Source organism: Pseudomonas sp. (assembly GCF_035554175.1).
Lineage (GTDB): Bacteria > Pseudomonadota > Gammaproteobacteria > Pseudomonadales > Pseudomonadaceae > Aquipseudomonas.
Genome location: NZ_DATMIV010000048.1, coordinates 57,283 through 113,832, shown reverse-complemented (window position 1 = coordinate 113,832; position 56,550 = coordinate 57,283). Strand labels below are relative to the sequence as shown.

Below are 56,550 nucleotides of genomic sequence, written 5' to 3'. Positions count from 1 at the left end.
GACCTTTGCGCCGGCTTATTCAGCCAGTTTGAAAGTGATGAAGCTGGCACGCCCCTGACGCAGCACGCGCATCGACACCGAACGGTTCTTCGGCAACGCCTTGGCGATGTCGGTGAACTCCTTGGCCGAGCCGATGGCCTGGTTGTTCAGGTGCGTGATCACATCGCCCGGCTGCAGACCGATCAGGGCCGCAGGACCGTCCTGCACTTCCTTGATCACCACACCACCTTTGAGGTCGTAGGCTTTCTTCTGCTCGGCGGTCAATTCGCCGACCGCAACGCCGAGGCGGTTGCTGCTGCTTTCAGCGCCGGATTTCGGCAGCGCGTTCAGTTCCTTGTCTTCGTCCGGGATCGCCCCGACGGTCAGTTCGACATTCTTGCGCTTGCCTTCACGAATCACTTCCAGATTGGCTTTGGCGCCAGCCTTCAGCGCGCCAACCAGATGCGGCAGGTCAGCGGACATGACGATCGGTTGACCGTTCATGCTCAGGATCACGTCGCCGACTTGCAGGCCACCCTTTGCAGCAGGGCCGTCATCCTGAATCTGCGCCACCAGCGCGCCGGCCGGCTTGTCCAGACCAAACGACTCGGCGAGGTCCTTGCTCACCTCCTGAATGACCACACCCAGCCATCCACGGCTGACTTTGCCACCGCTCTTGAGCTGGTTGGAAACGTCCATCGCTACGTCGATCGGAATGGCGAACGACACGCCCATGAAACCGCCGGAGCGAGTGTAGATCTGCGAGTTGATGCCGACCACCTCACCATTGAGGTTGAACAGAGGGCCACCGGAGTTGCCCGGGTTGATCGGCACGTCGGTCTGGATGAACGGCACATAGTTTTCGTTCGGCAGGCTGCGGCCCACGGCACTGACGATGCCTTGAGTCACGGTATGGTCAAAGCCAAACGGAGAACCGATTGCCACAACCCACTGGCCGGCCTTCAGATCCTGGGATTTGCCGAGCTTGAGCACCGGCAGATCCTTGCCTTCGATCTTCAGCAACGCCACATCGGAACGCGGGTCGGTGCCGATCAGCTTGGCTTTCATCTCACTGCGATCGGCCAGACGGACGAGGATTTCGTCGGCATCGGCGATCACGTGGTTGTTGGTGAGGATGTAGCCATCGGGCGAAATGATGAATCCCGAGCCCAGCGACTGCGCTTCACGCTGGCGCCCGTCGCCACGCGGCGAACGCTGTTGAGGCGGCATACCGCGCTCGAAAAACTCGCGCAGCATCGGTGGCAGGCCTTCCAGGTCCGGCATCTGCTGATTCACTCGGCGGTCCGGCAGCTTCTGCGTGGTACTGATGTTCACCACCGCTGGCGAAGCTTGTTCAACCAGTTGGGTGAAATCAGGCAGATCGGCCGCTTGCGCAGCAGGGACCGCCTGACCGAGCAGCAGCACGGTGGCGAAAATGGAAAGGTAAGACTTCAAACTAGGTATCGACATACAGCTCCCGTTACGACGAGCAGGGTTAAGCGATATGGAGCAAGGAACACCGGAAACCACAGACCGGCATTTTTGTTCCGGGAACAACAAACAAGGCCAGAGCCGTGAGGCTCTGACCTATAAAAAATTTTCAGGGGTTTTGCAAATGAAAATGCTCAGCAAACATTTCGACGTCTCGGCGACGAAGTGGAAATGACTGAAATCAGCTCACTGCTTGCTGGTCGCAGCGCCATCGTTGTTACGCATCGACAGAGCGATTCGTTCGGCGGTGCCAATCGGGATTTCACCGACCACCGTGACCATCATTTCACCTTGTGGCGTCGTCAGGCGACGGGAAACCGCGACGGTCGGGCCCAACTGAGTGCGGGTGTCGGTAACGGTCGCACCATTCAACGGTTCAAGAAACACCGAAAAGCGCGCAAGACCATCGTCGTACATCAGGCTGTTGACCTGGGTTTTGGTCTGCGCATCCCTGTGGGAACTGCTGCTAGTCAGCTCGAAGCCTGGCGGCAGCCAGTCCGAGCGCCAGTTCTGGACTGCTTTCGCTGCCGAAGCCTTGTCATTGCCGATGTTGATCGGTTTGCAATCGGCATTTGCCAACAGGTCCTTGTCGGATGGGATTTCATCCGTGTCGAGACTGGTGAACTGGAAGCGCTCCAGCAGCTGCGCCTTGTCATTCAACAGCAACGACTTGAGTGGCAGCCCGGTTTTCTTGTCCAGATGCAGCTCGAAGCCGTAACGGTGCTGATCGCGAGGCGTGAGCGCCACGATCACCGCATCACGGCCGGCCACGCGCGACTTGCCAATGACGGCAAGGTCATACCAGTTCTTCAACTTTTTGGGATCAAGCGCACGGGCGGCAGCGTTGGGCGTATCACCCAATCCCGCAATCAGAGTGCCGCTTACGCATTGAGTACGTCCATCAATGCGCACGACCTCCTGAGCCGAGCCGTCAAGCTGCAATAACCGCTCGCGGACCTGCCCATTCTGGACGCGATGCCAGATGTTGTGCGTGGAAAAACTGCCGTTGCGCTCGTAAACGAAAGTACCGTGAAAGCTTTGCTGCTGCTCGGCCTGGCCCAGACGGGTCAACCAGTCCTGGGCCTCATCAGCGTGGGCTGGAACAATGAACCAGCCACTGAGCAGAAGCGAAAGTAGAGGGATGGCGCGCATGATCCTCCTTAACGGTTTTCCAGGCTCGCAGCACGTGCGTATGGCAGCGCGCTTTCAGTTCCTTTGAGTGCAGCCTGCTGAGCGTGCTGACGCAGGTAGCCTGGCAGACGCTGATCATGCCAGCCTGGCTGACCTTGCAGAACGCCGTTGGCCATCGGACCAGTCGCTTCCGAGCTTTCGCTGTAGCCAGCCAGTACCGCCGGGCCTTTGACCTGTGGAGTGGCCAGAGTAGGCTGATTCGACTGCTGGGCCAGTTCAACACCAGCGATTTCGTCCTGGTTGTACAGGCGAACACCGGCCAGAACAGCCACGGTCACCGAAGCGGCAACAGCGAGGCGACCCAGGTTGCGCCATGGGCTGCGGGATACTTTGGCCGGAGCCGTTTCGTCTTCCAGCGCAGCAGATACTGCCGCAGCGATGTCCAGACGTGGAAGCAGCAGATCCTTGTGCATGGCTGCCCGAGCGATCTGGTAACGAGCCCAGGTCTCACGGGTATCAACATCATCCAGTGCGCTGAGCACTCGACGCAATTCCAGTTCGTCCGCTTCGTTATCCATCACTGCGGACAGCGATTCCTGCAGGGCTTCACGACTCATGGCGTTCCTCTCTTGGCTGTCGCCGCTGTCTCAGTTTTCCTGCAACAACGGTTGCAGGGCTTTATCGATGGCCTCCCGAGCGCGGAAAATCCGGGAGCGCACGGTACCCACCGGACACTGCATGACGCTCGCAATGTCTTCGTAACTCAGACCATCGAATTCACGTAAAGTTAAAGCCGTACGCAAATCCTCTGGCAGTTGCTGGATGGTTCGATGGACGGTGCCTTCGATCTCATCCCGCAGCAATGCGCGTTCTGGTGATTCGAGATCCTTGAGGCCGTGATCGCCATCGTAGAACTCTGCATCCTCTGAACTTACATCGCTATCCGGCGGCCGGCGGCCGCGGGAAACCAGGTAGTTCTTTGCCGTGTTGATGGCAATACGGTACAGCCACGTATAAAACGCACTGTCACCGCGAAAATTTCCAAGTGCTCGATACGCCTTGATAAAGGCTTCCTGAGCAACATCCTGGGCTTCATGGGTGTCGTGCACGAAACGCACGATCAACCCGAGAATTTTGTGCTGATATTTCAGCACCAGCAGATCGAAAGCTCGCTTGTCGCCACGCTGTACGCGTTCGACCAGCTGCTGATCCTCTTCCTGGGTTAGCATGAACACTCCTCGATAAGCCCGGAGGAGACTTGCATTACTAAACGACCAGACTTGCAAACATAGACTCGGGCTTTTCGCAAAAGTTCTCCCCCTCCAAGCAAGTTTCCTGCGCGCTCTGATTTGGCACGCACGAAAAACGCAGCGCGGGATAAACCGGCTGCGCGAATAATCTTGTTATCGGTTTCGCCGGCAGGAACCCAAACGCAGATTCCGCACTGAAGCCGACACTGTCCCTGGTTTCTGGCACCGTCTATTGATCTTGGGCCTTTGGCAAAAGTTCCAAATATTTATAGCCGTACCCACCTGACACTGCGCAACACTGGACGGAAACGTCTGTTTCAGCGCCGATACATGTGTCTAATCCCACACCTGCGAAAAAATCTTCCGACGAAGCACAGCGCTTTTTACTGCACAGTAGTCTCACAATGCCATCTGGGCCCGGCTATTGTGCCGTCCAACCCCTCTATATACTAGTGGGCTGTGTGGCTGTCTTGACTCGCCGATCCAGCTGTCTTGCGCCAACCCCGACCCGGGTCGCTTTGAGCGGAATCCTGAAATGAGCCAACAGTTCCAACACGATGTTCTGGTCATTGGCAGCGGTGCTGCCGGTTTGAGTCTTGCGCTGACCTTGCCCGGTCATCTGCGCATTGCCGTATTGAGCAAGGGCGATCTCGCCAACGGTTCGACATTCTGGGCTCAGGGCGGCGTCGCCGCGGTGCTCGACGATACCGATACTGTCGAATCCCACGTCGACGACACCCTCAACGCCGGGGGCGGCTTGTGCCATGAAGACGCGGTACGCTTCACCGTCGAGCACAGCCGTGAAGCCATTCAATGGCTGATCGACCAGGGCGTGCCATTCACCCGTGACGAGCAGTCGGGCACCGAAGACGGCGGTTTCGAATTTCATCTGACCCGCGAAGGCGGCCACAGTCATCGGCGGATCATCCACGCCGCCGACGCCACGGGTGCAGCCATATTCAAGACATTGCTGGCTCAGGCCAGGCAGCGCACTAACATCGAATTGCTGGAACAGCGGGTGGCCGTCGATCTGATCACCGAGCGTCGTCTGGGCCTGAAAGGCGAGCGCTGCCTCGGCGCCTATGTGCTGAACCGCGCCACAGGCGAAGTCGATACCTACGGCGCGCGCTTCGTGATTCTGGCCTCGGGCGGCGCGGCCAAGGTCTACCTGTATACCAGTAATCCCGACGGTGCCTGCGGTGACGGCATCGCCATGGCCTGGCGTTCCGGCTGCCGGGTAGCGAATCTGGAGTTCAACCAGTTTCACCCGACTTGCCTGTATCACCCGCAAGCGAAAAGCTTCCTGATCACCGAAGCCCTGCGTGGCGAGGGTGCCCACTTGAAGCTGCCCAATGGTGAACGCTTCATGTACCGCTTCGACAAACGCGCCGAGCTGGCGCCACGAGATATCGTCGCGCGGGCAATCGACCATGAAATGAAGCGCCTGGGCGTCGACTGCGTGTACCTCGACATCAGCCACAAGCCGGAATCGTTCGTCAAAAGTCACTTCCCGACTGTTTATGAACGCTGCCTGGGCTTCGGCATCGATATCACCAAACAACCGATCCCGGTGGTTCCTGCCGCGCATTACACCTGTGGCGGTGTGATGGTTGATCAGCACGGTCGCACCGATGTGCCTGGGCTCTACGCCATCGGCGAAACCAGTTTTACCGGCCTGCACGGCGCCAACCGCATGGCCAGCAACTCGCTGCTGGAATGTTTCGTCTACGCTCGCTCGGCAGCGGCGGACATTCTTGCGCAACTCGATGATGTCGCGGCGCCAAGCGCCCTGCCCGTCTGGGACGCCAGCCAGGTCACCGACTCGGACGAAGACGTGATCATTGCCCACAACTGGGATGAACTGCGGCGCTTCATGTGGGACTACGTCGGCATCGTGCGCACCAACAAGCGCCTGCAACGAGCGCAGCACCGCGTGCGCCTGCTGCTGGACGAGATCGATGAGTTCTACAGCAACTATAAGGTCAGCCGTGACCTGATCGAGTTGCGCAACCTGGCGCAAGTCGCCGAGTTGATGATCAGCTCAGCCATGGAACGCAAGGAAAGTCGCGGTCTGCATTACACCCTCGACTACCCGGACCTGCTGCCCGAAGCACTCGACACTATTCTGGTGCCGCCCACCTACGCCGGCTGAACTTGAGCCGCACTCGCAGGCGTCGGTGCAGATCCGCCGTCTGCGAGTCCCGTGGCACACAGATCGACCGGACCCGCCATTCCCCGCGTAAACGAAAGCGCAACACCACGATCAACGGTAGCGCCAGGCTGTCCGGGCGCAACTGCGCGGCCTGCCAACCGCACGCCTGATTCCAGACCTGCCAGCCATCGCCGTCGCGCCGTAGTCCGCGAAATGCTTGCGGATGGTTCAGCAGAATCTGCCGTGGCAGCACCCAAAAGCCATGCAGCAAACAGCCGAAAACACCAGGCAGGCTGGCCCAGAGCGGGATCGACAGCAGAAACAAAGAACCCATGGCGAACGCCTGGGCCAACAGATAAGCCGCCAGCAACTGCCGTGAGGCATGCCAGCGGCATTCGAACGTATTACTTGGGCTGGACACGATCCAGAATCATCCGGACCATGCGTTGCAGCTCGGGATCTTCCGACTCGCTGCGCTCCATGAACCAGCCGAACATGTCCTGATCCTCGCAAGTCAGCAGGCGCACATACAGATCGCGATCCACCTGATTGAGGTGCGGATAGACCTCTTTCACGAACGGCACCAGCAACACGTCCAGCTCAAGCATGCCGCGACGGCTGTGCCAAAAGAGGCGATTCAGTTCAACTTGTTCGACCATGGAGCCCTCCTCGAATTTGCCGGGCAGTATACAGCCCCGGCGCGGGCCGCACAGTCGGCTTTGGTCGGGCACCCTTGATCCTTTATCAACTACCCATTTCCAGCATGCCCCCTTATGATGTGCCCCAGTCTATTTACCCTGCGATGACCCATGGCCGATTCTGCTTTTTTCTGCACCCTGACTCATGAAGGCGTACTCGCGGTTCGCGGTGCGGACGCCGGAAAATTCCTGCAAGGCCAGTTGACCTGCAATATCAATTACCTGAGTGACACCCGGGCCAGCCTCGGCGCCCGCTGCACGCAAAAAGGCCGGATGCAATCGAGCTTCCGCATTCTGCTAGAGGGTGACGGCGTGGTCATGGCGATGGCCAGCGAGCTGCTCGAGCCGCAACTGGCCGATCTGAAAAAGTACGCGGTGTTCTCCAAGTCGAAACTCACCGATGAAAGCGCAGCCTGGGTGCGCTTCGGCCTGGAGCATGGCGACGCCGCCCTGACCAGCCTCAATCTGGCACTGCCCGCCGAAACCGACAGTGTCGTGCGCAATGAAGGGCTGATCGCGATTCGTGTTTCGCCTGAGCGCGCCGAACTCTGGGGGCCCGCCGCCCAGGCGCAAGACATCAAGAGCAAACTCTGCGCTGCGCTGCCCGAGGGCGAGCTCAATCAATGGCTGCTCGGGCAGATCCGCGCCGGTATCGGCCAGGTCATGCCGAGCACCCGCGAGCTGTTCATCCCGCAGATGCTCAACCTGCAGGCAGTCGGCGGCGTGAGTTTCAAGAAAGGCTGCTACACCGGTCAGGAAATCGTCGCGCGCATGCAGTACCTGGGCAAGCTCAAACGTCGCCTGTACCGCTTGCGCCTGGACGCGGCCGAACTGCCCGAGCCCGGCACCCAGCTTTTTGCACCGAGCCATAACAGTTCGATCGGCGAAGTGGTGCTGGCCGCCCATGCTGCAGGAAACATTGAACTCCTGGCCGTGTTGCAGGCCGAAGCTGCCGAAGCCGGCGATTTGCATCTGGGCACCCTCGAAGGTCCCGCGTTGCACCTGCTCGACCTGCCTTACGAACTGGATCGCGACCGCGAAATCCAGCGCTGATCGCAGCATTGTCGCAACACCCTAGAGAGTCCAAATGAGCGAACTGGCGGAAAAGGTCCAACAGGATTTGGTTGCGGCCATCGATAACGATGACCTGGTTCTGCCAACGTTGCCGGAAGTGGCCCTGCAGATTCGCAAGGCCGCCGAGGATCCGGAAATCAGCGTCAGCGATCTGAGCAAAGTCATCGGCCGCGATACGGCGCTGTCGGCGCGCCTGATCAAAGTGGTCAACAGTCCGCTGTTGCGCGCCGCGCAGGAGGTCACTGACCTGCACACCGCCATTACCCGCTTGGGCATCAACTACAGCAGCAACCTGGCAATCGGTCTGGTCATGGAGCAGATCTTCAACGCCCGCTCCGAAGTAGTCGAGCAGAAGATGCGCGACGTCTGGCGCAGCAGCCTGGAGATCGCCGGCGTCAGTTATGCGCTGTGCCGTCGTTACACCCAACTCAAGCCTGATCAGGCGGCACTCGGCGGGCTGGTGCATCAGATTGGCGTGTTGCCGATCCTGACTTACGCCGAAGACCACAATGAACTGCTCTCGGATGCGGTCAGCCTCACCCATGTGATCGAGCAGATTCATCCTTTGTTGGGTGAGAAGTTGTTGCGGGTCTGGGAGTTTCCCGAGCGCCTGGTGCAACTGCCGCTGCTCTATCAGGATTTCAGCCGCGACTCGAGCCGCATCGATTACGTCGATGTGGTGCAGGTGGCCCATCTGTATTGCCGCAAAGGCACCGACCATCCGTTTGCGCGGATCGATCCACTGAGTGTGCCGGCGTTCCGCAAGCTGGGGATTGATCCGGAGAACAAGCAACTCTGTGCGAGTCTGGAGGAATCGCGGTCGATGTTCTACTGATTCGGGACCGAGGCGCGGCCTTCGCGAGCAGGCTCGCTCCCACAGGGGACAAATAGCTGATGTGGCAGCGAGCCTGCTCGCGAAGAGGACACCACGATCACCCGGCAATAAAACTGACCCGCACCTTCAACCCCGCCTGCTCGCCATCATGCAACGTGATCTGCGCCAGATGCGCCCGGCAGATCTCGCCGACGATCGCCAACCCCAGGCCTGAACCCGCGACCTGCTGATTACGTCGATAAAACCGCTCGAACACCCGGTCGCGCTCTTCCAGCGGAATGCCCGGGCCGTCGTCCTCAACCTCAAGCACCGCCGGCGCCGTGACCCGCAAAATCACATTGCCTCCCGGCGGTGTGTGCGCCAGCGAGTTGTCGACCAGATTACTCAGCAGCTCATTGAGCAAGGTCGGCTCGCCGCGCAACCACACCGGCTCGTCAGCTTCGAGTGCAAGCGCCACGCCACGCTTGTGCGCCAACGGCGCCATGGCCATGCCCAGTTCTCGCGCCAGTTGACTCAGATCGAGCAATTGCGCGCCGCCCTCGGCAATCGCCCGCGCGCCGTTTTCGACCCGGGCCAGTGAGAGCAGCTGATTGGCCAGATGGGTCAAGCGATCGGTGCTTTGCGCAGACGACTCAAGCGTTGTGCGCCAGGTTTCCGGCTCGTTGGAGCGCAGACCCAATTCCAGTCGAGCCTTGAGTGCCGCCAGGGGGGTGCGCAATTCGTGGGCAGCATCGGCGATGAACTGCGCTTGCCGCTCGAACTGTCCGCGCAACCTTTCGGTGAAGTGGTTGAGCGCGCGCACCAGTGGCCCCAACTCATGCTGCACCTCGACCAGCGGCAGTGGCCGCAAGTCGTCGGGCTGGCGTTCCTCAACAGCGGTTCTTAACCGCTCCAGCGGGCGTAACGCCGCACTCACTGCGAACCACACCAACAACAATGCACCCACAGCCAACATGCCCAGGCGCAGCAATGTATCGGCGGCCAGACTGCGCGCCATGCTCACCCGCGCTTCGTCGGTTTCGGCCACGCGAATTTCCGCCATGCCGTTCATGTTCGGCTCGCTCACCGCTTTGAGCAGGCTGACCACGCGCACGTTCTGGCCGTTGTACTTCGCGTTATAAAAGCGCGCCAGCGCCGGATAGCTGTCGGTTCGTGGCGTGCCGGGCGGTGGGCCGGGAAGGTTTTCGTAGCCGGAAATCAGCTTCTGATGGATGTCATTGACCTGGTAATAAATTCGCCCGGCGCTGTCATAGGCGAAAGTGTCCAGCGCCACGTAAGGCACGTCGGCGCTGAGGCTGCCATCGCGCTGCGACAAACCGGCAGCAATGGTGCGCGCCGAAGCAAGCAATGTCCGGTCATAGGCCGTATCGGCGGCTTCGCGACCATTCCAGTAAGCGCTCAAACCACTGGCGAGCATCAGCACCACCAGCAACCACCCGAGGTTCCACAGCAGGCGCCAGCGCAGGCTGCTGGCCTTATGCATCGCGGCTTTCCAGCAGATAACCGAGACCACGGAAGGTGACGATGGCCACCGGTTGGCCATCGAGTTTCTTGCGCAAGCGGTGCACGTAGATTTCGATGGCGTCGGGGCTGGCTTCCTCATCGAGACCAAACACTTGCGCGGCCAGTTGCTCCTTGCTCATCACCCGCCCCGGCCGGGCGATCAGCGCTTCGAGAACCGCTTGCTCGCGGGAAGTCAGAGTCAGCAACTCTTCGCCGAGGGTGAAGCGCCGGGTGTCGAGGTCATAGGCCAGCACACCACAGCGCTGTTGCCGCTCGCCGCCCAGAACACTGCGGCGCAACAGGGCTTTGACCCGCGCCTCCAGTTCAGTCAGTTCGAACGGCTTGGCCAGGTAATCGTCGGCACCAAGATTGAGGCCATGCACACGATCTTTGACGTCACTGCGCGCGGTCAGCATCAAAACCGGCAGGTTTTTGCCGCGAGCGCGCAGCCGCGCCAGCACCTCGAAACCGTCCATGCGCGGCAGGCCGACATCGAGGATCGCCACGGCGTATTCCTCACTGCCGAGCGCCAGGTCGGCAGCCACGCCATCGTGCAACACATCCACGGTCAGACCGGTGCTCTTGAGCGCTTGAGCCACGCTCTCGGCCAGTTGCAGATGGTCTTCGACGAGCAGGACACGCATGGATTTTTACCTCGTTCAGGGTTGGCCGACGCCACGCTTTGCCGCGGAGTTTACAGCCGCAACCGCCGCTGTGAAGCCCGAAAACCGTGAAAGACAGCTGAAAGGTTGCTGAAAGGTTGGCCGGTTAGAGTCGGCCCACGGACAGTTTCGACTGTCACGCTGCTGCCACACAGCACGACGAAAAACGCCACGAAGCGTTTTCGACCAATAAGAACAATAATCGGAGCACACCCGCATGTCGTCCATGCAAACCCGGGCTTTCACACAGGCCCCCACTCCCCGCGTTCCCCACGCCCTGGCTGTTTTTTCCGCGCCGGGCCATGCCGATTTCCCTTCCAATGATCCAGTGAACGCGCCTGCGCACAGAACCCTGCGCCTGCTGGCGAGCGAAGCGTTGCCCTTTGATGATTCTGCACGTCCATAACAACAACTCCCAAGGAGACTCAGATGAACTTGTCACTGCGTAAAGTTGCTCTCGCCGCCGGCGCGATGCTGTTCGCTGGCCAACTGATGGCCGAACCGAAACGCCCGGAATGCATCGCCCCCGCATCTCCCGGCGGTGGTTTCGACCTGACCTGCAAACTGGTGCAAAGCGCACTGGTCAACCAGAAGCTGCTGAGCAAGCCGATGCGCGTGACCTACATGCCCGGCGGTGTCGGCGCGGTGGCTTACAACGCGGTGGTTGCGCAACGTCCGGCCGATGCCGGTACGCTGGTCGCGTGGTCGAGCGGTTCACTGTTGAACCTGGCCCAGGGCAAGTTCGGTCGTTTCGATGAGACCAACGTGCGCTGGCTGGCGGCGGTCGGCACCAGCTACGGCGCCATCGCGGTAAAAAGCGATTCGCCCTACAAAACCCTCGACGATCTCGTGCAGGCGTTGAAGAAAGATCCAGGCTCGGTGGTTATCGGTTCCGGCGGCACCGTCGGCAGCCAGGACTGGATGCAGACCGCACTGATCGCCAAGGCTGCCGGGATCAACCCGCGCGAGCTGCGTTACGTGGCGCTGGAAGGCGGCGGCGAAATTGCCACGGCCCTGCTCGGCGGTCACATCCAGGTCGGCAGTACCGACATCTCCGACTCCATGCCACATATCCAGAGCGGCGACATGCGCCTGCTCGCCGTGTTCGCCGACAAACGTCTCGACGAGCCGGAAATGAAAGACATCCCGACCGCTCGTGAACAAGGCTACGACATCGTCTGGCCGGTGGTACGCGGCTTCTACCTTGGACCGAAGGTCAGCGACGAAGACTACGCCTGGTGGAAGGATTCGTTCGACAAACTGCTGGCCTCCGACGAGTTCGCCACGCTGCGCGATCAGCGTGAACTGTTCCCGTTCGCCATGACCGGTGCCGAACTGGACACCTACGTGAAGAAGCAGGTCGCCGACTACAAAGTGCTGGCCAAAGAGTTCGGCCTGATCCAGTGATCGTCTCTGTCTAGCGGCTGCGTTTCCGGTTCCGGGGACGCGGCACAGGAGTTCTCATGCTTATTCAACGCATTTTTGCCTCGGTGTTGCTGCTGGTGTGTGCCGGCCTGGCGCTGATGGCGTGGCCGTACCAAGCGGCTTTTTCCTACGAGCCGGTCGGCCCGCGCGCCTTCCCGCTGCTGATGCTCGGCCTGATGGGCTTGGCGCTGCTGTACATGGTATTTCGCCCGGCACCGATCAAACACAGTGAAGACGAGCCGCCGCTGGATCGCGAAACCCTGACCAAAATTGCGATCTGCGTCGCGTTGTTGCTGGTGTTCGCCGGCCTGTTCGAACCGCTGGGTTTCATCCTCAGCAGCATGCTGATTGGCATTCCGATGGCGCGTCTCTATGGCGGCCGCTGGGTGCCGAGCATCGTCGTGACCACGCTGATGGCCATCGGTCTGTACCTGTTGTTCGACCGCGTGATGGAAGTCCCGCTGCCCCTTGGCCTGCTCGACGTGCTGGAGAACTGATATGGATACCCTCGGTTATTTGGGGCAAGGCTTCGGCGTCGCGCTGAGCCCGTACAACCTGGTCACCGCGCTGACCGGGACTTTGATCGGCACCGTCGTCGGCCTGCTGCCGGGGCTCGGCCCGATCAACGGCGTGGCGCTGCTGATCCCGATCGCATTTGCTCTCGGCCTGCCGCCGGAATCGGCGCTGATTCTGCTGGCAGCGGTGTATCTGGGCTGCGAGTACGGCGGTCGGATCAGCTCGATCCTGCTGAACATTCCAGGCGAAGCCTCCACGGTGATGACCACCCTCGACGGCTACCCGATGGCCCGCAAAGGCATGGCCGGTGTGGCGCTGTCGCTGTCGGCGTGGAGCTCGTTCATCGGTGCATTTATCGCCACTTGCGGCATGGTGCTGTTCGCCCCGCTGCTGGCGAAATGGGCGATTGCCTTCGGACCGGCGGAATACTTCGTGTTGATGGTGTTTGCGATCGTCTGTCTCGGCGGCATGGCCGGTGACCGACCGTTGAAGACATTCATTGCGGCGTTGATCGGTCTGTTTCTGTCCAGCGTCGGCATCGACGCCAACAGCGGTGTGTACCGTTTCACCGGCGACAACATCCACCTGACCGACGGCATTCAATTCGTTGTACTGGTGCTGGGCCTGTTCTCGATCAGCGAAATCCTGTTGTTGCTGGAAAAAACCCATCGCGGCCAGGAAGCGGTGAAAGCCACCGGGCGGATGATGTTCAACTTCAAGGAAGCCGCTTCGGTTTTCGTGGTGAACATTCGTTGCGGTCTGCTCGGTTTCATCATGGGCGTGCTGCCGGGTGCCGGCGCGACACTGGCCAGTGCCGTGGCCTACATGACCGAGAAGCGCATCGCCGGCGCCAGCGGCAAGTTCGGTCAGGGCGATGCCCGTGGGCTCGCCGCGCCGGAAACCGCCATTGGTGCTTCGGCCTGTGGCGCACTGGTGCCGATGCTGACACTGGGCGTACCGGGTTCGGGCACCACGGCGGTGATGATCGGCGCGCTGTCGCTGTACAACATCACTCCGGGACCGCTGCTGTTCCAGCAACAACCGGACATCGTCTGGGGCCTGATCGCGTCGCTGTTCATCGCCAACATCATGCTGGTGATCCTCAACATCCCGATGATCCGCATCTTCACCCGTATCCTTGCCGTGCCGAACTGGGCACTGGTGCCGGTCATCGCGATCATCACCGGGATCGGCGTCTACGCGGTGCACGCCACCACCTTCGACCTGTTCCTGATGGTCGGCATCGGTATCTTCGGCTACATCCTTCGCAAGCTCGACTTTCCGTTGTCGCCGGTGTTGCTGGGCTTCATCCTCGGCGGTCTGATGGAGCAGAACCTGCGTCGCGCACTGTCTATTTCCAACGGCGCGCTGGAAATCCTCTGGTCCAGCCCGATCACCTTCGGTGTCTGGGTGCTGACTGCGCTGATGCTGGTGCTGCCGCTGATTCGCATCTGGCGCAAACGCGCGGTCGCCCGTCGCGCCATTGCCGATGTCTGATCGCTCGTCCCTGAAAGCCTGGTGGGGCACCCCGCTGGTCGGTCTGCTGGGCGGTTTCATCGCCAGCCAGATCGGCTGGCCGCTGCCGTGGATGGTCGGCTCGTTGCTGGCGATCATCCTGGTGCGCTGCCTGACCCCGTGGCAACTGGGGGAAATCCCTGGCGGCCGCAAGTGCGGCCAGTGGATCGTCGGCATCGGTATCGGCCTGCACTTCACCCCGCTGGTGATGGAACAGGTGCTCGGTCATTTCGGTTTGATCTTCTTCGGCGCGCTGGTCACCAGCCTGTCGGCGGTGGTGGGCGTGTGGTTGATGCGTCGCACCGGCGAGGACCGCGCCACGGCGTTTTTCTCAAGCATGCCCGGTGGTTCCGGGGAGATGGTCAACCTCGGCGCGCGTAACGGCGCACTGCTCAGCCATGTCGCGGCCGGGCAAAGTCTGCGGGTGTTGGTGGTGGTGTTGTGCGTGCCGGCGGCGTTCAAGTACTTGCTCGGTGACGGCACGCCGATTTCTCACGCCGGCAGTGTCGATTGGCGCTGGCTGGCGATTCTGTTTCCGGCGGGCGCCCTGCTTGCCTGGCTCTGGCAGCGTTTGCGCCAACCCAATCCATGGCTGTTCGGGCCCTTGCTGGTCAGCGCAGCGGTGAGCATCACTTGGGATTTGCACATCGGTTTGCCCAACGGCGGCAGCCAGATCGGCCAGTGGCTGATCGGCAGCGGCCTGGGCTGTCACTTCAATCGGCAGTTCTTCCGCCGCGCGCCATCGTTCATGGGGCGGACGCTGCTCGGCACGGCGCTGACCATGTTGATCGCGTCGCTGGCGGCGCTGGGCTTGAGTGCATTGACCCATCTGGATCTGCGTTCACTGACTCTGGGCATGATGCCGGGCGGGATTGCCGAAATGAGTCTGACGGCGGAGACCCTGCAATTGTCGGTGCCGCTGGTGACGGCGATGCAGGTGATGCGGCTGTTGTTTGTGCTGTTTCTGGCGGAGCCGTTGTTCAGGTACTGGAATCGTATTCCAGAGTAGACCGCACCACTGTGGCGAGGGAGCTTGCTCCCGCTCGGCTGCGCAGCAGTCGCAAAGCCAGGAAATGCGGTGTGACCGGAATGCAGTAAAAGGTCTGCTGCGCAGCCCAGCGGGAGCAAGCTCCCTCGCCACAAATGTTCTGCGCCTGTTAAATCGGCGTTTCGCCATTCTGCTCGAGAACTTGTTCGTCCGGCTGAAATGCCCACAACCCAAAAACCCGCGATACGCCGACAACGGCGACGGATGCACCGGGGTCAGCATCAAGTGCCTGGATGCAGGTGATGCGGCTGTTGTTTGTGCTGTTTCTGGCGGAGCCGTTGTTCAGGTACTGGAACCGTATTCCCGAGTAGACCGCACCACTGTGGCGAGGGAGCTTGCTCCCGCTCGGCTGCGCAGCAGTCGCAAAGCCAGGGAATGCGGTGTGCCAGAGAAAACCGGATTGCAGTAACCAGGTCTGCTGCGCAGCCCAGCGGGAGCAAGCTCCCTCGCCACAAATATTCTGCACCTGTTATATCGGGGGTAGACGCCAGTCGATCGGCGTTTCGCCATTCTGTTCGAGAAACTTGTTGGTCCGGCTGAAATGCCCACAGCCCAAAAAACCGCGATACGCCGACAACGGCGATGGATGCACCGAGGTCAGCACCAGGTGTTTGGTCGCGTCGATCAACTTCTGCTTGCTCTGCGCATGGGCGCCCCAGAGCATGAACACCAGATGCGGCTGCCGTTCGCTGACCACCTCGATGATGCGGTCAGTGAAGTGCTGCCAGCCCTTGTCCTTGTGCGCGTTGGCATTGGCGCGCTCGACGGTCATGGTGGTGTTGAGCAACAACACACCCTGATCGGCCCAGCTCTGCAGGTAGCCATGATTGGGAATGTCGATGTTGAGGTCGCGTTTCAGCTCTTTATAGATGTTGACCAGTGACGGCGGCGCCGGCACGCCCGGTTGCACTGAGAAGCACAGACCATGAGCCTGCCCCGGGCCGTGATACGGATCCTGGCCGAGGATAACCACTTTCACCTTATCCAGCGGCGTCGAGTTCAGCGCATTGAAAATCAACGGCCCCGGCGGATAAATCTCCTTGCCGGCCGCCCGCTCCTGCTGCAGAAAGTTGCGCAACTCTGCCATGTAAGGCTGGTCGAACTCAGCACGCAGTGCCTCCTTCCAGCTCGGTTCGAGTTTGATACGGTCGTCAGCAGTCATGGTCATATCCGGCAAAAACAATGGGGCGAACCCTAGGAAAGCCGACCACGCTTGTCAATTGATCTGACGCAGATCCGGCACTTTCCCCCACAGCGATCATACTGATCGTTCAAATTTCCGATCGAGGTCACGATGAATCTGCACTTCGAAGAACTCACCGGCACCGACGGCGCGCGCATCGGCATCGCCAGCCTGGATGCCGAAAAGTCGCTGAACGCCTTGTCCCTGCCGATGATCAACGCCCTCAGTGACAAATTGAAAGCCTGGGCCAACGATCCACAAATCGTCTGCGTGCTGTTGCGTGGCAACGGCGCCAAGGCGTTCTGCGCCGGTGGCGAGGTGCGCAGTCTGGTCGAAGCCTGTCGCGCTCATCCGGGCGAAGTGCCGCCGCTGGCCGCACAGTTTTTCAACGCGGAATATCGCCTGGATTACAGCCTGCACACCTATCCGAAACCGCTGATCTGCTGGGGCCATGGTTACGTTTTGGGTGGCGGCATGGGTTTGCTGCAGGGCGCGAGTACGCGGATCGTCACGCCGAGCAGCCATCTGGCGATGCCGGAAATCACCATCGGTCTGTATCCCGACGTCGGCGCCAGTTGGTTTCTCGCCCGGCTGCCGGGCAAGCTCGGCTTGTTTCTCGGTTTGACCGGCGCGCACATGAACGGGCGAGATGCGCTCGACCTGGGTCTGGCCGACCGCTTCCTGCTCGACGAACAGCAACCGCAACTGATCGAAGGCTTGTTGCAACTGAATTGGCAGGAACAGACCGCGATGCAGCTCAACAGTCTGCTCAAGGCCCTGCAGCAGGAAGCCCTCGCGCAGATGCCGCAAGCGCAGTGGCTGCCGCGCCGTCAGCAGATCGACGAACTGCTCGATGTCAGCGACGTACCCTGCGCCTGGAAAGCCATCAGCCTGCAACGCGACAGCAATGATCCGCTGATCGCCCGCGCGGCAAACGCCCTGGCCGAAGGCTCACCACTGACCGCCCATCTGGTGTGGCAACAGATCATCCGCGCCCGGCATATGTCGCTGGCCGAAGTGTTTCAGATGGAATACACCCTGAGCCTCAATTGCTGCCGCCATCCGGAATTCAGCGAAGGCGTGCGCGCACGCTTGATCGACAAGGATCAGAAACCGCACTGGCATTGGCCGGATATCAATAACGTGCCGGATGCGGTGGTCGAGGCGCATTTTCACAAGGTCTGGGAAGGGCGACATCCGCTGGCGGATTTGAGCCAGTATTGAGGTGACTCGTAGCCCGCGATGGCGAGTGGGTTCGCATCGCGGGCAGGCTCAATGGGTCGTCTGGCAACTCAGACGTTCAGTTCGTAGAACTCAATGATTTCCTTCACTGCCCGCTGCGCTTCATCGTCGCCTTTTAGCAAAATGTCCTCGACGTCCCTCAATGGTGGAAGCGGATGCAGACGCTCACTGATTTGTTTAGCGCTGTAGTCTTGAATCGTCGTTCCTTCGCTGACTCTTATAAACCCGATAGCGCTTTCATCTGCGGCAAAATGATTGAAAACCCGAATCTTGGGCGCCATGCCGTAATCCACGACGATTACCAGATCATCCCGCTGACGGTGGAACTTCAAGTTGTCGATCGTCAGCCTGCGCTCGGAAAAATCGATCCCGTCCAGGCCGCCTCCGCTGTTGATGATCACATCCCTGCCGAGGCCATCGTATTGGTAGATATTATTTCCAGCACCGCCGGACAGGGTGTCATCGCCCGGCCCACCCACCAGCAGATCATCACTGGAACTCCCCGTAAGCAAGTCATTGCCTTGCATGCCTCGGATCTCTCCCGCGCCGATTATCGTGTCATTGCCACGACCGCCCACTAACGGCAGAGCTCGTCCGTCTCGCAGGGTAGTGAACCGCGTGGAATTGTTAACGATTACTCCGGTACGGAAGGTGTCGGGCGCAGGACCCAACTGACTCGATTCAAGGAGCTGCTTGAAGCTCACGCTCGAATCGTCGGCAAACTTTATGCGCTCAATACCGGCCCCCTCCAGATCACCGTTGTGGGGCAAGACAATGCGCACTTTCTGTGTCCCACCCCATTGGATATCGAGTGTCGAGCAGAGCATTTTCGCTCTCGGCGGATTACGGTAAGCCCCGCGACCCGGGTTGGGCTCCAGCTCGATATGCGTGGTTTCTATCAACACCGCCCCCCAGCTCAATTGCAATGCATCGCGTTGCGCTTCTGCTGGAAGGACGACCGTGTCCTGATCGATCAAGCCGTACTCGTCTTTCCACCCTGCGGTCCCCGCCTCTGGCCGGTGGAAAACAGGATTCGGTACATCCGCAATCGTGGTGGTCGCTGCGGCGTGCGCCTGCACGATGTAGGTGTCGGCGCCGTCTTCGCCGTAAAGCCAATCATCCCCTGCCCCGCTGACCAGATAGTCAGCACCCTCGGAGCCCAGCAAGGTATCGTCACCTGCCCCCGCGGATAAATACGCGCCCGGTGTTCTGTCACCGACAGTACCGTAGTCGAGTGGGGAGCCTGCATATGCAACGATCAGATCATCCCCCGCGCCACCGTGGAAAAGGTTTTCCACTTCGACGTTGGCTCGTCCACCAGCATCGTCGCCATGGACGACTTTGCGTTTGATCGCTGAAGTTTCGGTATTCCAGCGAAACGCCTTGCGCGCTTTTTCGCCCGAACTGAAGCTTTCCGCCGGATAGACATACCAACCTTCAAGGGCGCCGGATTCTTTTCGGTCTTCAACCAGCACATCTCCCAAGTTGAAAGAAAAACCGTTGGCCGAACCGGATCGATAGTAGCGAGGCGCCTGGCTTGAGGAAGGTATTGCTCCCTCGGCTTTCACCTGTTTATGTTCAACGCGAGTCGTGGTTTTCAACTGCCTTTCACTGACCACGGCTTGCCCGCCATCAGCCCTCATCCACTGCGGCGTTTCAGACAGTGTCCCTGCTTCGACGCTGTCATCGATCAGCTCAGTGTGGGTGGTGTAACCGGTGTCGGTGGTGGTGATATGACTGCGAACCCAGACACCTTGCTCATTCAGGGTAAAACCCGCGGCGTGTCTTCTTGCAGAGCGCTTGGATGTGATTTGCGCGAGAAATTTTTCGGACCAGTTCACGGGTGGATCGGATGCGACCGGGCGTTGCGTTGCAGTGGTTACATCGCCTGGCTGAATCGGAACCTCACCTTTGCTTTCCTGGGTTCCTGTGGTGGTTACCACTTCCGGGACAGGTGATTCGGGCACCTCTACCAGCGGCAATGTTTTGCGCAAGACATCGTCATAACCCAGTACAACGCCGTCGTGGAAGCTGAAGGTGGAGTCCTTCCACTTTCCGTGATTCTTGATGAGTATCGCGTCGCCCGTGCCATTGGCCAGCCGCAACACCGTGCCGACGGAAACTTCGATGACGTCGGCCTTCAGGCTTTGCGCGCAAAACCCTGCACCGAACCTGATGATGTTGCGGCCGCCGGCATCGGTCACGATATCCAGGCCATCGCCAGCACCGAAGTAATAGATGTCAGCACCGTCCATGCCCTCCAACACGTCATCACCGGGACCGCCATCAAACACGTTGTCGCCGGAATCACCGCGAAGGTAGTCCGTGCCTTCTGCGCCCAGCAACGTGTCGTTGCCGCCGCCACCGAGCAACGTGTCGTTACCTGAGCCACCATCCAGATAATCAGCATTCTGTTCGGCTTCAGCGCTGTTTTCGTAATCGCCGGCAAGAATGTCGTCACCCGCGCCGCCGTACAGCGTGTCGGCACCGAAGCCACCCTGTAACGTATCGTTTCCTTCTCCGCCCTCAAGCACGTCATTGTTGATCCCGCCTGGTTGCAGGTCGGACACGTCGCCATCCAGGAAATCAGCTCCCGCCCCACCCGTCAGCGTATCCGCGCCCCCCATGCCTCGCAGGGTGTCATCCCCCGCACCGCCATCAAGAAAGTCGTTACCGTGATAACGAACAGGATGGTCAGGGCTATCGCCAATCAGATCGTCATTGCCTTCGCCGCCGAAGAGCAGATCATCGCCACCGCCGCCCCAGAGCGTGTCGTCACCGGGGCCACCGTCCAACAGATCATCGCCAAAAAAATGCGCAGCATCGCCTTCGACGCCATCCAGTACGCCGTCATCACCCTGCAAAATGTCGTTGCCAGGGCCGCCATACAGCGCGTCGCTGCCACCGTTACCGGCGAGCCGGTCATCACCGCTACCGCCGTCCAGCACATCGTTGCCATGATGCTTGCTGGGCAGACCACCGCCCCAATCGAGGTTGTCACCGAGCATCGTGTCGTCGCCGCTGCCACCGGCCAGGGTGTCGTTCCCTTGCTCTCCTTTGAGCAAATCGTCGTCAGCTCCGCCGTCAAGCAGGTCCTCACCCCAGCCGCCGTCGATAAAGTCCTTGCCACCCTGCCCATACAGCACGTCGTCACCGCCCTCGGATGCACTGTTTATCGAGGCCTTTGAATAGACCGTTCGATGACTGGTGACACCGCCAGCTAGGGGGACGTCAGCGCGCTTGACCGCCCACCCCTGCTCCAGTGCACCGGTAGTTTCGTCTCCGGATAACACATCATCGCCAGCGCCGCCGATCAGGGTATCCCGGTCATTGCCACCGAGCAGAACGTCTCGCGATGCCGTACCGATGAGTAAATCGTCACCTTGCCCGCCGTCGAGCCAGTCGCCGCGACTTGCCCTGCCCTTGGCATCACCGTCGGCCATGGCCTTTTCGATTGTCGTCTGTTTGTCGCCGAATAACCGATCGTTTCCAGCCTTGCCGAACAATCGATCAGAACCACCCAGGCCGAGAATGACGTCGTCTGCGGCGGAACCGTAAAGTACGTCGGCCTTGTTGCGCTGTTTTACCTTGGGCAGCAGCACGACGTTGCCCAGCTCATCAAAGGAGGGCTGATCGCCGGGTACAGTTGGATCCGCGTCTTTGGCTTTCCAGTCGCCCTGGAGCGTCAAATCCGCAGCGCTAAGCGCCTGCCCCTGGTAATCAGGGAGACGGATGCCAAGCATCCCGGGCTGGAAGCTCTTGATCACCACCAGATCGCTCTGGCCGTACTTGATGTTGAGCGTGTCTTCAACAAGCGTCAGAGTGATGGACTGATCCTCGGTAGACCAGATATTGCTCAAAGGCGTGCGGCGCTTTAGCGAGGGAATCGGCGCGCCGTTGATCCACAGCTGCCCATTTACGTCGGCATCGAAAATCTCGTCGATGCCATCGCCGCTGACGAACTCGTAGCGGTCACTGCCCTCGCCTCCGATCAAAGTGTCGTTGCCCTTTCCTCCGATCAGCACATCATCACCGGCCATTGCGTACAGCGCATCATTGCCGTCGCCTCCGCTTAGCGAGTCATTGCCGCGGCCGCCTTCAATAACATCGTTACCCGCCATGCCATTGATCGAGTCATGACCCACGCCGCCATACAAATGATCGGCATTTGCGCCACCGGCGAAAGATCGCCCATCGTCATCACCGAACGTGACCAGCGGGTTCAACACACCGGTGGCCATCGGCGCCTGTTTGCCTGAGGCAAGATCGGAGTAGGAATATCTCTGCAGCGAGTGTTCTCCAAACGAGCCTTGGGTCCGGGCAATCAAACGGGCCAGCATCTGCGCACGATCCGCCAGCCACTGCGCGGTGATAAAACCTTCGCCGGTCAACGGATCGTAGAGTTCAAGTTTGCGGCCGGGATAACCGTCGGTTCGCTCTATGACGACTTCGCTGAGTTGCTGTAAGCAATTGCGCAACGCCAGGCCGAGCGGCGTCGCCTCGCCTGCGAGTTTTGCCCATGCATTCGCATTGCCGAATTCGCTTATTGTTCGGGTGACAATGCTTTGCGACTGCTCTGGGGTAAACGCCGAAAAGAATGCGTAAGCGTTGCTGGCGAAGGTTTCGTTGGTGGTGGGTGTGGCAGCAGCATTGCCGTCATACGTGCGCTTGAACATGTCGAGAAATTCGTTCTGGCCATAGCGCAATATCAGGTCGACCACGGCGGCGACAGGTGTGCCTTTCACTACATGCTGGATCAGTGGATTCACACTGCCACTGGCCAGCGCGATGTTGATTTGTTCTGGTACCACTGAAAGCAGACTTTGCAGTGGATTGATGCCGAAATTGCTGATCGCCGCTCGCAGGCCGACGCTGTAGGAGTCGATGGCGAAGAGGATGTTTTTATAGTCGTCGAGCCGGTTGGCTTTTGCATGAATGGGTGGGCCGTCATCTTCCCCGTTCGAATCACCGGCGGAGATCAATCGCCAGGTCTCATAGGGAGGCTTACCGCCCAACAGGCTGAACCCGACTGTCCCGGACCAACCGGCATTTCGTTTGACGGCAGTGTCGTCCTCCCCGCAAACCTCCTTGAACAGTGCCTCGCCGATCGCGCTGGCGTCGATTTCAGCGATCTGGCTGATTGACGGAACCGTCCACGGTGCCAATTGACCGGCAAGGGATCCGTTGATCAGGGTATTGATGAAATTGACGGCAACCTGGTTGGATGAAAGCTGCATCAGGTCTTCAGTGAAAATTTTATTCAGTCTGAGTTCACCTTGCCGCGAGGTGTAACCGCGAATCAGGGCGGAGTAGGCACCGTTTCCACCGTTGGCATCAATGGCCACGGCAAGCCAGAGTCTGGCGTTTTTCAGAATCTCTCCAGCCTCTTTATCGACAGCGAAAAACTCAGCGACTTTTCCGCCAATAATGTCGAATAGCTTTTGATACAGGGGAGCGCAGCTAGCTCCTGCTAATTCCAGCGCAATATACTTGAGGTCTTCAATGTCGAACGTCATGCCCTTGCAACTATTTGCTGCATTTAAAATTTCCGATTTTTCCACATCATTAAAAACAAGACTCATCGTTACTTCCTTGTAATAACAGAGCGTGAAAGATAACCCCTGAGATATTTAAGCATCTCAGGGGCTTCGCGTAATGACGATGTACCAAGACCTACGCTACCGTGCCCCCCAGTGAAGTCGAAGTTATCCAGATTCACAGAGCAAGAAAAATTCAATTTGCCGAAATCCAGATTTTCCAGTTCGATTCTGTCGAGCTTTGCCAGTTTTTTGTCAGTCAGTTGTTGCTCGGAAGCCGGGCGAATCAAGCCATTACAGTTGATCAAACGAGGGGTTCCGTCTCGCCGCGGCCAACCTGTGATAACAAACTTCCGTACGGATGACAGATTCTTGAAATGCGGCGGAGGAGCATTAAGCCAAAGCTCAAGCCCTGGATAATTCTTCAGTTTCACAATCAACTCATCCGGCCAGTTGACGTGCCGATAACCCCGCTCATGGGGCTCGGTAGTTTCTTTTCTGGTGAAAAGCCCGGCGTTCAGTTTATAGAGTCGCCAACTTTCGGGAATCGACTCCGGTCGCTGATCCTGGTACCGGTGCAGCCCCGTCCCCGTCCACCAAAAAAAACCCTTCAGGGCGATCGCCAGGCAAGCTTTCTTGTTAGCCAGTTCAGGCATGCCAACGTAAAACTCCGGGACCAGCGTCTTATCCACATAGGCACCGCCCAATATTGGTACCTGTTTCATGCTCGCCAGCTTGTTCTGACAGGCCTTCTCGTCTGCCTGGTGGATAGCCGCCGACTCGGCGGATTGTTCTTTGTGAATATAAAATTCCGCTACGCAATAACAGACATAAACAAACAGACCATACTTCAACAATCTCTTGAACCACTTGATCGCTTGCTTAAGCGATGCCCTGGTCATTTCAAACTTCTCGCTCAAACTGGGGAACGGTTGATTTATCGCTGTGCCCGGATTTCGCCCTTTCAAAAACTTCAAAGTATTGGCTCACGCCAGACTTCACACCAAACCGACTGGCCGTCAACATCGCGGCGTCGGCAAGACAACTGTATTCACCAGACGACTTCAATACCTTACATACACTTTTGGCAATTCCTTGATGATCAAAGAAATCCACCAGCACTCCATTAAACCCGTCCACGATCACTTCTTTTACCGGAGCCGTATCCGACGTAACGACCACACAACCAGCCGCCATCGCCTCCAATAATGACCACGACAAAACAAACGGATACGTCAGATAAACATGGACTTTCGAACACTGCAGAACCGCTCGGTAAGTCTGGTAAGGAAGCTTCCCTGTGAAATGCACTCTGGAGTGATCGAAACTGACCTCCGCCTCCATCCTGCTGCGCCAGTCTGGATACCCAGTTGGCTTACTCCCATAACTGACGTCATCACCGCCAACCACGATGATCTGCGCATCCGGGCACTCAGCCTGAATATGCGGGATCGCTCGCATAAAACTGTGAAAGCCGCGATACGGCTCAAGATTTCTGGCGACATAGGTAACGATGGGCTGTCCGGCGCTCAGCACGATTCCGTTGGGCAACCTGACGGCCCCGACTTTCGGCAGGTCAGAACTGTGAATTACACCTTCGTGAATAACCCGAATCGCCGACCGATAAGCGGCCGGAAACAGGCTGCGCTGCCACTGCGTCGGCGCGATTGCGATATCACATTGTTCAAGATTCAAAAGATGCAGCGAATTGAGGACTCGCAGCCGTGACGATTCCGCTGTGGCTCGCGCAAACTCAGGGTCGAAGCCGGAATCGGCGCCATGCGCTCGATAGTAGTACTCGCAATAGTGAATAAGCGGCGTATCGGGATAGACGTCCTTGGCGAACAGCGTCTCGCCCCATCCGGGATGAGCGAGAATCACGTCTGGTCGATAACCCGCACGTTTCAGCCTGCTCAGAATTTCAAAAACCTTTTGTCCATCGATCACTGCTTGTTCGTAGCGGATCAGATAGGGATGAATATTGCCCGGCGCTCTGCCAGCAGCTCGATATCGATGGATTTTCACCCCGGCAATGCCCGGTGCCGTGTCCCGGCCTATCGCCACAACCTCATCACGCCGGGCCATCGCCGCCAGCACCACATGGCGGAACTGACCCGGAAAATTTTGGTGAATAACCAGAAGCTTCATAGCGCTGACGTCCATTTTTCGCCGCTATTGAGCTGAGAATCTCTCGCATCGTTCGGCATCCACGAACGCTAACAAATGCCACGAAATGAAACTGTAGGACGCTTCCGGGACTCCCCTGGGAGAAGGCAAATGGAACGGTTTTTCGACAGGCAAAAAAAAGCGGCGCTTGATGCGCCGCTTGTTTCTTTGCGGTTATTTACCAGCGGTTGCCACGGCCATTATGGTCACGGCGACCGCTGTGGCGGTCGTAGCTGCCGCGACCGCGATGATCGTTGTCCCAACCGCCGCGACGGTGGCCATCCCAGCGCCCGCGATCATTGCCGTGCCAGCGTCGGCTTTCGTAATAGCGCGGAGCCGGTTGATAGTAACGCGGCGCCTGGTAATAACGCGGTTGCTGGTAGTACCGCGGTGCTGGCTGGTAGTAGCGCGGCTGGGTGTAATAGGTGCCGCCGCTGCGGTAATAAGAGCCGCCACCGTTGTAGTAAGCCGGTGCGGGTGATGTGTAGACCTCTGACCTGTAGTAGCTGTCTCCATAGGAATAAGGGACGCATCCGCCAAGGGAAAAAATCATCACGGCAAGCAGTACGATTCGGCGATACATGGCGGCCTCCTGGACCGCGGGTTGGCCACACCAGCGACGCTGGCAGGCGACAGTCATTTATTCGGTGACTGACGAATATTCAGACAGCGTTTTCGGAATCTGGTGCGTTCGTGCAACAAGTTGAAACAAGTAATGAACCTTAAATGTTGAAGGCCTCCGCGCCGCCAGCAAGACGGATCCCCCTGGTTTCGCGCTTCTTTCATTGCACAGACTGCTGTCCCGGGCCGATCATGCGCTGTACCGCGCCCCGACAAACGGGGCGCAATTGCTCCAGCATGGAAATGCCCCATTCGACCTATGCCTGATAACGACGTCAAACCCGACCACTGCCCGGCCTGCGGCGCACGCAACGATTGCAGCCTCGCCGACCCGCGCACCGCCGACCGCGCATGCTGGTGCTACGGTGTAACTATCGATCCGGCGGTGCTCGAAGCGCTGCCCACCGAACTGCGAAATAAGGCTTGCCTGTGCCCGCGTTGTGCACAAGTCCAAGCGCAACTGCAAGCAGGTCGGCGGCCGATCCCGTAAGATGCGCGGCTCTTTAGCCGTTGAATTCTGACCATGCGCGTCGACCGCTTTCTCAGCAATCTGCCCCGCTATAACCGTCAGCAGGTTCGCCTGTTGCTGGTGGAAAAGCGCGTGCGGGTTGACGGAAAAATCGTCAGCGATCCGCACACTGAGGTGCTGGAATTCAGCCGTGTCGAAGTCGACGAAGAAGTCCTGCAGAGCGGCAAACCGGTGCGTTATTTCATGCTGCACAAACCGCCCGGCTGCGTCAGCGCCACTCGCGATCCGCAGCATGCGACGGTGTTCGACCTGTTCGATGAACCGGACAAGGACGAGCTGCACATCGCCGGTCGCCTGGATTTCAACACCACCGGGTTGATGCTGATCACCAACGACGGCGCCTGGTCACGGCGCCTGACGCAGCCGCAGACCAAACTGCCGAAGGTCTACTACGTCGAAACCGAACAGGACATCGGCGCGCACTACGCGGCGAAATTTGCCGAGGGCATCTACTTCGCCTTCGAGGATTTGATCACGCAACCGGCACGACTGGAGCTGCTCGGCCCGCGCTCGGCGCGGCTGAGCATCGTTGAAGGCCGCTACCATCAGGTCAAGCGCATGTTTGGTTTCTTCAACAACAAAGTCCTGCGCCTGCACCGCGAATCCATCGGCGAACTGGCTCTGGATGACGCGCTAAAACCGGGCGAGTACCGCGCTTTGCGCACCGAAGAGATTCATTTGTTCTAAGCCTGCGACCGCTCAGCCGAAGTTGTCGAACAATTCAGCAACGACACTTGCGTGATCCTGACTCCCCTGCTTGAATCAGGACGTCGGCCGAAATATGACCGGTGAGTCACCACATACTTCCAAGAAACTTTTTGTCGGTCGCAAGCCCCCAAGGGCTGCGCCTCAGCCGGCAATCTGCCCGCCAATAACAACACCCGTCGACCTGCCGTGCCGGATCGACATGGGCCAGCAAATTCCAGGCGTATGCCTACCTGTCACAAAGCTCGTGCAATCTCGATTGTGCGCATACCCGCTTGCTTGCCAGGAGTCTTATGACATGAGGCCAGAAATCGCTGTGCTGGATATACAGGGTCAGTATCGGGTTTACACGGAGTTCTATCGCGCAGACGCCGCAGAAAAGACCATCATTCTGGTCAACGGCTCGATGGCCACGACTGCGTCGTTTGCACAGACCGTGAAAAACCTGCACCCGCAATTCAACGTGGTCTGCTACGACCAGCCCTACGCGGGCCGGTCAAAAGCCCACAACCTGCATGAGAAACATCTGACGAAGGAAGTCGAAGGGCAGATTCTGCTGGAGCTGATCGACCACTTCGCAGCCGAGCACGTGCTGTCGTTCTCCTGGGGCGGCGCTGCCACCCTGGTCGCCCTCGCCCAGCAACCCCGGCGCATTGAAAAAGCCGTGATCAGCTCGTTCTCACCGGTGATCAACGCGCACATGCTCGACTACCTCGAGCGCGGCGTCGATTACCTTGGCAGCCGCGACGGTGACCGGGTCGGGCATCTGGTCAACAACACCATCGGCAAACACTTGCCATCGCTGTTCAAGCGCTTCAACTACCGTCACGTCAGCAGCCTGGCCGAGCATGAATACGGGCAGATGCACTTCCACATCAACGACGTGCTGCACAGCGACCGACAGTGCTATTTGAATGCGGCGAAAAAGATCAACGTGCCAGTGCTGTTCATAAACGGCGAATGGGACGAATACACCGCTGCCGTCGATGCACGCCTGTTCGGCCACCACGTTGCGCAGAGCACCTTCACCACCGTGCAGGCCACCGGGCACTTCCTTGACATGGAACACAAAGCCGCTTGCCGCGACAGCCAGAAGGCCTTGCTCGGCTTTCTGAAACCTGCGCCGCAAGCCAGCCGAACGCGCTACTCGTTTGTTCAGGATCAACATGCATTGGCCATTTGAGACCGCGTCGTCGCGGGCAGGGCTGCAAGCTTGAGGTGCGTGTTTGCACCTGCGTAGTACTTGCTCGCGATTGACCATTTTGTATGTGCCCAAGCCATCGCGTAGAAAAGAAAACTTCAAATCCGTTGCCGAGTCTGGTACAAAGTCAGCCGCTTTGAGCGGGTATAGTTTAGTGGTAGAACGAAAGCTTCCCAAGCTTTAGATGAGGGTTCGATTCCCTCTACCCGCTCCACCGAATATTGATCTCGCGTTGTGGTGTCTGACGGGGGATGCAGGAATAAAAAACCGGCCTTGATGGCCGGTTTTTTTGTGCGTGGGACTTCACGCGTATTCGCGGCAAAGACTTTCGTGGAAAGTGTGAGCCCGTACCTCTTGGGTTTACTTCTCGAAATCCTGATGCAGCTTCGCCAGTACGTTAAAGATCGGTTCCCCGGCTTTGTGCGGGACATTCAGTCGAGTGAATACCTTCCTCCAGTCGGCGAGCGCAGCGAGAGTCTGCTCGATGTATTCCTCGGCCTTGAGGTATTTGTAATCCCTGCAGATCTCCATGATCCGCTTGCGCGTAGGCTTGCCGGGAGTGCGGCCACCGAAGTCAGTGGTGTGCTCGCCCATGGCATTTGCGAACGTCAGGTCGTAAGCCGGAGACAGCGTCCAGGTTTCCTTCTCGCCTTTTTTTTCAGGATCGTGGCAAAGAAAGGCAAAGTTTTTCGCATGGTCGTCATGGTTGTGAGACAGCGCATTGAAGATCATCAACCTGGCCATTTTTTCCACTTCGACTGAGCTTTTGGTCAACACTTGGGTGAGCTTCAGCAGGTTCGGGTAGTCGATGGATGACAATGCGCGGTAGTCCGCGTACATGAGCGCCGAGACGGTCATCATGTGAATCTTGCGCTCGCCATCGCGGTCGAAGCGCTTTGTTGCGAAGAAACGTTCAACCTCGCCGCCAGGCATCTGCACATCCAGAATATCCGATTCAGCCATGGTCACTCCGGCGGCGCGAGCCATCTCGGCATAGGCGAGTTCGATGCCGCCAGTTTCAATCGGTTCGTACAATGCCCTGAACTTGACGATCCAGTGGGCATAGCCCTCGGGCAGGGCATCGAAGGCTGAGATTGCGTGTTTTTTATCGGCAGACAACGCCAAAATTGCCTTCGGTCGTGCGCCCCCCGGTGAGCCACCGGCCAGTCGCAATTTGGTAAGCACCGTCGGGGTCTCACCCTCTTGAACTTCAATGGAAGCTTCGTAGAGTTGGCAAATATTCACAGCGCCTGTGAGCTCTGTTTTTTCCGCTTTCGGCTGATATTCAAACGCGCCCATACTGCGATCGCCCATATAAGCAAGGCGATCAAGCGCTGTGACGGTGAGGTGGGTACCGTCACCGAAGGTGCTGTCGAAATATCGATTCATCAGCAGCATGCCCCAGCCGTCAGGCAGTGAATCGGCAAACGGCCCGTGTAGCCCTTTGAAGAGGCTGGTGTTTCTGGCCAGCTGTGGCTTCTCGTCCCAAGCCATTGTCAGCGGCGAAAGATTGTAGCCAGTGGCAAGCCAACGCTGATCGTAAGCGAAGTAAATCCCTCGGCCCACGGCTTTGACCAGCTCGCCAACCTTGGCCCCGTCTTTCAGAACATACAGCGCTTCTGTGTGTTTGAAAGGCTTGATCATCAGCGCATCCCCCGCTTGCGCCTGGCATTTTTCAGCTCATCCAACGAGCTCGGCTGCTCTGGTTTGAACAATTTGGTCACAGCGTCGAGTTCATCGAGCGCAGTGGCTATCAGGATCAAAGCCTCCAACGTCACGAGCCCGGTCGCTTCGAATCGCTTGATGGTGGATTCGGAAACCCCCGCCTTCTGTGCGAGCGTCTTGCGGGAAAGGTTTTTGGAGAGACGTAGGATTTTGGCGTTTTCTCCGACACCTCTAGCAATCTCAGCCGGCGAGTGAAGCAAATGCATGAATGACATGGCAAACCCTTCAAGGCTTAATTGGTCTTTATGGAGCCATTGTAGATCGTTATGCTGGATTACGGATCGTTTATGAACCATTGCAAGAAAACTCATATGACCCATACATGCTTTGCAATTCAATGTTGAAACGCCCGTTCACAAAGCACATTCAAGATTGCCCCTCCACTCAGTAACGACTAGTATCTCCCATATCGGGAGGAGGCATGGATGCGGATAATTGCAAGAGCGACGCTAAGACAATTTTGGGAAAGCACACCAGCTCATGCTGATGCTCAGACACCTCTCGTTGAATGGTACCGCCATATGGATAAGGCGATTTATCGAACTCCGCAAGAGGTTAAAGCTGAGCTGCGAACGGCTAGTGTCCTCAAGGGAGCCAGGGTGGTATTCAATATCGGCGGGAATAAATATCGAGTGATTCTGGCGATCGACTACCAACGGCAACTTGGTTTTATCCGCTTCGTTGGGACCCACGCTCAATACGACCAGATCAACGCGGAGACCGTTTAATGAACATCAAACCCATTCGTAGCCCGGAAGACCTGAGCGCAGCATTGCTGCGCATGGAACAGCTGTGGGGTGCAGAAATCGACTCGCCAGAGGGCGATGAGTTGGAAATTCTCGCTCTGCTGATTGAAAAGTATGAGGAGCAGCATTTTCCGATGCCGCCCTCTGATCCCATTGAAGCCATCAAATTTCGTATGGATCAGCAAGGCTTGACGCCGCGGGATCTCGAGCCCTTTATTGGCACCAGTGGCCGTGTTTCGGAAGTATTGAACCGCAAGCGCAAGCTGAGTCTGGCAATGATCAAACGTCTGCACGATGGCTTGCGTATTCCTTATGAATGCCTGCTCGCCAGTGTCTGAAGAAAACTATCGCATGCAAAACCGGTCGCAACGACCGGTTTTTTTTGCCCGGAAATCAGCGCCGGCTAACCCACCGGCACCACATTATCCAAAACCTGATTTACCGCCAGCTCGCCCAGCATGACGCTGGCCGAGCCGAGGGATTCGCTGGCGTTGACCAATAGCGACTCGGTGTCGGTGCCTGGATTAACCATGAACATGCTGCTGGCCTGGTACGGCGGTGAGCTGGTTTTTGGTGGGATGAGATAGTGGTCGAGGGCGCGTTCGGCGGCTTCGTGGAGTTTTTTCGAATCGAGGGACTCGTAAGGAGAGGTCGGATCGGTTTCCGCCGGATTTGGCGTTACTTTGAACATTGAAAAGGTACCTTAGTAGAGCCGCTACCTATCGCTACTAAACGAAAGGGTGGCGGCTGTGCGCAAGTTAGTAGACCGGACACCTTTCCAAATCCGGCGCACCCGAGGGCGCCATGCGCACAGCCACCATCAGGTGCAAGCGTTCGCCTGACTGAATGGTACTCGTGCATCGATTACGGAAAAGCGTAGCCGGGCTACTAAACCCGATCACTGGAAATCAGTGACGCGAACCAAGTTACCGACCACCCTCCAGGCGCACAAGCCGGCGGATTCTGGCGCACGGGTAGGCAGCGGCGCAAGGATTTGTAGGCATCGGGACGTAACGTGATTCGACTTTAAACAGCTATGGCGCAACCCGTGTAAAAACTCAGAAAACCGCGAGACCTTTCCGACGAATTCAGCATGAACGAGTTGATAGGAGGCCGCGACGATGGCGCAACTGGCGCTGATTCAAGATCACGAGAGGTCGATATTGGTGGCGGTGTAGCGATGATCGGGTTTGCATGCTCAAAGTGGCCCCTCTCCCGAGGGAGAGGGGACCGACCGGGTTGCTTTCAAGAGATGCGCCGACCTGAGATACCGTGGCGAACTCAAGACACTTGGAGGCGTAACTCAGCGAGTCGCAACCATAAAAAGCCGTGGAAACGGCAACAGCACCGAGCCGTCGGCTAATGCAGGATAAGCCTGGGCAACCGCTGCCAGATACTGCTGCAGATACTGCGCCCGCTCCTCCTCGGTCAACGGGCTCAGGAACGGAATCAACCCGCTGCCCTTGAACCACTCCACCACCCCTGCCGCCCCGCCCGGCAATTGATGATGATAAGTCGTGCGCCACACATCAATCCGCGTGCAGTGCGGGCGCAGTATCGAGAAATACTCGCTGGCACTGGCCATCTCCGTGCGGTGTCCGGCAGCGCCTGCGAGCTTGCTCGCCCATGGGCCATTGGCGGCAACCTCGCGCATCAAGCGGTGGGACGGTTCATTGAGATTGTCCGGCATTTGAATTGCCAGGCTGCCACTTGCAGCGAGCTTGCCCACCAGTGCTGGCAGCAACGAAGCGTGATCAGGCACCCATTGCAGCACGGCGTTGGCGAAGATCACATCGAACGGGCCTTCGTCTGTCCACTCGCCGATCTCGGCCACCTCGAACTGCACGTCGGGCAAGCGCTCGCGCGCGGCGGCGATCATGTCCGCCGAACTGTCGAGGCCACTGACCCGGGCCTCGGGAAAACGCTGCACCAGCAACTCGGTGGAGTTGCCCGGTCCGCAACCGATATCCATCACCGCCCGTGCCTGCGCCGTGGGTATTGCCGCCAACAGATCGCGGGCCGGGCGGGTGCGTTCATCTTCAAAAGCGACGTATTGCTGAGCAGACCAACTCATTGCGTTCTCCTGTCGAGGCATTCTGGCAACTGGGAAAAACAGCTGCCGCTACGATACAGCGATCCACTCGGCGTGCCTTCCCTACCAAAGTCCTGCGCTAGACTTTGTAAACAGAATTTTCAGCGCCACGCCGATGTCTGAGTTTCAAGTTCCCAAAACAAGGACTGCCACTATGAAATTCGCAAAAATTGCCCAGAAACTTGCCCTGTGGGCCGGTAGCCCGAAGACGTTCATGGGGGCGTTGATTCTGATCGGGTTGTGGGGTTTGAGCGGGCCGATTTTTGGTTACAACGATACGTGGCAGCTGATCATCAATACCTCGACGACGATCATCACATTCCTGATGGTGTTCCTGATTCAGAACACGCAGAACCGCGATACTGACATCCTGCATTTGAAACTCGATGAACTGCTGCGGGTGAACAAGGAAGCGCAAAACGCGATGCTCGGGCTGGAGGCGCTGGATTTGAAGCAGCTTGAAGCGCTGCGCCGGCACTACCGCGCACTCGGTGAGAATCAGGTGTTTGATCTTGAGGGTTTGGGTGACAAGAGCAAGCCGAAGCAGGATTTGAACGAGTGCTGAGCAATCCCCGCTGTAAACACACCCTGTGGGAGCGAGCCTGCTCGCGAATGCGCTGTGTCAGCCAATCATGTGTCGCTGGAATTCCGTCTTCGCGAGCAGGCTCGCTCCCACACAGGACGCGTCGCATTTCAGCTGACGGCCGTAAAAAACCTTCGACAGTGCCTGCATCAAGCAGGCCCTGGGAAGGTTTCGATGATGCATGGATCAGCTAGCTAATTTAGCGACTGGCCTGCAACGCCCGAGCTTTCTCCAGATGGCTTTGCAGTTTCGGCAACGTCTCATCGGCAAACGCTTTGATTTCCGGCACGTCGGTAGTCTGTGCCTGCTGTTCGATCTGGGTGATGGCCTCTTCGGTGGCTTTGACCTGACTCGCGGCGTAGGCCTGATCGAAGGTTGCGCCGTCCTTCACTTGCGGCATCAGCTCTTTCGCCTTGTCGGCAAGTTCTTCGCGGGGCGCAACCGGCAGGTCGAGTTTCTTGGCGATTTTTGCCAGGTGCTGGTTCGCCGTGGTGCGGTCATTGATGACAACGATGGTGTAATCCTTGACCTCTTTGGATTCGGTCTTGCCGTGGGCCAGACGGCTGGCTTCGATGTCAGCCATGCCTTTGGCGGAGGCATCGTTGATGAATTCGGCAGGCGACTGGGCGAACGCAGTGCTGGCGCACAGACCCAGCAGGGTTGCAAAACTGACGTTACGTAAACGGGTGGCCATCCGGCTCATGGTCGCGCCCTCCTTCGTTGAAAATTCAAGCGGGCAATGTTTCACCCGCTGCTCAAAATAATCGCGGCGGACACGCGTCCGCCTCAGTTAGGAATGCTTTGACGGTCAAAGGTTTAGAAAAATCGGCCCAAGCGCGACGAACGGCGCTACCTTTGAAAACGCATGCCGGGGTACGGTTTCCGCCGACACGCCGCCAGCCGCGATTGCAAATCGCCGACATGGACTTCCAGCTTGTGCCCATCGGGATCGAGAAAGTAGAACGACGCTCCCTCGCTGCGGTTGTCTCGCCACTCCGCCACCTGAGCCGATTTCAGAGTTTCAACCAGCGAAGTGAAGTCTGCCGCGCTCACGCTGAAAGCGTAATGGGTATAGTCCGCGCCCGGCTCACCCTTGCGCTGCGGATCTTCTGACAGACACAACCACAATCCGGGCAATGACAAATAGGCACCGTTATCCCACGTCGCTTCGACGCGCAATTGCAGCACATCGCGATAGAACGCAAGGCTACGCTGCAGGTCGCGGACGGCGAGGGTCAGGTGGTTAAGGCCGGTAAGCATCGAGTCAATAACCTCTGAGGTCTTGCGGAACGATGTGACAGCTGCCGGGTCATTCTGAGGGTTCATCAGCGCTTATTAACAGGCCTTCGCGAGCAGGCTCGCTCCCACAGCAAAGCGCATTCCAAATGTGGGAGCGAGCCGACTGGCGAAGGCGTCATCACAGACGCCGCCAATCTCAATACTTGTCGAGCGTTCGCAACTTCTGCGGCAAGCCCCACAGCAGCAACGCCGCCGCAATCAGCGCCGCGACGCCAATCACGTAAAGCGCCGGGGTGGTGCTGCCGGTGAGGTCCTTGATGCGCCCGACCATGACCGGGCTGACGATCCCGCCGAACTGCCCCAGCGTATTGATCACCGCAATCCCACCCGCTGCGCCGGCGCCCGCTCCCGCAAGCAATTTCGGCGGCAGTGTCCAGAAGCTCGGAATCGAAGCGATGATGCCCGCCCCCAGCAGTCCCAGCGCGACGATCAGGAAGGTCGTGTGGCTGGCGAAAATCCCCGCGCTGAAGAAGCCGATCGCGCCGACGATCACCAACCCCGCAACAAACTTGCGCCGTTCACCGGTGGCGTCGGACAAGCGGCCGATCACCACCATGCTGATCGCGCCGCAGATGTAGGGAATGGCCGTCAGCAGACCGATCATCACCGGGCTCTCGGTGCCGGCGCTGCGGATCAGTTGCGGCGCCCAGAAATTCAGGCCGTAGGACGCGACCTGAATCAGGAAGTAGATCAAACCCAAGGTCAGGAAACCGGGAATTTTCAGTGCCGCGAGCAACGAGCCGCCGCTCTTGTGTGGCTCGTGATGAGCGATGCGGCTGGAGAGTAATTTCTTCTCGTCGGCAGTCAGCCAGTGTGCATCCTCGATGCGGTCTTTGAGCTGCGTGAGCACGAGAAAACCGAGCGCGATACACGGCACGCCACCGAGCAGGAACAACCAGTGCCAGCCGCGCATCTGCAACACGCCATCGAGGTGTTGCAGCACCAGCCCGGAGAACGGCGCGCCAACCAGTCCGGCGAACGCCGAGGCGAGAAACAGCATCGACGTGATGCGGCCACGAAAGTGCTGCGGAAACCACAGTGTCAGGTAATACAGCACGCCCGGCGCGAACCCGGCTTCCATCGCGCCAATCACGAAACGCAGGGCGTAAAACTGCCATTCGCTGTTGACGAAGACCATCGCTGCCGTCGCCACGCCCCACGACATCATGATCCGCGCGATCCAGCGCCGCGCGCCGACCTTGTACAGCATCATGTTGCTCGGCACTTCGAACAGCACGTAACCGACCACGAACAGCCCGGCGCCGAGACCGTATGCGGTGTCGCTCAGGCTCAGATCGGTCTGCAACTGAAACTTGGCGAAGCTGATGTTGATGCGGTCGAAAAAGGCGAAGAGGTAGCAGACCATGATCAGCGGCATCAGGCGCCAGGCAACTTTGCTGACCAGGGCTTTTTCGGCGTCGTGATCGACGGACGGATTCACGCCCGCCTCCATTACATTGAGGCTCATAAGTTTTTCTCCAGGCGGACTGCCGATGGGCGTCCGATTGTTTTTGTTGTCTGGTTGTGACGCTCACTGTGGAGCGTTTTTCTGTGGGAGCGAGCCTGCTCGCGAAGGCGGTGTGTCATTCAGCATTGACATCGACTGATCCGACGCATTCGCGAGCAGGCTCGCTCCCACAAGGGTTTTGTATCTCCCACAAGGGTTTTGCGCGTTCAGGCAGGGATTGGATGCAGGTCGCAGTTGCGTCCGGCCTTGGCCAATTGGCCGGGGACTTCGTGGCCTAACAGTGCCGGCAAGCCGCGCGCGAGTTTCAGCAGCAGCGGCAAGTCGATCCCAGTGGGAATGCCGACTTCCTCGCACAGGTTCACCAGGTCTTCAGTGCAAATATTGCCCGACGCACCCGGCGCAAACGGGCAGCCACCGAGGCCGCCGAGCGCTGCATCGAAGCGCCGTGCACCGGCCTCGTAGGCCGCCAGCACATTGCACAGGCCAAGACCACGGGTGTTGTGGAAATGCAGGGTCAGGTCAGCCGGCGAAACCCGCTGCAAAACGCGCCGCACCAAACGATCCACCTGTCGCGGATTGGCCATGCCGGTGGTGTCGGCAAGGCTGATGCCCTGAATGCCGAGCTCCTGATAGGCGTCGACGATTTGCAGCACGCGGTCCTCATCAATCCTGCCTTCGAACGGGCATCCAAACGTGGTGGCGATGCTGCCATTGAGGCGCACACCCGATCCGCTGACGAATGCAACGATGTCAGCGAACGCTGCCAGCGAGTCCTCGCAGCGCATGCGCATATTGGCGAGGTTGTGGGTCTGGCTGGCGGACATCACCAGATTCAACTCATCGGCACTCGCTGCCAATGCCCGCTGCGCACCTTTGAGGTTGGGAATCAACGCCACGTAAATGACCCCCGGTTGACGCTGGATGCCGTTGAACACCTGCTCGCCGTCACGCAGGGCCGCAATGGCTTTGGGCGAGACGAACGAACCGGCTTCGATGCGGCTGAATCCGGCCAGGGACAGTTGATCGATCAAAGCGATCTTGTCTACGGTTTCCACCCAGGTCGGTTCGATCTGCAAGCCGTCACGCGGCGAGACTTCCTGGACGATCAGGGTTTGTGAATAGTCAGTGATCACTGCACCACCCCTTGGCCTTTCAGGCGTTCGATGTCGAGTTCATTCAGACCCAGCCCGGCCAGAATAGCGTCGGTGTGCTGGCCCAGTTTCGGCCCGGACCACTTCACCCCGCCGGGGGTCTCCGAGAGTTTGGGGACGATCCCGGGCATCGTCACCGTCGCGCCGCCGGGCAACTCGGCATTGAGCAGCATGTCCCGCGCCTGATAGTGCGGATCGGCGACGATGTCAGCCACTGAATAAATGCGCCCGGCCGGCACTTCAGCGGCTTCGAGGGCGGCCAGTACGTCGTCGATCGGCAGGCTGCTGGTCCAGTGGGTGATGGCCGCATCGAGCAATCCGCTCTGCGCCGCGCGGCCGTCGTTGTGGGCGAATTCCTCAGCGTCGGCCAGGTCAGCACGGCCGATGGTATGCATCAGGCGCTTGTAAATCGGATCGCTGTTGCCGGCGATCACCACGTAGGCGCCGTCGGCGGTGAGGTAAGTATTGGAGGGTGCGATACCCGGCAACGCGCCGCCGCTGCGTTCGCGGACATGCCCGAGCATGTCGTATTCCGGGACCAGACTTTCCATGACGTTGAACACACTTTCGGCCAGCGACACATCGACGATCTGCCCACTGCCCTGCCCGGTCTTGACCCGCAACAGCGACATCAACGCGCCGATCACCGCGTGCAACGCGGCCAACGAATCGCCGAGGCTGACGCCGACTCGCGCCGGTGGCGAATCGGGATTGCCGGTGGTGTAGCGAATGCCGCCCATGGCCTCGCCAATCGCGCCGAAACCGGGACGGTCGCGGTACGGGCCGGTCTGGCCGTAGCCGGAAATACGTACAAGAGTCAGGTTCGGATTCAGGGCATGCAGCACGTCCCAGCCCAGACCGAGTTTTTCCAGCGCACCGGGGCGCAGGTTTTCGATGATCACGTCGGCGTCGCCGGCCAGTTGCTTGACCAGTTCGATGCCTTCAGCGGATTTGAGATTGAGCGCCAGGGATTTCTTGTTGCGCGATTGCAGGTACCACCACAGCGACGTGCCTTCGTGCAGCTTGCGCCATTTGCGCAACGGGTCGCCGTGGCCCATGGCTTCGATCTTGATCACCTCGGCGCCAAACTCGGCAAGCATGCGCGCGGCAAACGGCGCGGCGATCAGGGTGCCGATCTCGATCACTTTGATCGCACTCAAAGGGGCAGTCATCGCGGGGTCCCTCTTGTTCTTGGAATAGGCGGCCAAGGCTAGAGGAACGGTGACTGGCTAATCCAACCGTCTTTCGGCAATGGCCGTTCGCGAAATGCGAATGCTCCAGAGTTCTATGGTGGATTCAACGCCGCCTTCGCGAGCAGGCTCGCTCCCACAGGGGTTGGTGGCGGCTACAAGTTTTGCATCCATTGTGGGAGCGAGCCTGCTCGCGAAGAGGCCAGCAGCCGCGATCGGGATCTACCGCCTACGCAAATGCTCAAACAGCATCCGGCTCACCGGCGACAATCCCGCTTCATCGCGCACCACCACAATCAGCGCGCGATCCGACCAGGGATCGGTCAGCGGCACCGCCTGCAACCCCAGCGCCTGACCGAACAACTCATAGGCACGCTGCGGCAGAATGCCGATGCCCATGTTCGCCTGCACCATCCGGCACACCGCATCGAATCCCGGCACATGAATGCGGATGCGCAGGACTTTGCCGGCCTGTCGCGCCGCCGCATGGGTGCGCATGTTGATCGAACTGGCCGCGTGCAAGCCGACGTAGTCACTGTCGAGGGTTTCATCGAAGGCCAGCGATTCGCGCATAGCCAAGTGATGCTCCGGCAGCATCACCACCACCAGTTTGTCCTGCCGGTACAAGACGCTGTGCAGACCCTTGGTGTCGCTGTCCTCAGAGCAGATGCCGAGGTCCGCGACGCCGTCGAGCACACCCTGAATCACCCCGGCGCTGGGCCGTTCTTCGAGGTCGGTCTTGACCTGCGGATGTCGCCCCGAAAAGTCACGCAAGTCTTCGGGCAGGAACTGAATGATCGCTGAAAGATTGGCCAGCATGCGCACATAGCCGCGCACACCGTGGCTGTGCTCACCCAACTCCAGCCCCATCTTTTCTACGTTGAAGAGCATTTGCCGTGCGTGGTGCAGCAGGGTTTCGCCGGCCGGGGTGAGAACCATACCTTTGGCCTGACGCACGAACAGTGCGATGCCCAGCGCCTCCTCCAATTCCATCAGACGCTTGCTCGCCGCCGACACCGCAATGGCTTCGCGCGCAGCGGCACGGGTCAGCGTGCCCTCTTCGTGGACGGCGACAAACAGTTGCAGAGTGATCAGGTCGAGGCGGCGGATCAGGCTTTTTTGCAGCATGTTGGGCTCGAAGACAGGGGTTCATCCGAGTCCGCAGGATAGCCCGGTTTTACCTGCGCCTGCTCAATGGCCGATGCTTTCACGGCGTTTCGTGGCAGGGGCGGTCAGCAAGCGGACCAGCTGCGCGCTGTCGTCGTTAGGCCCCATAAGCAGGATCGAAGAGCCTTGCGCGCAGGCGGCGCTGGCGGGCCACGATATATCCTTCGCGCCTTCGACATCGAATGAATCATCCACCGCGCCATCGGCCAGAAAGCCCGCCGTCAATAGGCCTCGGGTGCTGCCCGAGGTCTGTCCGACTGCAACGATCCGCTTGCCGTCGATGTCATCCAGCGCGAAACCCGCTTTCCATTGCCTGAGATCCAGTGTCCGTGTCGCTGGGGTGATCACAGGATTCTTGCCATTGAACGTTTCATCCATCGCACCGGTGTAAGTGATACCGCTGATGAACGCATGTTGCAGTTTCTCGCCTTCCGTTGACTCCACCGCCGAACCGAGCAGCAGTACGCGCTGTGCCGTTTGCTCAACGATGTCCATTACGCTGCTTTCCAGCGGCTTGCCATCACGCTGAATGTTCAGCAGCAATATCCCCTTGTCGCCGAATGCTTCGGCGACTTTGCCGCTGTGATCGAACGCCATGACCAACCCCTGGTTGGTTATTTCTGTTTTGCCATGCAGCAGAATCCGCCCATCGCCGAGCTGGACGATTCCGAGCAACGAAATGGCCACTCCTGGCAGTGTCAGGGGCAGCCAGCCATTGGCGGCGAACGTCAAATCGTCCGAGCCATCGAGATGCAACCGCGTCAGCAAGCCACTGCCCTTCTGCGAGGTCACGAACAGCAGCCTGTCCGGCTGCGCACTCTGCGGACCGGATTTCGCCAGCAGCAGTCGGCCATGCGTGGCACCGAACAGTGAAGGAATACGCATGGGCACAATCCGGTAGCCGTTCCTTTCGCCGCCGAACTCGATGTCCGGCGAGCCGTCGGGCAAAAAGCGGGCGATGACTTGTTGGTACTCGATGAGCTTGTCTTTGGTAAGGCCAATCACACCGCACATCCAGATCCGTCCGAGCGCATCAATCATCAACTGTCCGCCTTGCGACAGCGGTCCTGTGCCGAATTGGCCGCAGAGATATCCGCCCTCGCCAAAAGCCGGATCCGGAGTTCCGTCGGCATCCAGACGCGCGAGGCCGTAGTACGAATGGCCCGATTGCTCGACGGTTGCGCTGACGATGATCTGCCCTGACGGGGTGATCGCCACGCCTCGGCCAATGGTCTTGCCTGCTCCGGGAAATTTCAGCGTTCGCTGGCCAAAGAGAACATCCAGATCCCCGGCTGACTGCGCGTTCAGTGATGTTGCTGTGGTGGATTTCGACATGTTCGCATTCTCTTCAAGAGATCGACCCGATCCCCATTTACGGAGCATTCGACCCGAAGAAGTCGTTGCGGACAACTGACATAAATGACAGTTTTTAAGAAGAAAACGAAATTACTCATCAATCAAAAAAGCCTGAATAACTGGTAGTTCTTACAGGTTCGAAGTCAGGCACGTCATGCCAACCTCAGCATTTCAGATCAGCCGTAGACGAGAACAACGATGAGCACTCGCGACGAGCACATTTCACAACCTGTACCGGCCCCGACCATCACCTATCCTGCGCAGGGCAGCACGACCGGGCCTGCAACACTGTTGCTCGGCAGCGGCATACCCAATGCGCTTGTCCAGGTCTGGAACATTGAAAACACCCATTCGCTCGGCGCAGGAAGGGTCAGCGCAAAAGGACGTTGGGCATTCAGCATCAGCGGCGCTCAGCCTCAAGGCCCGCACAGGATTCACGCCCACCAGACGTATGAGAGCACCACGTCGCAATGGAGCGACAAGCGCGAATATGAGGTGCGACTGCGGCCCGACATCGACGTCCCGCTCGTTCGGGAACCGGTAGAGGGAGCACAGGTAGAGGCGCCTCCGCTGTTTTCGGGAGATGTCACACGGCCCGAAGGTTTCGTCAGTATTTTCGATCTGGAGACCGGCCTTGAGATTGCCCGCGCAGAGGTCGACAGCGACCGACAATGGAAAACCCCGGCTGCGCCACTCTTGCCGGTCGGGCAGTACCGGATATCCGCTGTCCACAACATTGCCGGCGAAACTTCAGATTGGGGCCGGGTGCGGACATTTACCGTCGCGGCACAAACAGGCGATTAACTGCTCGGCGTCGCTCGCCTGCACACCCTGATTCAAAACGCATTGCGGAAGATTTCCTCGATCTGGCGCTGATCCGCCGCCCGTGGATTGGTCAGTCCGCAAGCGTCCTTCAAGGCGTTGGCGGCAAGCATCGGGATATCGCTGAGCCTGGCACCCAGCTCACGCAGTCCGCCGGGAATCTCGATGTCCCGGGCCAGGCTGCGAATGGCATGTATCGCCGCTTGCGCGCCCTCCTCTGCGCTGAAACCGCGAATGTCCGCGCCCATGGCGTGGGCGACATCTCTGAGCCGGTCGGCGCATACCTGCGCATTGAAACTCTGCACGTGCGGTAGCAGCACCGCGTTGCACACGCCGTGGGGCAAATCGTAAAAGCCGCCCAGTTGATGCGCCATCGCGTGGACAAATCCGAGTGAGGCGTTATTGAATGCCATGCCCGCCAGAAACTGCGCGTAGGCCATGTTTTCCCGCGCCGCAAGGTCGGTGCCGTCGCGCACGGCGAGGCGCAGGTTGCTGCTGATCAGGCTCATGGCCTTGAGGGCGCAGGCGTCGGTGATCGGATTGGCGGCGGTGGAGACGTAGGCTTCGATGGCGTGGGTCAGTGCGTCCATGCCGGTGGCGGCGGTCAGGCCTTTGGGCATCGCGAGCATCAAGTCCGGGTCGTTGACCGACAGCAGCGGCGTGACGTTGCGATCGACGATGGCCATTTTCACGTGTCGCGACTCGTCGGTGATGATGCAGAAACGGGTCATTTCGCTGGCGGTGCCGGCGGTGGTGTTGATGGCGATCAGCGGCAGTTGCGGCTTGCTTGATCGATCGACACCTTCGTAATCGCCGATCTGCCCGCCGTTGGTCGCGCACAGGGCGATGCCCTTGGCGCAGTCGTGTGGCGAGCCGCCGCCCAGCGACAGCACAAAATCGCAGTTGCTCTCCTTCAACAGCGCCAGGCCGGCTTCGACATTGGCCGTACTCGGGTTGGGTCTGGCACCGTCGAAGATCACCGAATCGGTGTCCTGCATCGCCAGTTTTTCGGCGATCATCGCAGCCATGCCGGCCCTGGCCAGTCCGCTGTCGGTGACGATCAGCGCCTTGTGAAAACCGTAGTTGCGGATCGCGAGCATGGCTTCGTCGAGGCAGCCGCTGCCCATGATGTTGACCGCCGGAATGAAGAAGGTGCTGCTCATCAAATGTCTCCTGACTGGAGCCGGATCGATCGCTGCAATCCGGCAGATGGACACAGGATCGACCGATCGGTCACGGCCAATGTTGATCTGGCTCAATGTCCGCTCGTGATAAAGTCGCCGTCCATCTGCCCTTTGTTTTGAGACTGCCCACGCAATGACCGATTTTCTGGATGTCGACGCCACCCTCGAAGACTGGAACGCCCTGCGCGCCGCGACCGCTTTCAACGGTTTGCTGGTAGGCAATGGCGCCAGCCGCGCGGTGTGGGATGACTTCGGCTACGACTCGCTGTTCGAAAACGCCCGCACGGTCGAAGAGAAACCGCTGAGCCTCTCGGAACTGGCGGTGTTCGACGCGCTGCAAACGCGCAGCTTCGAGCAAGTGTTGGGCGCACTGAAAACCACCAGCCGGGTCAACAAGGCACTGGCGGTCAGCTCGGCGGCGCCGCGCAATCGCTATTACGCGATCAAGGAAGCGCTGATCAACGCCGTGCATGCGGTGCACATTCCGTGGCGCCTGGTGCAGTCTTCGACCCTGGCGGTGCTGAATGCGGAACTGGCGCGCTATCGCACGGTGTTCACGACCAATTACGACCTGCTCAATTACTGGGCGCTGCAACACTCCGGCGAGGCGCTCGACGACCTGTTCAACGGCCCCGACGCCAGTTTCGATCTGAGCCAGAGTGCCACGGACAAACCGCGCCTGCTGTATCTGCACGGTGGTCTGCATCTGGTGCGCAACCAGGACGGCACCGCACGCAAACTGACCTCGACCGAGGGCACCCTGCTCGGCAGCTTTGCGATCAACAATACGATCAAGACGCTGGACGACGTGCCGCTGTTCGTCAGCGAAGGGCCGAGTGCGGACAAGCTCAAGACCATTCGCAGCTCGGATTATCTGTCGTTCTGCTACGAGCAGTTATTGGCCCATGGCGACAGCCTGTGCATCTTCGGCCATGCGCTGGGCGAGCAGGATGCGCATCTGGTGCGAGCGTTGCGGTTGGCCAGGCCGAAGTGCGTGGCGATCTCGATTTATCCGCGCAGTGCCGCGTTCATCCAGCATCAGAAACGTCACTACGCCAAGGTGTTTGAAGATACCGGCATTGAGTTGCGGTTCTTTGATGCCAAGAGCCATGCCCTCGGTGATCCGAAATTGTCGGTACCGGTTGAGGTTTGAAGCAAGATCAAAAGATCGCAGCCTTCGGCAGCTCCTACATGGAAATGCATTCCAGGTGTAGGAGCTGCCGAAGGCTGCGATCTTTTGATTTCAAAGGCTCATGCCGCTGCAAGCTGCAAGCCTGAAGTTGCGAGCTGCGAGCTGCAAGCTTCAAGAAAAAGCAAGATCACCCAACACCGGCACACCAGCGTCATGCTTCAACTTGAAGCTTGCAGCTTGAAACTTGCAGCTTGCAGCTTGCAGCTTGCAGCTGCCCCTCACTGCATATAGCCGTCGGCGCGCAGCAAGGTTTCCAGGCAGTGTTCGCTGATGTGATAGAACGCTTTCAGCTCTGCGATCTTCGCCAACAGCTGCGTCGGATCGACCGGCTGGGCGCGTTTCACCGCGAGAATCATCTTGTTCTTGTTGGTGTGTTCCAGCGAGATGAATTCAAAGACTTTGGTCTCGTAACCACAGGCTTCGAGGAACAACGCACGCAAGCTGTCGGTGACCATTTCCGCCTGCTGGCCCAGGTGCAGGCCGTATTGCAGCATCGGCTTGAGTAGCGCCGGGCTCTGGATCTGCAGGCGGATCTGTTTGTGGCAGCACGGCGAGCACATGATGATCGAGGCGCCGGAGCGAATGCCGGTGTGAATGGCGTAATCGGTGGCGATGTCGCAGGCATGCAGCGCGATCATCACGTCCAGCTCGCTCGGCGCCACCGTGCGCACGTCGCCGCATTTGAACACCAGCCCCGGGTGCTCCAGCTTCGCCGCTGCGGCGTTGCACAGGTTGACCATTTCTTCGCGCAACTCGACACCGGTGACCTCGCCCTCAGCCTGCAAGGTATTGCGCAGATAATCGTGAATGGCAAAGGTCAGGTAGCCCTTGCCCGAACCGAAATCGGCGACCCGCACCGGTTTATCCAGGGCCAGCGGCGACGAGGTCAGGGCGTGACTGAACACTTCGATGAACTTGTTGATCTGCTTCCACTTGCGCGACATCGCCGGGATCAGCTCGTGCTGAGCATTGGTCACGCCCAGGTCTTTGAGAAACGGTCGGTTCAGATCGAGAAAGCGGTTTTTCTCGCGGTTGTGCTCGGCGGACGGCGCCTCACGCAATTGCTGCGGTTTGCTCTTGAACAGCGAAGGCTTGCCTTTTTTGCTGTATTCCAGTTGCGCTTCGTCGGTCAAGGCCAGCAAGTGTGCATTTTTGAACGAGGCCGGCACCAACCCGGCGATCAGCGCCACGCCTTCGTTCAGCGGCAGGTTCTTGGTGATGTCGCGGGTCTTGTAGCGGTAAACAAAGGACAGGCATGGCTGCGCCTTGACCGCCACCGCTTTGATAATGACCCGTTGCAGATCCGCCTCTTCACCGACGTATTTGGCCAGCACCAGTTTGATGAAACCATTGTCGTCGAGGCTGGATTGCAACAGCTCGATGAACTGGGCGTGATGATCGGGGGCCGGTTTATTGGAAGGGGCAGTAGCAGACATGAAAAAGCGGCCTCGGACGGGCGAAATCGGGAATGACGGGTATTTTAGGGGGGATGGGGGTTGGCGACACCCTCTTATTTACCGAACGGCTTGAACCTGAGCAAAGGCATCGCTGAGGCGCAATGAATTCATGTGGCGAGGGAGCTTGCTCCCGCTGGGGCGCGAAGCGGCCCCTGGCATTCATTCAGACAAACTCAGACAGCAAAATTGACGACTGCTGCGCAGCCGAGCGGGAGCAAGCTCCCTCGCCACAGGTCTCAGCCCAACACAATCAAACGATTCGGCAACTCGTTCCGCACCTGCGTCACCGGCACATGCACTTTCAACAATTCGCCACATGCCTCAACGCACGTCACGAACCCCTCCAGCGTGCGCCCTTGCCGGACCTGCTCGGTGAATGCCGCGACAATCGCATCCCAGTTGCTGTTATCCAGCCGTTTGGAAATCCCTTCATCCACCAGAATCTCCACATACCGCTCGGCCTCGCAGACGAAAATCAGCATGCCGGTGCTGCCCACGGTGTGGTGCAGGTTCTGTTCAAGAAACTGCCGCCGCGCCAGGTTGGAGGCGCGCCAGTGGCGCACGCGGCGCGGTACCAGATGGGTAGTGATCTTCGGCAGGCGAAACAGCAGGCACAGGACAATGAACATGCCCCATTGCACCAGCAGCAGACTGCGCAAGGTCAGCCAGCCTGTGAGGTAGTGGACGATGCCCGGCAGCACCAGCGCCAGCAGGCTGGCCCACAACAGCGGGATGTACGCGTAGTCGTCGGCGCGGGCGGCGAGCACCGTGACCAGTTCGGCGTCGGTGTCGCACTCGACCCGGGCGATAGCCTCGGCGACTTTGCGTTGTTCGTGTTCTGTCAGTAATGCCATGTCGAAAAGTGCCTGCTCATTATTCTTTTGATCTCACCAGCCGCCGGACGAACCGCCGCCGCCGAAGCTGCCCCCGCCACCGCTGAAGCCCCCACCGCCGCCACCGCCGCCAAAGCCGCCACCACCGAAGCCGCCCCCTCCCCCGGAGCCGCCACGACCGGCAGGCAGGATACCGAGCATCTGGCAGACAAACACCGTCAGGATGAACAACATCACCAGAAACATGAACAGCGCCGGATGCCGCGAGATGAAATCATCGGCCGGATCGCCGCTGGATTCGTACACGGTCGACGGCTCGTCCAGCGGATTGCCGCCGAGCACCACCAGCATCGCCGCGACCCCGTCGCTGATGCCTTTGCTGAAGTTGCCGGCCTTGAACGCCGGGGTGATGACCTGATGGATGATTACCGACGACTGCGCATCGGTCAGTCGATCCTCCAGACCATAACCGACTTCGATGCGCAATTTGCGCTCGTCACGGGCAACGATCAGCAAGGCGCCGTTGTTTTTGTCTTTCTGACCGATGCCCCAGTGGCGACCGAGCTGAACACCGAAATCCTCGATGGTGGTGCCCTGCAGATCCGGCACCGTGACCACTACCAATTGCTCGCCGGTGGCCTGTTCGTGGGCCTGCAATTGCTGGCTCAGTTGCGCGCGCACCGATGGCTCGAGCATTTGCGCCTGATCGACCACGCGCCCGCTCAGCGCCGGGAACGTCAATTCGGCCCGGGCGCTGACGGCAAACAGCCACAGCATCAGCACCAGGCCCAGTTTCAACACACGCATGGGCGACCTCGAGTCAGAATTTCACTTCCGGGGCCTTTTCCGCGCCGGGCGTGGTGGCTTCGAAGGTTTCACGCATCGGCAGATCGCTGTACATCACGCTGTGCCAGAGCCGACCGGGAAAGGTGCGGATCTCGGTGTTGTATTTCTGCACCGCGAGGATGAAATCCCTGCGCGCCACAGCGATGCGGTTTTCGGTGCCTTCGAGTTGCGATTGCAGGGCGAGAAAGTTCTGGTTGGCCTTCAGGTCCGGATAGCGTTCGGAGACCACCATCAGACGGCTCAACGCGCCGGTCAGTTGATCCTGCGCCTGCTGGAACTGCTTGAGCTTCTCGGGATTGTCGAGGGTGCTGGCATCGACCTGAATCGACGTCGCCTTGGCGCGGGCTTCGATCACCGCAGTCAGGGTTTCCTGCTCATGGGCGGCGTAGCCCTTCACCGTTTCCACCAGATTGGGAATCAGGTCGGCGCGGCGCTGGTACTGGTTCTGCACCTGGCCCCAGGCCGCTTTCGCCTGTTCGTCGAGGGTCGGGATATTGTTGATGCCGCACGCGGTCAACAGCGTGGCGCACACCAGCAACGTGGCGACCTGTAGCCGTGAACGATAGGTTGGGCTGATATTCATTGCAGTGATGCTCCATGACACATTTGATTTAAAAACCGAGCGCTGGACATTCCCGGCCAGCGGTTGGGGCATAATCGGCGCCGCCACTGGCATGCGACGGGCTAATGGGCTAAAAAGTGCCCTTCGCGTTCATGCTGCCGCTGTCGGCTGTGGTTTTTTGGCTCAGGATTTTCGAGCCGGCACCCGAACAACAATAGTCGCTCCCTACATTATGGCTGGCCGGTGTTGCATCACCGCTTGAGCCCTTGAGAAAAAATTCATGAAGAAGCTGTGTTTGCTGGGTCTGTTCGTCAGCCTGGTCAGTCATCAGGTACTGGCCGCCACGACCCCGGTACCCCTGGAGAACAAGGACGCTTTCATCGGCAATCTGATGAAACAAATGACCCTCGACGAGAAGATCGGCCAGTTGCGCCTGATCAGCATCGGCCCGGAAATGCCCCGCGAGCTGATCCGCAAAGAGATCGCCGCCGGCAACATCGGCGGCACGTTCAACTCGATCACCCGTGCAGAAAACCGGCCGATGCAGGATGCTGCCATGCGCAGTCGCCTGAAGATTCCGATGTTTTTCGCGTACGACGTCATCCACGGTCACCGTACGATTTTCCCGATTCCGCTGGCTCTGGCGTCGAGCTGGGACATGGACGCCATTGGCCAGTCGGGCCGCGTTGCCGCCAGGGAAGCCGCCGCCGACAGCCTCGACATCACCTTCGCGCCGATGGTCGATATCTCCCGCGATCCACGCTGGGGTCGCAGCTCCGAAGGTTTTGGTGAAGACACTTACCTGACCTCGCGCATCGCCAAAGTCATGGTCAAGGCCTATCAGGGCGAGACCCCGAGTGCTGCCGACAGCATCATGGCCAGCGTCAAGCACTTCGCCCTGTATGGCGCGGTTGAAGGCGGTCGCGACTACAACACCGTCGACATGAGCCCGGTGAAGATGTACCAGGATTACCTGCCGCCGTACCGCGCGGCGATCGATGCCGGCGCCGGTGGTGTGATGGTGGCGTTGAACTCGATCAACGGCATTCCGGCCACGGCCAACACCTGGTTGATGAACGATCTGCTGCGCAAGGACTGGGGCTTCAAGGGTCTGGCGGTCAGCGATCACGGTGCGATCTTCGAACTGATCAAGCACGGCGTCGCTCGCGACGGTCGCGAAGCGGCGAAGCTGGCGATCAAGGCCGGCATCGACATGAGCATGAACGACACCCTGTACGGCAAAGAGCTGCCTGGGCTGCTCAAGTCCGGCGAGATCGAGCAGAAAGACATCGACAACGCCGTGCGCGAAGTGCTCGCGGCCAAGTACGACATGGGCCTGTTCAAGGATCCGTACCTGCGCATCGGCAAGGCCGAAGACGATCCGGCCGACACTTACGCCGAAAGCCGCCTGCACCGCGCCGAGGCCCGTGAGGTGGCGCGTCGCAGTCTGGTGCTGCTGAAGAACCACAACGAAACCCTGCCGCTGAACAAAGACGCGAAAATCGCGCTGGTCGGCCCACTGGCCAAGGCGCCGATCGACATGATGGGCAGTTGGGCCGCCGCCGGGCGTCCGGCGCAATCGGTCACCCTGTTTGATGGCATGAGTTCGGTGATCGGCGACAAGGCCAACCTGATTTACGCCCGTGGCGCCAATATCACTGGCGACAAGAAAGTTCTCGATTACCTTAACTTCCTCAACTTCGATGCCCCGGAAGTGGTCGATGACCCGCGTCCGGCCAACGTGCTGATCGACGAAGCGGTGAAAGCGGCGAAAGATGCAGACGTGATCGTCGCCGCCGTGGGCGAGTCCCGTGGCATGTCCCACGAATCCTCGAGCCGCACTGACCTCAACATTCCGCAAACCCAGCGCGAATTGATCCGCGCGCTGAAAGCCACTGGCAAACCGCTGGTGCTGGTGTTGATGAACGGCCGCCCACTGACCATTCTTGAAGAGAACCAGTCGGCCGATGCGATTCTGGAAACCTGGTTCAGCGGCACCGAGGGCGGCAATGCCATCGCCGACGTGCTGTTCGGCGACTACAACCCGTCGGGCAAACTGCCGGTGACCTTCCCGCGCTCCGTGGGGCAGATTCCGACCTACTACAACCACCTGAGCATCGGCCGGCCGTTCACCCCGGGCAAACCGGGCAACTACACCTCGCAGTATTTCGACGACACCACCGGTCCCTTGTTTCCGTTCGGTTACGGCCTGAGCTACACGCAATTCGCTCTGAGTGACATGGCGCTGTCGTCGACCACCCTGAACGCCACGGGCAAGCTCGACGCCAGTGTCATGGTGAAAAACACCGGCAAGCGTGACGGCGAAACCGTGGTGCAACTGTACATTCAGGACGTCACCGGTTCGATGATCCGCCCGGTTAAAGAACTGAAGAACTTCCAGAAGATCATGCTCAAGGCCGGCGAACAGAAAGTCGTGCACTTCACCATCACCGAGGACGACCTGAAGTTCTACAACGCCCAGCTCAAATATGCGGCCGAGCCTGGCAAGTTCAACGTGCAGATCGGTCTGGATTCGCAGGATGTGACCCAGCAGAGCTTCGAACTCCTGTAACCCTTGAAAGCAAAAAGCAAAAGATCGCAGCCTTCGGCAGCTCCTACATTGGGATGGCGTATACCCTGTAGGAGCTGCCGAAGGCTGCGATCTTTTGATCTTGTTTCAACCGCGGCGGTCAAGGATGTTGACCACCAACCGATCCACCCAGCCCCACACCCGCTGCTTGACCCGCCGCCACAATGGCCGGCGCCTCCACGCCTCCAGGCTGACCAACTGACTGCGCCCGAAATCCTTGATGAAGCTCGCCTCCACCGCTGCCGTCAGCGCCGGGTCCAGTGCCTCCAGATTCGCCTCCAGATTGAACCGCAGATTCCAGTGATCGAAGTTGCACGAGCCGATGCTCACCCAATCGTCCACCAGCACCATTTTCAGGTGTAGAAAGCACGGCTGGTATTCGAAGATCTGCACTCCGGCCTTGAGCAGACGTGGGTAATAGCGATGCCCGGCATAACGCACCGACGGGTGATCGGTGCGCGGCCCGGTCAGCAGCAGACGCACATCGATGCCACGCGCAGCGGCCTTGCGCAGGGAGCGGCGAATTTGCCACGTCGGTAGAAAGTACGGCGTGGCCATCCAGATGCGTTGCTGGCCGCTGTTCAAGGCGCGAAACAGCGACTGCAGAATGTCGCGGTGCTGGCGCGCGTCGGCATAAGCCACACGGCCCATACCCTTGCCCTTGTCAGGCACGCGCGGCAGCCGCGGCAGACCGAAATGCGCAGCCGGGCGCCAGGCGCGACGATAACGGTTGGCGATCCACTGGCGATCGAACAGCAATTGCCAGTCGATCACCAACGGGCCGCTGATCTCGACCATCACTTCGTGCCACTCGCTGACATCAAAGCCGGGCGTCCAGAACTCGTCGGTGACACCCGTGCCGCCGACCACCGCCAGGCATTGATCGACCAGCAGCAGCTTGCGGTGATCGCGATAGAAGTTGCCGACCCAGCGCCGCCAGCTCAGGCGATTGTAGAAACGCAACTCGACCCCGGCCTGCGTCAGGCGCTGGCGCAATGTCAGGGTAAACGCGAGGCTGCCGTAATCGTCGAACAGGCAACGTACGCGCACACCGCGCTCCGCCGCCGCGACCAGTGCCTGCACGATGGCTTCGGCGCATGCACCGGCCTCGACCAGATACAGCTCCAGCTCGATCTGCTCCCGTGCGCCGGCAATGTGCTCGAGCATGCGCGGAAAGAACTGCGGGCCATCGATCAACAGTTCGAAACGGTTGCCGTCCCGCCAGGGGAACACCGCACCGCGCATGTCAGCGCGCCGTGAAGATCAGCACCGCACCCACCGGCACCGACAGACTGATCGCCGACAGGTCGGCGAGCTTGCGCAGGCTTTCCAGGCCCGGCGCGAGGTCGAAATCCTCGGCATTGATCACCAGCGGCTCCAGCGTTACCACCTGAAAACGCCGGTCATCGAGACGGGTAGCGAGCAACTCGGCGGGGTATTCGTGCTGCTTGCCGTGCAGGTTGACGGTCAGTGGCAGGCGCAACTCCAGCTGCGCGCCCGGGGCCAGATCGTTGATCGGGCGCAAATCGATCTGGGTGGTGATGGTCGCTGCGGGAAACTGGGCGATCTGGAACAGCTCCTTGCGCATGCGCTCGTCACGCAGCGGGATGCCGCTGTTGATCGAGTCCAGCTCGACTTCGACTTCGGCGCGACCGTTGGGGTCGACTTTGCCGTGCAACACCAGAAAGCGCTGTACTTCGGACACACTGGCGTTTTTGGTGCTGACGAAGGACAGCCGCGACGACTCGCCGTCCAGATACCAATTGGCCTGTGCCGGCAACGCGGCAGCCGCCAGCAACAGACTGGCGCAGGCCTTATAAAGGGAGCGGTTGAACATTGAACACTCGTTGGCCGATAAACCTGCACGAACCTTAACCGCCCATGGGTTTATTGCAACATCAAGATCAAAAGATCGCAGCCTTCGGCAGCTCCTACACCATTATGTCCACCCTGTAGGAGCTGCCGAAGGCTGCGATCTTTTAAGGCTGTAAGCGGCAGCCCTGGCGTTCGCTCAGCCACTTTGCGCTGTTGCTGCGGCCCATGCCGCTGACGGTGATGGTTTTGCTGGCGGGATCATCGGTGAATTGGCTGGTTGGCAGCCATTGCTTTACATAACCACGGCAATACTCGGCGCCGTTGCTCATCACATAACGGCACGAGCAATATTCCTTCGCAGTGTAAGCGCTGATGATGTCCGGGAAGGCCCACAGATTCTCGCGCTCGTACCAGCCCCAGGCGAACAGCACGAGCAGCAGCAACAGCACTGACCGCTTCATGGCCGCACCGCCTGCAACACATGCTTGAGCAGTTGGTTATGGCGATAGCTGCCATCGCGATCGTCGGCGTATCGCACGATCACCAGTTTTTCGCTGGGGATGACATACAGCGCCTGCCCCCAATGGCCGAGGGCAGCGAAGGTGTCGGGTGGAGCATCAGGCCACGGCGAAGCTGCATCACCGGCCGGGAGATTGAGCCACCAATGACCGCCAGGCACCGCTTCATCCTGATGCGCCTTGTAGGCGGCAAAGGGTTTGAGGCTGAACGCGAGCCAGTCCCTGGGCAGCACCTGCCGATCATTCCAGCGCCCGTCTCGCGCCATCAACAGACCGACCCGTGCCAGATCCCGGGCGGTGAGATAGGCATAGGACGAGGCGACGAAAGTGCCGCTGGCATCGGTTTCCCACACGGCATGGCGAATGCCCAAGGGGTCGAACAGTGCCGTCCACGGATAGTCGGGATAAAGCGTCGGGCCGACCATGGTCTTCAGCGTGGCGGCGAGCAGATTGCTGTCGCCGCTTGAATAGCGAAAGGCTTGCCCCGGAGCGGCGTAGGCATCGTGTTCGGCAGTGAACGCCGCCATGTCGTGATGGCCTCGGGTGTAGAGCATCGCCACTACCGAAGATTTCAGCGGGGCGTATTCATAGTCTTCCTGCCAGTCCAGCCCGGAAGCCCAGTTCAGCAGATTGCCGAGCGTGATCGCCGGGTGTTTTTCCAGCGCCGGATAGAACTTCAGTGCCGGGTCGTCGAGTTTGAAGCGACCTTCACCGTAGGCCACACCGAGGACAGCGGCCATCAGGCTTTTGCTGATCGACCAGGTCAGGTGCGGCGTCTGTTCGGTGGAGGGGCCGGCGTAGCGTTCGTAGATAATCTGGCCGTCACGGATGACCAGCAGGGCATCGGTGCGGATGCCCTGGCGGGTGGTGTCGTTGCGCGGTGCAAAGGCGTAATTTTCCAGCGCCTGGACGGCCGGGCCGCTGATTGGCGAGCCGATTGGCCATTGCTCGCCGGGCCATGTTTCGGCCTGAGCGGTGAAGCTGATCAGCAGCAGGAACAGGGACAGGCCTTTGAACATGGTTAGGGCTCTGGGGTTGGTCTGCTGAGATTAGGAGCAGTTGATGACAGATGTATGGTGCTCTTCAGGCCGCTTTCGCGAGCAGGCTCGCTCCCACATTTCGACTGTGTTTCAACTGAAGAAACACGGTTGCCCGGTGAGAGCGAGCCTGCTCGCGAAAGGGCCAGTCAGACTTGCGCCAAAGCCTTGGCCAGCCGCTTGGCCCTCGCCCCAGCCGCCAATTGCATTACGCCCTTGTCCCGCTGCCACATCTGCGCCCACTCCACCGGCCCATCGGCCAGCGCCTGGGTCACCTCCCCCGCCAGCGATTCAAATTGCGCAAACAACCCACCCAGCAACACGTGCCCGGCCGGGTGGTTCGGCGGTTGCCGACTGGCTTCGGCGCACCCGGCCAGCAGCGCCAGCAAACGCAGTTGCATCGTCTGCGGCCAGTCGCTGTCCTGGCCAACGCCATACAGCCACGCGGTCATGGCGCTGAGCACATAAACGTCTTCAAGGGTACGAAACGGTTTGACGTAAGCATCCCAGCCATCGCCCGCAAGCAGTTCGCACAGGGCGCCATCGAGGTGCAGGCGACCGTGGCTGATGTCCGGCATCAACGGCAGCGCCGGCAGTTTTTCAACCTTCACGCCAGGCTCGCCGGGATAAACCACCGCCAGACTCAGACGCGGCGTTTCGCCGGGTTCTTCACTGCGTGCCGCCACCAGCAGCCAGTCAGCCGCATCACCGGCGGTGACGAAATCCTTGCGCCCGCTCAAGCGCAAATCGGCAAGTCGCGTGTGCATGTCCGCCGGGCGCAGGCTGCGCTGTTCGGTGGCACATAACGCGCCGAGGCTCAGCGGTGCGCTCGGCCACAACATGCGCAATGCCGCCTGATAACCGACCAGAAACGCCCGCCCCGGCGTCGTCATCCGCCGCCCGCCCGCCACCGCCAACTCGAACGGCGTGACCTTGCCCAACGCCTGCAACAGCATCGCAAAACCCTCAGCCAAATCAGCAGCGGCGGGCAAGCGTTCACGGCAGTGCAGCAGGTCTGACCAGGGCATAGGCGCCTCCTTGTGGGCTGTCATATAAGCATCACCGAACGTTCATGGCGATGACACCGGGGCTACATAGCCTGACTTTGCACAACACGGCTGCATAAAGAAAGTCGATCGGCTGCAACCCACGACGGGTTAAAGGCCCGTACGGAGATTCACATGACGCAAATCGCCCGCATCAGCGACACCGGCAATGAACGCCGCCTGCAAGCCGAACGCCTGGTCGGCGCCGAAGCCTTGCAGCAAGCCCAGGCCCTGCGCTTCAACGTCTTCAGCGGCGAGTTCAACGCCAGACTCAAAGGCGCGGAACTGGGTCTGGACATGGATGATTATGATGTTCACTGCAGCCACATCGGCGTGCGGGATCTGAACACCGGGCGCCTGGTGGCGACCACCCGCCTGCTCGATCACACCGCCGCCAGCAGCCTCGGCAAGTTCTACAGCGAAGAAGAATTCAGCCTGCATGGCCTCGCCCATCTGCAAGGGCCGATTCTGGAAATCGGTCGCACCTGCGTCGATCCGGCCTACCGCAACGGCGGCACCATTGCCGTGCTCTGGGGCGAACTGGCCGAAGTGCTCAATCAGGGTGGCTACAGCTATCTGATGGGGTGCGCGAGCATCCCGATGCAGGACGGCGGCATTCAGGCCCATGCGATCATGCAGCGTCTGCGCGAACGTTATCTGTGCACCGAACACCTGCGCGCCGAGCCGAAAAATCCGCTGCCGACACTGGATATTCCGTCCAACGTCATCGCCGAAATGCCACCACTGCTCAAAGCCTATATGCGCCTCGGTGCGAAGATTTGCGGCGAGCCGTGCTGGGACGAAGACTTCCAGGTCGCCGACGTGTTCATCCTGCTCAAGCGCGACGAACTCTGCCCGCGTTACGCCAGGCATTTCAAGGCGGCAGTGTAATGAGCCGGCTGCGGGTGTACGCGCGAATTGCGCGAGTGCTGCTGGTGGTAACGCTGGGGCTGACCATGGCCAGCGTCTTCGGTGTGTTCGAACGCATTGGGCTGGCGCATTCGATGGAACGTCGCCAATGCTGGTCGCGTTTTTTCATGGCGCGGCTGAGCAACGCCCTGCCCTTTCGCGTGACCGTGCACGGCGAGATGCCGAAACAGCCGATGCTGTGGGTCAGCAATCACGTGTCCTGGACGGATATTCCGTTGCTGGGCATGCTCACGCCGCTGTCGTTTCTGTCCAAGGCCGAAGTGCGCACCTGGCCGGTGGCCGGTTGGCTCGCGGCCAAGGCCGGCAGCCTGTTCATCCGCCGTGGTTCGGGCGACAGCCAGTTGATCCGTAAGCAGATGACCCGTCATTTGCAAACCGAACATTCACTGCTGATGTTCCCTGAAGGCACCACCACCGATGGCCGTTCGTTGCGTACGTTTCATGGCCGCTTGCTGTCGGCGGCGATCGATTCGCAGGT

Annotated in this window: 53 protein-coding genes, 1 tRNA gene and 1 pseudogene (1 of these 55 only partly in view); 20 read left to right on the top strand and 35 right to left on the bottom strand. The window is 59.5% G+C overall.

The window, feature by feature from the left end:
• Positions 1-15 precede the first annotated feature (15 nt).
• The 4 genes from VNV36_RS21185 to rpoE form a co-directional block, all read right to left on the bottom strand.
• Positions 16-1,449 carry a DegQ family serine endoprotease gene (locus VNV36_RS21185; RefSeq protein ID WP_325720203.1) on the bottom strand — a complete coding sequence of 478 codons (1,434 nt, stop codon included), beginning with the start codon at positions 1,447-1,449 and terminating at the stop codon, positions 16-18.
• Between the two features lie 207 nt (positions 1,450-1,656).
• The gene (locus VNV36_RS21180; protein ID WP_325720201.1) at positions 1,657-2,622 is read right to left on the bottom strand and encodes a MucB/RseB family sigma factor regulatory protein; all 966 of its coding nucleotides are present in this window, start codon (positions 2,620-2,622) and stop codon (positions 1,657-1,659) included.
• A gap of 8 nt (positions 2,623-2,630) precedes the next feature.
• The gene (locus VNV36_RS21175; RefSeq protein ID WP_008077804.1) at positions 2,631-3,218 is read right to left on the bottom strand and encodes a sigma-E factor negative regulatory protein; all 588 of its coding nucleotides are present in this window, start codon (positions 3,216-3,218) and stop codon (positions 2,631-2,633) included.
• Between the two features lie 30 nt (positions 3,219-3,248).
• Entirely contained in the window at positions 3,249-3,830 is a 582-nt protein-coding gene (gene rpoE, locus VNV36_RS21170) for an RNA polymerase sigma factor RpoE/AlgU (RefSeq protein WP_003172477.1), read from the bottom strand.
• 556 nt (positions 3,831-4,386) lie between these two features.
• Between rpoE and nadB the strand changes: the two genes are divergently transcribed.
• The gene (gene nadB, locus VNV36_RS21165; RefSeq protein ID WP_325720197.1) at positions 4,387-6,003 is read left to right on the top strand and encodes an L-aspartate oxidase; all 1,617 of its coding nucleotides are present in this window, start codon (positions 4,387-4,389) and stop codon (positions 6,001-6,003) included.
• Here nadB and VNV36_RS21160 read toward each other — a convergent pair.
• The gene (locus VNV36_RS21160; RefSeq protein WP_325720195.1) at positions 5,972-6,424 is read right to left on the bottom strand and encodes a protein YgfX; all 453 of its coding nucleotides are present in this window, start codon (positions 6,422-6,424) and stop codon (positions 5,972-5,974) included. The two genes, nadB and VNV36_RS21160, sit on opposite strands and share 32 nt — an antisense overlap.
• Positions 6,408-6,662, bottom strand: a complete 255-nt coding sequence (locus VNV36_RS21155) for an FAD assembly factor SdhE (RefSeq protein WP_003222550.1) — start codon at positions 6,660-6,662, stop codon at positions 6,408-6,410. Before VNV36_RS21155 ends, VNV36_RS21160 begins: the two co-directional genes overlap by 17 nt.
• 150 nt (positions 6,663-6,812) lie before the next feature.
• Between VNV36_RS21155 and ygfZ the strand changes: the two genes are divergently transcribed.
• Both ygfZ and VNV36_RS21145 read left to right on the top strand, forming a co-directional pair.
• Positions 6,813-7,754 carry a CAF17-like 4Fe-4S cluster assembly/insertion protein YgfZ gene (gene ygfZ / locus VNV36_RS21150; RefSeq protein WP_325720192.1) on the top strand — a complete coding sequence of 314 codons (942 nt, stop codon included), beginning with the start codon at positions 6,813-6,815 and terminating at the stop codon, positions 7,752-7,754.
• A 34-nt stretch (positions 7,755-7,788) separates the two neighbouring features.
• Positions 7,789-8,610 carry an HDOD domain-containing protein gene (locus tag VNV36_RS21145; RefSeq protein WP_325720190.1) on the top strand — a complete coding sequence of 274 codons (822 nt, stop codon included), beginning with the start codon at positions 7,789-7,791 and terminating at the stop codon, positions 8,608-8,610.
• Between the two features lie 97 nt (positions 8,611-8,707).
• Here the strand turns inward: VNV36_RS21145 and tctE are convergent, their stop codons facing one another.
• Positions 8,708-10,093: a two-component system sensor histidine kinase TctE gene (tctE, locus tag VNV36_RS21140; protein WP_325720188.1), complete on the bottom strand. Its 1,386-nt coding sequence runs from the start codon at positions 10,091-10,093 to the stop codon at positions 8,708-8,710.
• On the bottom strand, positions 10,086-10,757 hold the full coding sequence (gene tctD, locus VNV36_RS21135) for a two-component system response regulator TctD (RefSeq protein ID WP_034153139.1): 672 nt from the start codon (positions 10,755-10,757) through the stop codon (positions 10,086-10,088). Before tctD ends, tctE begins: the two co-directional genes overlap by 8 nt.
• Positions 10,758-11,204: 447 nt before the next feature.
• Between tctD and VNV36_RS21130 the strand changes: the two genes are divergently transcribed.
• The 4 genes from VNV36_RS21130 to VNV36_RS21115 are packed head-to-tail and all read left to right on the top strand — an operon-like array spanning position 11,205 to position 15,240.
• Entirely contained in the window at positions 11,205-12,182 is a 978-nt protein-coding gene (locus tag VNV36_RS21130; protein WP_325720185.1) for a Bug family tripartite tricarboxylate transporter substrate binding protein, read from the top strand.
• A gap of 56 nt (positions 12,183-12,238) precedes the next feature.
• Entirely contained in the window at positions 12,239-12,697 is a 459-nt protein-coding gene (locus tag VNV36_RS21125; protein WP_325720183.1) for a tripartite tricarboxylate transporter TctB family protein, read from the top strand.
• 1 nt (position 12,698) lies between these two features.
• The gene (locus tag VNV36_RS21120) at positions 12,699-14,213 is read left to right on the top strand and encodes a tripartite tricarboxylate transporter permease (protein ID WP_325720181.1); all 1,515 of its coding nucleotides are present in this window, start codon (positions 12,699-12,701) and stop codon (positions 14,211-14,213) included.
• On the top strand, positions 14,206-15,240 hold the full coding sequence (locus VNV36_RS21115; RefSeq protein WP_325720179.1) for an AbrB family protein: 1,035 nt from the start codon (positions 14,206-14,208) through the stop codon (positions 15,238-15,240). The genes VNV36_RS21120 and VNV36_RS21115 overlap by 8 nt, the downstream gene beginning before the upstream one ends.
• A gap of 148 nt (positions 15,241-15,388) precedes the next feature.
• On the opposite strand, the pseudogene VNV36_RS21110 reads toward VNV36_RS21115, so the two are convergent.
• A pseudogene (locus VNV36_RS21110) lies at positions 15,389-15,510 on the bottom strand (uracil-DNA glycosylase); the annotation flags it as partial.
• Between the two features lie 238 nt (positions 15,511-15,748).
• Positions 15,749-16,441: a uracil-DNA glycosylase gene (ung, locus tag VNV36_RS21105; RefSeq protein WP_325720177.1), complete on the bottom strand. Its 693-nt coding sequence runs from the start codon at positions 16,439-16,441 to the stop codon at positions 15,749-15,751.
• Positions 16,442-16,573: 132 nt separating this feature from the next.
• Between ung and dspII the strand changes: the two genes are divergently transcribed.
• Positions 16,574-17,686 (top strand): enoyl-CoA hydratase/isomerase DspII, encoded by a 1,113-nt coding sequence (gene dspII / locus VNV36_RS21100; RefSeq protein ID WP_325720175.1) that lies wholly within the window; start codon positions 16,574-16,576, stop codon positions 17,684-17,686.
• Positions 17,687-17,754: 68 nt separating this feature from the next.
• On the opposite strand, the gene VNV36_RS21095 is transcribed toward dspII, so the two are convergent.
• The 4 genes from VNV36_RS21095 to VNV36_RS21080 form a co-directional block, all read right to left on the bottom strand.
• Entirely contained in the window at positions 17,755-23,286 is a 5,532-nt protein-coding gene (locus tag VNV36_RS21095) for a calcium-binding protein (protein WP_325720173.1), read from the bottom strand.
• Between the two features lie 2 nt (positions 23,287-23,288).
• On the bottom strand, positions 23,289-24,143 hold the full coding sequence (locus VNV36_RS21090) for a hypothetical protein (protein ID WP_325720171.1): 855 nt from the start codon (positions 24,141-24,143) through the stop codon (positions 23,289-23,291).
• A 1-nt stretch (position 24,144) separates the two neighbouring features.
• Positions 24,145-25,389 carry a glycosyltransferase family 4 protein gene (locus tag VNV36_RS21085; RefSeq protein ID WP_325720169.1) on the bottom strand — a complete coding sequence of 415 codons (1,245 nt, stop codon included), beginning with the start codon at positions 25,387-25,389 and terminating at the stop codon, positions 24,145-24,147.
• A gap of 196 nt (positions 25,390-25,585) precedes the next feature.
• Entirely contained in the window at positions 25,586-25,990 is a 405-nt protein-coding gene (locus VNV36_RS21080; RefSeq protein WP_325720167.1) for a hypothetical protein, read from the bottom strand.
• Positions 25,991-26,287: 297 nt separating this feature from the next.
• Here VNV36_RS21080 and VNV36_RS21075 point away from each other — a divergent pair, with 297 nt between their 5' ends.
• The 4 genes from VNV36_RS21075 to VNV36_RS21060 all read left to right on the top strand — a co-directional run bounded on the left by VNV36_RS21075 (position 26,288) and on the right by VNV36_RS21060 (position 28,677).
• A complete protein-coding gene (locus tag VNV36_RS21075) occupies positions 26,288-26,518 on the top strand; it encodes a cysteine-rich CWC family protein (protein ID WP_325720165.1) in 231 nt (76 codons plus the stop codon).
• 33 nt (positions 26,519-26,551) lie between these two features.
• Positions 26,552-27,244: a pseudouridine synthase gene (locus tag VNV36_RS21070; RefSeq protein ID WP_325720163.1), complete on the top strand. Its 693-nt coding sequence runs from the start codon at positions 26,552-26,554 to the stop codon at positions 27,242-27,244.
• A gap of 316 nt (positions 27,245-27,560) precedes the next feature.
• Entirely contained in the window at positions 27,561-28,445 is an 885-nt protein-coding gene (locus tag VNV36_RS21065; RefSeq protein WP_325720161.1) for an alpha/beta fold hydrolase, read from the top strand.
• Positions 28,446-28,603: 158 nt separating this feature from the next.
• Positions 28,604-28,677: transfer RNA gene (locus tag VNV36_RS21060), tRNA-Gly, on the top strand.
• A 146-nt stretch (positions 28,678-28,823) separates the two neighbouring features.
• Here the strand turns inward: VNV36_RS21060 and VNV36_RS21055 are convergent.
• Together VNV36_RS21055 and VNV36_RS21050 are read right to left on the bottom strand one after the other, a co-directional pair.
• Positions 28,824-30,107, bottom strand: a complete 1,284-nt coding sequence (locus VNV36_RS21055) for a type II toxin-antitoxin system HipA family toxin (protein ID WP_325720159.1) — start codon at positions 30,105-30,107, stop codon at positions 28,824-28,826.
• On the bottom strand, positions 30,107-30,403 hold the full coding sequence (locus VNV36_RS21050) for a helix-turn-helix domain-containing protein (RefSeq protein ID WP_325720289.1): 297 nt from the start codon (positions 30,401-30,403) through the stop codon (positions 30,107-30,109). The genes VNV36_RS21055 and VNV36_RS21050 overlap by 1 nt, the downstream gene beginning before the upstream one ends.
• A 210-nt stretch (positions 30,404-30,613) precedes the next feature.
• Between VNV36_RS21050 and VNV36_RS21045 the strand changes: the two genes are divergently transcribed.
• Both VNV36_RS21045 and VNV36_RS21040 read left to right on the top strand, forming a co-directional pair.
• Entirely contained in the window at positions 30,614-30,916 is a 303-nt protein-coding gene (locus tag VNV36_RS21045) for a type II toxin-antitoxin system HigB family toxin (protein WP_323621116.1), read from the top strand.
• Positions 30,916-31,272: a helix-turn-helix domain-containing protein gene (locus VNV36_RS21040; RefSeq protein ID WP_252887440.1), complete on the top strand. Its 357-nt coding sequence runs from the start codon at positions 30,916-30,918 to the stop codon at positions 31,270-31,272. Before VNV36_RS21045 ends, VNV36_RS21040 begins: the two co-directional genes overlap by 1 nt.
• 65 nt (positions 31,273-31,337) lie before the next feature.
• Here the strand turns inward: VNV36_RS21040 and VNV36_RS21035 are convergent, their stop codons facing one another.
• Positions 31,338-31,625 carry a DUF6124 family protein gene (locus VNV36_RS21035; protein ID WP_325720152.1) on the bottom strand — a complete coding sequence of 96 codons (288 nt, stop codon included), beginning with the start codon at positions 31,623-31,625 and terminating at the stop codon, positions 31,338-31,340.
• 612 nt (positions 31,626-32,237) lie between these two features.
• Positions 32,238-33,008, bottom strand: coding sequence for a trans-aconitate 2-methyltransferase (gene tam, locus VNV36_RS21030; RefSeq protein ID WP_325720150.1), 771 nt, complete (start codon positions 33,006-33,008; stop codon positions 32,238-32,240).
• A 172-nt stretch (positions 33,009-33,180) separates the two neighbouring features.
• On the opposite strand from tam, the gene VNV36_RS21025 reads away from it, so the two are divergent.
• Positions 33,181-33,591 (top strand): low affinity iron permease family protein, encoded by a 411-nt coding sequence (locus tag VNV36_RS21025; RefSeq protein WP_016771301.1) that lies wholly within the window; start codon positions 33,181-33,183, stop codon positions 33,589-33,591.
• 217 nt (positions 33,592-33,808) lie between these two features.
• Here the strand turns inward: VNV36_RS21025 and VNV36_RS21020 are convergent, their stop codons facing one another.
• The 7 genes from VNV36_RS21020 to VNV36_RS20990 all read right to left on the bottom strand — a co-directional run bounded on the left by VNV36_RS21020 (position 33,809) and on the right by VNV36_RS20990 (position 41,267).
• Positions 33,809-34,312 carry a DUF4142 domain-containing protein gene (locus VNV36_RS21020; RefSeq protein ID WP_252874029.1) on the bottom strand — a complete coding sequence of 168 codons (504 nt, stop codon included), beginning with the start codon at positions 34,310-34,312 and terminating at the stop codon, positions 33,809-33,811.
• A 146-nt stretch (positions 34,313-34,458) separates the two neighbouring features.
• Entirely contained in the window at positions 34,459-34,869 is a 411-nt protein-coding gene (gene fos / locus VNV36_RS21015) for a fosfomycin resistance glutathione transferase (protein WP_325720145.1), read from the bottom strand.
• A gap of 175 nt (positions 34,870-35,044) precedes the next feature.
• On the bottom strand, positions 35,045-36,376 hold the full coding sequence (locus VNV36_RS21010; RefSeq protein ID WP_016771305.1) for an MFS transporter: 1,332 nt from the start codon (positions 36,374-36,376) through the stop codon (positions 35,045-35,047).
• Between the two features lie 206 nt (positions 36,377-36,582).
• Positions 36,583-37,509 carry a hydroxymethylglutaryl-CoA lyase gene (locus VNV36_RS21005; protein ID WP_325720142.1) on the bottom strand — a complete coding sequence of 309 codons (927 nt, stop codon included), beginning with the start codon at positions 37,507-37,509 and terminating at the stop codon, positions 36,583-36,585.
• A complete protein-coding gene (locus tag VNV36_RS21000) occupies positions 37,506-38,699 on the bottom strand; it encodes a CaiB/BaiF CoA transferase family protein (RefSeq protein ID WP_325720140.1) in 1,194 nt (397 codons plus the stop codon). The genes VNV36_RS21005 and VNV36_RS21000 overlap by 4 nt, the downstream gene beginning before the upstream one ends.
• 240 nt (positions 38,700-38,939) lie before the next feature.
• On the bottom strand, positions 38,940-39,845 hold the full coding sequence (locus VNV36_RS20995; protein WP_325720137.1) for a LysR family transcriptional regulator: 906 nt from the start codon (positions 39,843-39,845) through the stop codon (positions 38,940-38,942).
• A 63-nt stretch (positions 39,846-39,908) separates the two neighbouring features.
• Positions 39,909-41,267, bottom strand: coding sequence for an NHL repeat-containing protein (locus VNV36_RS20990; RefSeq protein WP_325720135.1), 1,359 nt, complete (start codon positions 41,265-41,267; stop codon positions 39,909-39,911).
• A 171-nt stretch (positions 41,268-41,438) separates the two neighbouring features.
• Here VNV36_RS20990 and VNV36_RS20985 point away from each other — a divergent pair, with 171 nt between their 5' ends.
• Complete coding sequence (locus VNV36_RS20985; RefSeq protein WP_325720133.1) at positions 41,439-42,044, top strand: hypothetical protein; 606 nt, start codon at positions 41,439-41,441, stop codon at positions 42,042-42,044.
• A gap of 32 nt (positions 42,045-42,076) precedes the next feature.
• Here VNV36_RS20985 and yiaY read toward each other — a convergent pair whose 3' ends face one another.
• On the bottom strand, positions 42,077-43,225 hold the full coding sequence (gene yiaY / locus VNV36_RS20980; protein WP_325720131.1) for an L-threonine dehydrogenase: 1,149 nt from the start codon (positions 43,223-43,225) through the stop codon (positions 42,077-42,079).
• 154 nt (positions 43,226-43,379) lie between these two features.
• On the opposite strand from yiaY, the gene VNV36_RS20975 reads away from it, so the two are divergent.
• Complete coding sequence (locus VNV36_RS20975; RefSeq protein WP_325720129.1) at positions 43,380-44,399, top strand: DUF4917 family protein; 1,020 nt, start codon at positions 43,380-43,382, stop codon at positions 44,397-44,399.
• Between the two features lie 257 nt (positions 44,400-44,656).
• On the opposite strand, the gene VNV36_RS20970 is transcribed toward VNV36_RS20975, so the two are convergent.
• The 4 genes from VNV36_RS20970 to VNV36_RS20955 all read right to left on the bottom strand — a co-directional run bounded on the left by VNV36_RS20970 (position 44,657) and on the right by VNV36_RS20955 (position 48,157).
• A complete protein-coding gene (locus VNV36_RS20970; protein WP_325720127.1) occupies positions 44,657-45,874 on the bottom strand; it encodes a class I SAM-dependent methyltransferase in 1,218 nt (405 codons plus the stop codon).
• Between the two features lie 257 nt (positions 45,875-46,131).
• Positions 46,132-46,749, bottom strand: a complete 618-nt coding sequence (locus VNV36_RS20965; protein WP_325720125.1) for a TPM domain-containing protein — start codon at positions 46,747-46,749, stop codon at positions 46,132-46,134.
• Positions 46,750-46,782: 33 nt separating this feature from the next.
• Complete coding sequence (locus VNV36_RS20960; RefSeq protein ID WP_325720123.1) at positions 46,783-47,535, bottom strand: TPM domain-containing protein; 753 nt, start codon at positions 47,533-47,535, stop codon at positions 46,783-46,785.
• A gap of 13 nt (positions 47,536-47,548) precedes the next feature.
• Positions 47,549-48,157, bottom strand: a complete 609-nt coding sequence (locus VNV36_RS20955) for a LemA family protein (protein WP_325720121.1) — start codon at positions 48,155-48,157, stop codon at positions 47,549-47,551.
• Between the two features lie 259 nt (positions 48,158-48,416).
• Between VNV36_RS20955 and bglX the strand changes: the two genes are divergently transcribed.
• On the top strand, positions 48,417-50,708 hold the full coding sequence (gene bglX / locus VNV36_RS20950; protein ID WP_325720120.1) for a beta-glucosidase BglX: 2,292 nt from the start codon (positions 48,417-48,419) through the stop codon (positions 50,706-50,708).
• A gap of 105 nt (positions 50,709-50,813) precedes the next feature.
• Here bglX and VNV36_RS20945 read toward each other — a convergent pair whose 3' ends face one another.
• From VNV36_RS20945 to VNV36_RS20925, 5 genes are all read right to left on the bottom strand, one after another.
• Positions 50,814-51,971 (bottom strand): phospholipase D-like domain-containing protein, encoded by a 1,158-nt coding sequence (locus VNV36_RS20945; protein ID WP_325720119.1) that lies wholly within the window; start codon positions 51,969-51,971, stop codon positions 50,814-50,816.
• A gap of 1 nt (position 51,972) precedes the next feature.
• On the bottom strand, positions 51,973-52,563 hold the full coding sequence (locus VNV36_RS20940) for a YceI family protein (protein ID WP_325720117.1): 591 nt from the start codon (positions 52,561-52,563) through the stop codon (positions 51,973-51,975).
• 142 nt (positions 52,564-52,705) lie between these two features.
• Positions 52,706-53,002: an amidase gene (locus VNV36_RS20935; RefSeq protein WP_325720115.1), complete on the bottom strand. Its 297-nt coding sequence runs from the start codon at positions 53,000-53,002 to the stop codon at positions 52,706-52,708.
• Positions 52,999-54,078 carry a serine hydrolase domain-containing protein gene (locus VNV36_RS20930; RefSeq protein WP_325720113.1) on the bottom strand — a complete coding sequence of 360 codons (1,080 nt, stop codon included), beginning with the start codon at positions 54,076-54,078 and terminating at the stop codon, positions 52,999-53,001. Before VNV36_RS20930 ends, VNV36_RS20935 begins: the two co-directional genes overlap by 4 nt.
• A 167-nt stretch (positions 54,079-54,245) precedes the next feature.
• Positions 54,246-55,124: an acyl-CoA dehydrogenase middle domain-containing protein gene (locus VNV36_RS20925; protein WP_325720111.1), complete on the bottom strand. Its 879-nt coding sequence runs from the start codon at positions 55,122-55,124 to the stop codon at positions 54,246-54,248.
• A 153-nt stretch (positions 55,125-55,277) separates the two neighbouring features.
• Here VNV36_RS20925 and olsB point away from each other — a divergent pair, with 153 nt between their 5' ends.
• Together olsB and VNV36_RS20915 are read left to right on the top strand one after the other, a co-directional pair.
• Entirely contained in the window at positions 55,278-56,033 is a 756-nt protein-coding gene (gene olsB, locus VNV36_RS20920; protein WP_325720110.1) for an L-ornithine N(alpha)-acyltransferase, read from the top strand.
• Positions 56,033-56,550: the 5' portion of a lysophospholipid acyltransferase family protein gene (locus VNV36_RS20915; protein ID WP_325720109.1), read on the top strand. It continues 277 nt past the right edge of the window; the window shows 518 of its 795 coding nt (coding positions 1-518); it begins with the start codon at positions 56,033-56,035; its stop codon lies off the right edge, out of view. The genes olsB and VNV36_RS20915 overlap by 1 nt, the downstream gene beginning before the upstream one ends.

Coding starts and splice junctions, on each gene's coding strand:
- VNV36_RS21185 (WP_325720203.1), bottom strand. CDS start 1,449: ATGTCGATACCTAGTTTGAAGTCTTACCTTTCCATTTTCGCCACCGTG.
- VNV36_RS21180 (WP_325720201.1), bottom strand. CDS start 2,622: ATGCGCGCCATCCCTCTACTTTCGCTTCTGCTCAGTGGCTGGTTCATT.
- VNV36_RS21175 (WP_008077804.1), bottom strand. CDS start 3,218: ATGAGTCGTGAAGCCCTGCAGGAATCGCTGTCCGCAGTGATGGATAAC.
- rpoE (WP_003172477.1), bottom strand. CDS start 3,830: ATGCTAACCCAGGAAGAGGATCAGCAGCTGGTCGAACGCGTACAGCGT.
- nadB (WP_325720197.1), top strand. CDS start 4,387: ATGAGCCAACAGTTCCAACACGATGTTCTGGTCATTGGCAGCGGTGCT.
- VNV36_RS21155 (WP_003222550.1), bottom strand. CDS start 6,662: ATGGTCGAACAAGTTGAACTGAATCGCCTCTTTTGGCACAGCCGTCGC.
- ygfZ (WP_325720192.1), top strand. CDS start 6,813: ATGGCCGATTCTGCTTTTTTCTGCACCCTGACTCATGAAGGCGTACTC.
- VNV36_RS21145 (WP_325720190.1), top strand. CDS start 7,789: ATGAGCGAACTGGCGGAAAAGGTCCAACAGGATTTGGTTGCGGCCATC.
- tctE (WP_325720188.1), bottom strand. CDS start 10,093: ATGCATAAGGCCAGCAGCCTGCGCTGGCGCCTGCTGTGGAACCTCGGG.
- tctD (WP_034153139.1), bottom strand. CDS start 10,757: ATGCGTGTCCTGCTCGTCGAAGACCATCTGCAACTGGCCGAGAGCGTG.
- VNV36_RS21130 (WP_325720185.1), top strand. CDS start 11,205: ATGAACTTGTCACTGCGTAAAGTTGCTCTCGCCGCCGGCGCGATGCTG.
- VNV36_RS21125 (WP_325720183.1), top strand. CDS start 12,239: ATGCTTATTCAACGCATTTTTGCCTCGGTGTTGCTGCTGGTGTGTGCC.
- VNV36_RS21120 (WP_325720181.1), top strand. CDS start 12,699: ATGGATACCCTCGGTTATTTGGGGCAAGGCTTCGGCGTCGCGCTGAGC.
- VNV36_RS21115 (WP_325720179.1), top strand. CDS start 14,206: ATGTCTGATCGCTCGTCCCTGAAAGCCTGGTGGGGCACCCCGCTGGTC.
- ung (WP_325720177.1), bottom strand. CDS start 16,441: ATGACTGCTGACGACCGTATCAAACTCGAACCGAGCTGGAAGGAGGCA.
- dspII (WP_325720175.1), top strand. CDS start 16,574: ATGAATCTGCACTTCGAAGAACTCACCGGCACCGACGGCGCGCGCATC.
- VNV36_RS21095 (WP_325720173.1), bottom strand. CDS start 23,286: ATGAGTCTTGTTTTTAATGATGTGGAAAAATCGGAAATTTTAAATGCA.
- VNV36_RS21090 (WP_325720171.1), bottom strand. CDS start 24,143: ATGACCAGGGCATCGCTTAAGCAAGCGATCAAGTGGTTCAAGAGATTG.
- VNV36_RS21085 (WP_325720169.1), bottom strand. CDS start 25,389: ATGAAGCTTCTGGTTATTCACCAAAATTTTCCGGGTCAGTTCCGCCAT.
- VNV36_RS21080 (WP_325720167.1), bottom strand. CDS start 25,990: ATGTATCGCCGAATCGTACTGCTTGCCGTGATGATTTTTTCCCTTGGC.
- VNV36_RS21075 (WP_325720165.1), top strand. CDS start 26,288: ATGCCTGATAACGACGTCAAACCCGACCACTGCCCGGCCTGCGGCGCA.
- VNV36_RS21070 (WP_325720163.1), top strand. CDS start 26,552: ATGCGCGTCGACCGCTTTCTCAGCAATCTGCCCCGCTATAACCGTCAG.
- VNV36_RS21065 (WP_325720161.1), top strand. CDS start 27,561: ATGAGGCCAGAAATCGCTGTGCTGGATATACAGGGTCAGTATCGGGTT.
- VNV36_RS21055 (WP_325720159.1), bottom strand. CDS start 30,107: ATGATCAAGCCTTTCAAACACACAGAAGCGCTGTATGTTCTGAAAGAC.
- VNV36_RS21050 (WP_325720289.1), bottom strand. CDS start 30,403: ATGTCATTCATGCATTTGCTTCACTCGCCGGCTGAGATTGCTAGAGGT.
- VNV36_RS21045 (WP_323621116.1), top strand. CDS start 30,614: ATGCGGATAATTGCAAGAGCGACGCTAAGACAATTTTGGGAAAGCACA.
- VNV36_RS21040 (WP_252887440.1), top strand. CDS start 30,916: ATGAACATCAAACCCATTCGTAGCCCGGAAGACCTGAGCGCAGCATTG.
- VNV36_RS21035 (WP_325720152.1), bottom strand. CDS start 31,625: ATGTTCAAAGTAACGCCAAATCCGGCGGAAACCGATCCGACCTCTCCT.
- tam (WP_325720150.1), bottom strand. CDS start 33,008: ATGAGTTGGTCTGCTCAGCAATACGTCGCTTTTGAAGATGAACGCACC.
- VNV36_RS21025 (WP_016771301.1), top strand. CDS start 33,181: ATGAAATTCGCAAAAATTGCCCAGAAACTTGCCCTGTGGGCCGGTAGC.
- VNV36_RS21020 (WP_252874029.1), bottom strand. CDS start 34,312: ATGAGCCGGATGGCCACCCGTTTACGTAACGTCAGTTTTGCAACCCTG.
- fos (WP_325720145.1), bottom strand. CDS start 34,869: ATGCTTACCGGCCTTAACCACCTGACCCTCGCCGTCCGCGACCTGCAG.
- VNV36_RS21010 (WP_016771305.1), bottom strand. CDS start 36,376: ATGAGCCTCAATGTAATGGAGGCGGGCGTGAATCCGTCCGTCGATCAC.
- VNV36_RS21000 (WP_325720140.1), bottom strand. CDS start 38,699: ATGACTGCCCCTTTGAGTGCGATCAAAGTGATCGAGATCGGCACCCTG.
- VNV36_RS20995 (WP_325720137.1), bottom strand. CDS start 39,845: ATGCTGCAAAAAAGCCTGATCCGCCGCCTCGACCTGATCACTCTGCAA.
- VNV36_RS20990 (WP_325720135.1), bottom strand. CDS start 41,267: ATGCTCCGTAAATGGGGATCGGGTCGATCTCTTGAAGAGAATGCGAAC.
- VNV36_RS20985 (WP_325720133.1), top strand. CDS start 41,439: ATGAGCACTCGCGACGAGCACATTTCACAACCTGTACCGGCCCCGACC.
- yiaY (WP_325720131.1), bottom strand. CDS start 43,225: ATGAGCAGCACCTTCTTCATTCCGGCGGTCAACATCATGGGCAGCGGC.
- VNV36_RS20975 (WP_325720129.1), top strand. CDS start 43,380: ATGACCGATTTTCTGGATGTCGACGCCACCCTCGAAGACTGGAACGCC.
- VNV36_RS20970 (WP_325720127.1), bottom strand. CDS start 45,874: ATGTCTGCTACTGCCCCTTCCAATAAACCGGCCCCCGATCATCACGCC.
- VNV36_RS20965 (WP_325720125.1), bottom strand. CDS start 46,749: ATGGCATTACTGACAGAACACGAACAACGCAAAGTCGCCGAGGCTATC.
- VNV36_RS20960 (WP_325720123.1), bottom strand. CDS start 47,535: ATGCGTGTGTTGAAACTGGGCCTGGTGCTGATGCTGTGGCTGTTTGCC.
- VNV36_RS20955 (WP_325720121.1), bottom strand. CDS start 48,157: ATGAATATCAGCCCAACCTATCGTTCACGGCTACAGGTCGCCACGTTG.
- bglX (WP_325720120.1), top strand. CDS start 48,417: ATGAAGAAGCTGTGTTTGCTGGGTCTGTTCGTCAGCCTGGTCAGTCAT.
- VNV36_RS20945 (WP_325720119.1), bottom strand. CDS start 51,971: ATGCGCGGTGCGGTGTTCCCCTGGCGGGACGGCAACCGTTTCGAACTG.
- VNV36_RS20940 (WP_325720117.1), bottom strand. CDS start 52,563: ATGTTCAACCGCTCCCTTTATAAGGCCTGCGCCAGTCTGTTGCTGGCG.
- VNV36_RS20935 (WP_325720115.1), bottom strand. CDS start 53,002: ATGAAGCGGTCAGTGCTGTTGCTGCTGCTCGTGCTGTTCGCCTGGGGC.
- VNV36_RS20930 (WP_325720113.1), bottom strand. CDS start 54,078: ATGTTCAAAGGCCTGTCCCTGTTCCTGCTGCTGATCAGCTTCACCGCT.
- VNV36_RS20925 (WP_325720111.1), bottom strand. CDS start 55,124: ATGCCCTGGTCAGACCTGCTGCACTGCCGTGAACGCTTGCCCGCCGCT.
- olsB (WP_325720110.1), top strand. CDS start 55,278: ATGACGCAAATCGCCCGCATCAGCGACACCGGCAATGAACGCCGCCTG.